The organism is Pseudomonas sp. B3G-3, assembly GCF_028640915.1.
GTDB lineage: Bacteria > Pseudomonadota > Gammaproteobacteria > Pseudomonadales > Pseudomonadaceae > Aquipseudomonas > Aquipseudomonas chlororaphis_I.
In genome coordinates this window covers 222,212-272,750 of the sequence record NZ_JAQZAB010000118.1, presented here as the reverse complement: position 1 = coordinate 272,750, position 50,539 = coordinate 222,212, and the positions used below count along the sequence as shown (strand labels likewise).

Genomic DNA, 50,539 nt, shown 5'->3' with positions numbered 1-50,539 from the left:
CGACGTCGACAGCGCCGCAACCTTCATTGCCCAAACCGACACCGCTGGCAACTACGGCAAATTCTCCATCGACACCGGCGGTGCCTGGACCTACGTCGCCGACTCCGCGCACAACGAGTTCGCCGCCGGCACCACCTACACCGACACCTTCGCTGTGAGCAGTGCCGACGGCACCCTCACCTCGGTTACCGTGCATATCGCCGGCAGCAATGACTTGCCGACCATCACCTCCAACGGTGGTGGTACGACGGCTTCGATCAACCTGGAGGAGAACACTGCAGCGGTCACGACCGTGGCGGCAACCGATGCCGATCTGCCGGCACAGATATTGAGCTACAGCATCGTCGGCGGAGCGGATGCCGCGAAGTTCTCAATCGTTACCAGCACAGGTGCATTGAGCTTTATCTCTGCCCCCAACTTTGAAGCACCGACCGATTCGGGAACGAACAATGTCTATGACGTGATTGTGCGGGCGTCGGACGGCACGCTGTTTGACGACCAGACGATCGTGGTAACCGTGACGGGCGTCAACGACAACAGCCCGGTGATCACCTCCAACGGCGGGGGGGCGACGGCTTCGGTCAACGTGGCGGAGAACACTACGGCAGTCACGACGGTGGTGGCGAGCGATGCCGATCTACCCGCGCAGACGCTGAGCTACTCGATCCTGAATACGGCCGGCACGGACTTCAGCAAATTCTCGATCAGTTCGAGCGGAGTGCTGACCTTCAATTCGGCCCCCGATTACGAAAATGCCCAGGATATCGGGGGTACCGATGGCGACAATGCCTACGTTGTGGACGTCCAGGTGGCCGACGGCAATGGCGGAACCGACACGCAGACCCTTACGGTAAACGTGCAGAACGTTGTCGAGACGCCAGTCGATAGCGTACCGCCAACGGTGACAGTGACGGGAACGGCCTTGGGCAGCTCGATCGGCTCTACGTCGACGGTCACATTCCAGTTCAGTGAGGCAGTGAGCGGTTTCAGCCTTTCGGATGTCTCGGTGACTAAGACGAGCGGAGCGCCCCGCGGAACCTTCAGCAACTTTACCCAGGTCGATGGCGATACCTACACCGCGACGCTGACCAGAACGCTGGGCGGTAGCGTGAAAGTCGACGTTGCCGCGAACAGCTACACCGACCTGGCGGGTAATGCTGGGGCTGCCGGGAGCAGTGCAAACCTTCCGGCAGGCGTTGCCGGCGAGCCCATCAACCTGGCCCTCGACATTCCACCGGCCGAGATTGACGGCCCCGTAACGGTGGCCATCAGCGGCGTTCCTTCGGGGTGGGTGTTCAATGCAGGAACCGACAATGGCGACGGCACCTGGACCGTGCAGACCAACGATCCCGGTGCCTTGACCGTGACAACCCCAAGCGACTTCGCGGGTGCGTTGGTGCTTGAGGTCAACCTGTACTGGAGCAACAGTGACGGCAGCAGCGCAAGCGCCTACGTGTTCAACAACGTCGAAGTCTATGCCCCGGGCTCGCCGATCTTCGCCTTGTCCGCTGACGATAACCTGAGCGGCTCGTCCGGTGCCGACACGTTCGTCTTCGCCCAGCCGATCGGCAACAACCAGATCTACAACTTCGACGTCGCGGCGGACAAGATCGACTTGATCGGCTTCACAAGCGCCACCGCCTTCGCTGACTTGAGCATCAGCAACGACGCAAACGGCAATGCCCTGGTCAGCATCGGCTCCGGCCAGACGGTCACCCTCAAAGGCGTCGATGCGGCGGACCTGGGCGAAGCGAACTTCCGGTTCGATACGGACCCACTCACCCACAACAGCGGTACCCTCACCATTGCCGACGGCGCGATCATGCCGTTCGGTGGCGGCCTCCATAACAGCGGCACCATCGAACTCGGCTCCGCCGGCAACGAGACCAGCCTGGAAATTCTGTTCCGTGGCGCGACCTTGACCGGTGGCGGCCAGGTACTGCTATCCGACAACGCGCAAAATGTGATTTTCGGCGGCAGCGCCGACACCGTGCTGACCAATGTCGACAACCGCATTTCCGGCGCCGGCCAGTTGGGTGCCGGGCAAATGATACTGGCCAATGCGGGGCTGATCCTGGCCAGCGGCATGAACAGCCTGGTGCTCGACACCGGCACCCACACCATCAGCAACAGCGGTGTACTGGAGTCCACCGGCACAGGCGGCATGACAGTGGCCAGCGCGGTCGAAAACACCGGCCATCTGTGGGCCAACGGTGGCGACCTGCGCCTGCTGGCCGACGTGACCGGCAATGGCAACGCGACCATCGACGGCGACGCCAGCCTGACCTTCGCCGGTGCCGCACACACCTCCGTCGCCTTTCACGGCGCAGGTGCCGGCTCGCTGGTGATCGCCCAGGCTGAAGCGGCGGGCTCGCTGGTCGGCATCCTCGGCCTCGAGAGCGATGACTTGCTGACGTTCGGCGATCTCGCTTTCGGTGCCAATACCCAGCTCAGCTACACCGCCAACGCCTCTGGCGCCGGCGGCCTGCTGACGGTGGACGACGGCGCACATCGAGCCGAGGTGAACCTGCTGGGACACTACTCGGCGGAAGACTTCCAGGTCACCGATGGCGGCGAAGCCGGCACCCAGGTCAGTTACCACGGCCAATCCAGCGGCACACTGGTGGGCAGCATGCTCGCGGACACGCTCAGCGGCAGCGACGGCAACGACATCATCGTGGGTCGTGGCGGCGAGGACAGCCTCAGCGGCGGCGCGGGAGCCGACATGTTCGCCTACCTCAACGCGAATGAAGGCGGCGACCATATCCTCGACTACAACTTCGCCGAAGGTGACACCCTCGACCTCTCCACGCTGCTCAACGCCAACTTCGTCAGCGGCACCAGCCAGGTGGCCGACTTTGTCCAACTGGCGCAGTCCGGCAGCGACATCACGGTGCAGGTGGATCCCGATGGCGCCAATAATGGCAAGCACTTCGTCGATGTCGCGGTGCTCGACCACATTGGCACACCCAATCCCGATCTGGTGCGCACCTGGTTCGGAGAGGCCGACCAGACGCTGACCGCGTGATGCATTGGGCTGGAGCTGACTGGGAGGGTAAGTGTTCTCGATGTGGATCGAGCGCCCCCTCGAAATCCCAATAGGGGAACAAGCGGGGGAATAAAAAACAGCCAGAAACGACGAAGCCCCTGAAAACTTTAACGTTTTCAGGGGCTTCGGCTACTTCAATAATGGCGGAGAGATAGGGATTCGAACCCTAGGTACCCGCGAAGGTACAACGGATTTCGAATCCGTCCCATTCGGCCACTCTGGCATCTCTCCAACGGCGCGCATCATAACAGCACCTTTGCCCGAAGCGAAGCCCCTCGGGCAAATTTTTTCCGTGCTATCAGTCGGTTGCGTCGATTACAGCGGTACGCCCAGACGGTTTGCGACTTCTTCGTAGGCTTCGATCACATCACCGAGGCCCTGACGGAAGCGGTCCTTGTCCATCTTCTTGCGGGTTTCCTTGTCCCACAGGCGGCAGCCATCCGGGCTGAATTCGTCGCCCAGGACGATCTGGCCGTGGAATACGCCGAACTCCAGCTTGAAGTCCACCAGCAGCAGGCCAGCGTCGTCGAACAGCTTGCTCAGGACTTCGTTGACCTTGAGCGACAGTTCTTTCATGCGCGCCAGTTGCTCGGCGGTGCCCCAGCCGAACGCCACGACGTGGGATTCGTTGATGAACGGGTCGCCCTTGGCGTCGTCCTTCAGGAACAGTTCGAAGGTGTAAGGGTTGAGTTTCAGGCCCTCTTCCACACCCAGGCGCTTGACCAGGCTGCCGGCGGCGTAGTTACGCACGACGCACTCGACCGGGATCATGTCCAGCTTCTTCACCAGGCACTCGTTGTCGCCCAGCAGTTTGTCGAATTGGGTCGGCACGCCGGCCTCTTCGAGCTTCTGCATGATGAAGGCGTTGAACTTGTTGTTCACCATGCCTTTGCGATCGAGCTGCTCGATACGCTTGCCGTCGAACGCCGAGGTGTCGTTGCGAAACAGCAGGACCAGGCGGTCGGCGTCGTCGGTCTTGTAAACCGATTTGGCTTTGCCACGGTAGAGTTCTTCACGTTTTTCCATGATGGGCTCCGCTTGCTAAGTAGGTGGGCTAGGCGATGTGGCGCCAGTCGAGCCCTGAATCTTGATCGGCCAGTTGCAGCCAGTCCGGGTCGCACCCGAGGGTGTCGACAAAACATTGCCGGGCCAGCTGCGGCAGGTTGTTCTTGCTGCTGAGGTGGGCCAGTACCAGATGCTGCAGGTCCTGCCAGCCCAACTCGGCCACCAGGCTTGCGGCCTGATGGTTGTTCAAATGTCCCATTTCCCCACCGACCCGCTGCTTGAGGAAATACGGGTAGTAACCTCGGGCCAGCATGTCGCGGCAGTGATTGGCCTCGATCATCAAGGCATCCAGCCCGCGATAGCGGTCGATCACCGTGTCGCAGTAGGAACCCAGGTCGGTCAGCAGGCCGAAACGCCGCTGGCCGTCACTGAACACGTACTGCACAGGTTCCAGCGCATCGTGGGCGACGCGGGTCACGTCGATGCTCAAGGCACCGACCTGAAGCGTCTCGCCCCCGGCGAGAAAACCCGCGGCGTCCACCGGCTTGCGCATCCCGCGCAACGTGCCGCGACTGAGGTAGACCGGTAAATTGTAGCGCCGAGACAGCAAACCCACGCCATGCACGTGGTCGGCATGTTCGTGGGTTACCAGAATCGCGCTCAGCTGCGCGGGGGCTACCCCCAAGCGCAACAGGCGCCGCTCGGTTTCGCGCAAGGAGAAACTACAATCCACCAGGACGTAGGTGTCGTCACTGGCTATCAGCGTGCCATTCCCTTGACTACCACTGCCGAGAACGGCGAAACGCATCGGATCAGCCCAGGTTGTCCTGAATCACAGTCAACACTTTGCGCGCCACTTCAGGCGGGGCAACGGTGTTGATGTCTTTCTCGACGGTGACCTGGACGTTGTCGCCCACCTTGCTCAGGCGAACCTGATAACGCTCGGCGCGGGCTTCGATTTCTTCCTTGGCCGGTGCGCTGCCGAACAACTTGCCGAAGAAGCCCGGCTCGTCGTTTTTCTTCTCGGCTTTTTCCGCCAGGTTGATGTAGTACAGGCCCAGGCTGCGGTTGATGTCTTCAACGCGCCACTCACCCTGTTCCAGGGCGCGGCCGACGCTCGACCAGGCGCGGTCGAGGTCTTCGCCGAGGTTGAGCACCACGTTGCCGCTGCCGTCCTCGGTGAGGCTGACACGGCTTGGGGTATCGAAATCACGCGCAGCCAGCAGGGAGACCGAACCGCCCTTCTCGGCACTGCGGCTCATGCTGGCAAGCATTTCGTCGACCAGCGCGGCATCCAGGCTGGTGTTGACCGAACGGTTGGTGAAATCGACGTTGGAGGTACTGCCGACAGGACGCTCGGCGCTGACCACGTAGACTTCACTGGTATTGCGCTGCACGCCGGGTTCGATACGCACCCGCACGCGGGTTTCGTTATCGGCCGAACCTACGCTGCCCAGGCGCTTGGCCATGGATGCGGAGAGCTCGTCGGAACGCTGCCAGGCGGTGCTGAACTCGCCGGTTTGCGGGCGTTGGTCGTCGATACGGAAACCGTTGTCCTGGAAGAACTGCATGGCCACCGGCCAGACTTCGGCCGGGGCGTGCTGGGCCATGACCCAACGTGCATCGCCGCTCTTCTGCAGGGTGTAGTCGCTGGCATCGGCCACCGAGCCCAGCGGCTGCGGACGCGGCACGATGTATTCGCCCTTGACGGTGTCGTCGGCCACGTTGCGCGGAATCGGCAACAGCGGATCAAGGCGTTTGGAGGTGCTGACATCCGACGGCAGTTGCATCGGTGCGGTCTGTTGCGCTTGCAGGTAATCGCTGCCGCGGTCACGGAAGTAGCCTTCCGGCCCCCAGATCCAACCGCAGCCACTGGTGCTGGAGATAATCAAGGCAAGTGCGGAAAGTCCGGCCAATCGCTTCATGCGTAGTACTTCCTCAATTAAACCAATACGCCGGACTGGCGCATGGCCTGCCGCAGCGGTTCGTGACAGGCAGCACTGAGCCAGGTGAGCGGCAGACGGATACCGTTCGCCATCAAGCCCATCTCGCACAGGGCCCATTTCACGGGAATAGGGTTGGATTCGATAAACAGCGTCTTGTTGAGCGGCATCAGCTTCTCGTGGATCGCCCGGGCGGTGGCGGCATCGCCACGCATCGCCGCGGCGCACATCTCGCTCATGGCTTTTGGCGCCACGTTGGCGGTCACCGAAATATTGCCCTTGCCGCCCAGCAGGATCAGTTCGACGGCGGTTGCGTCGTCGCCGGAATACACCAGGAAGTCGCTGCTCACGCCGGCCAGGATGTCCTTGGCGCGCTGCAGGTCGCCGGTGGCTTCCTTGATGCCGATGATGTTCGGCACGGTCGACAGGCGGATCACGGTCTCGGCCTTCATGTCGCAAGCGGTGCGACCCGGCACGTTATAGAGGATCTGCGGGATATCGACGGCTTCGGCGATGGCACGGAAATGCTGATACAGGCCTTCTTGCGTCGGCTTGTTGTAATAAGGGGTCACCAGCAGGCACGCGTCGGCACCGGCGATCTTCGCGTTGGTGGTCAGTTCGATCGCTTCGCGCGTCGAGTTCGCGCCGGTACCGGCGATCACCGGGATGCGCCCTGCAACCTGAGCGACCACGCGACGAATCACTTCGATGTGTTCGTTCACATCGAGGGTAGCCGACTCACCTGTAGTGCCGACCGCCACAATGGCGTTGGTGCCCTCTTGCAGGTGGAAGTCCACCAGTTTGCTCAGGCTGTCCCAGTCGAGACGACCCTGTGCATCCATGGGTGTGACCAGTGCCACCATACTGCCCGCAATCATGCAACCGCTCCTGCCGGAAAAAGAGAGCGGTAATGGTACTGGCGCCAAGATGCTTGCACAAGCGAAGTACCGCGCTGCGAGCATTCCCCTGAGCGATGTATTTCGCTACCCTTCAGACTTTGATCGGTACTGCTAAGCTCGTACGCCGGGTTCCAGCCTCCCTTTTCGGCATCCGAAGCCCCAATCCCGCGTTGCCGCCCTTCGCTCTCGCCTTTATGGAGTTCGTTGCAACCGGGCGGTTCAGGGCTTCTGAAACCGCATCCGGACGTTTACCCAGTACTCGAGCCTGTAAAAGTATCGACCGCTCATCGCTTTAGGAATGCTGCATGTCCACCCCCACAGTCCGCGAACAATTCCTTGTCATCAGTGCCCTCGGCGCCAACCCCATGGAGCTGACCAACGTCCTGTGCCGCGCCAGCCATGAAAACCGCTGTGCCGTGGTGACCTCCCGCCTGACCCGCCACGGCGAGTGCAGCGCGCTGGTCCTGGAGGTTTCCGGCAGCTGGGATGCCCTGGCGCGCCTGGAGGCCGGCCTGCCGTCGCTGGCGAAGAAATACGCCTTCACCGTCAACGTGGTACGCAGCGCGGCCCTGGAAAACCGCCCGCAGGCCCTGCCTTATGTGGCTTACGTCAGCGCCGCCTACCGCCCGGACATCGTCAACGAACTGTGCCAGTTCTTCATCGACCACCATGTCGAGCTGGAAAACCTGACCTGCGACACCTATCAGGCCCCGCAGACCGGCGGCACCATGCTCAACGCCACCTTTACCGTGACCTTGCCGGCCGGCACCCAGATCAGCTGGCTGCGCGATCAGTTCCTGGACTTCGCCGACGCCATGAATCTCGATGCGTTGATCGAACCCTGGCGCCCACAGAACCCAATGTAAGGAAGCCCCAATGGCCGTTGCCATCGACCAACCTGTTGCCAACTTCGAAGCCCCGGCCACCAGCGGTCAGACCGTCAGCCTCGCCGCGCTCAAGGGCAAGCAGGTGGTGATCTACTTCTACCCCAAGGACAGCACCCCGGGCTGCACCACCGAAGGCCAGGGCTTTCGCGATCAATACGCCGCGTTCAAGGCCGCCAACACCGAGGTGTTCGGCGTATCCCGCGATGGCCTGAAGTCCCATGAGAACTTCAAGTGCAAGCAGGAATTCCCCTTCGAGCTGATCAGCGACAAGGACGAAGCCGTCTGCCAGCTGTTCGACGTGATCAAGCTGAAGAAGCTCTACGGCAAGGAATACATGGGCGTCGATCGCAGCACCTTCCTGATCGACAAGGATGGCGTGCTGCGCCAGGAATGGCGTGGCGTGAAAGTGCCAGGCCACGTGGATGCGGTACTGGCTGCCGCGCAGGCGCTGAATAAGGCCTGAGCGGGGTAAACGACTAAAAAAGGGGGCGGCTGAATCAGCCGCCCCCTTTTCATTTCCAGGACAGAGCCGTTCTAGAGCAAGGGCGCCACGACCGGCTCCTTGCGCGGCCAGGCATCCAGTACCGCCTTGAACAGAGTGGCCAGGGGAATCGCGAAAAATACGCCCCAGAAGCCCCACAACCCGCCAAACAGCAGCACCGCACAGATGATCGCCACTGGATGCAGGTTCACTGCCTCGGAGAACAGCAGCGGCACCAGCACGTTGCCGTCCAGGGTCTGAATGATCCCGTAGACCGCCATCAGATAGATGAACTGGTCGCTCCAGCCCCACTGGAACAAGGCGATCAGCGCTACCGGCACGGTCACCACCACCGCCCCGACGTAGGGCACCACTACCGAAATCCCCACCAGCAATGCCAGCAGGGCCGCGTAGTTCAGCCCCAAGGCCACGAAGGCGATGTAGGTCACTCCACCACAAATGACGATCTCGATCACCTTGCCACGAATGTAATTGGCGATCTGCCGGTTCATCTCCTGGGCCACCCGGGTGATCAGCGCCCGCTCGCGCGGCAGGTAACCGCGCACCCACTGGCTGATCATCGCCCGGTCCTTGAGGAAGAAAAACACCAGGATCGGCACCAGCACCAGATAGATCATGATGTTGACCAGCAGTGGCAGGCTGGACAGCGAGAAGGTCAGCGCCCACTGGCCGAACTTGCCGATCTCGCCACGCGCCACCTCGATCGCCTGCAACACCTGTTCGTCGGACACCAGGTGTGGGTAACGCTCCGGCAACAGCAGAAGCAGCGATTGCCACTTGGCGAGCATTCCCGGCAGCTCGTTGAACAAAGTGATCAACTGATGCCACAGCAGCGGCACGACGACCACGATGAACACCAGCAGCAGCCCCATGAACAAGGCAAACACCAGGCCCACCGCCGCCCCGCCAGGCAAACGCCAGCGCTCCAGCGTGAGCACCAGCCCCTGCATCAGGTAGGCCAGCACCATTCCCGCCAACACTGGCGCGAGCATGCCGCCCAAGGTCAGCACGGCGGTGAAGGCCAGGAACAACAGAACGGCCAGCACCACAGCCTCTTCGTCGGAGAAGTAGCGCTGAATCCAGTCGCGTAACACTTTGAACATCAATGATCCTTAGACAGAGGCGCGATGATTTCCGGGGCGGTTCAGGCCTTCTTCAGCCAGTAACGATAGACCCCGGCTTCGTCTTCCTCGCGCAGCAGGGTATGACCGGCCAAACGGGCAAAGGTGCGAAAGTCGCGCTGGGAACCGGCATCCGTGGCGATCACCTTGAGCACCGCGCCGCTGGCCAGGCGATTGAGTTCCATCTTGGCCTTGAGCAGCGGCAGCGGGCAGTTCAGGCCGCTGGCATCGAGCTCGGCGTCGTGGGCTACAGCATCAGTCATTGCGTCACTCCGGGAGGGTCGTCGAGGTGCCTAGAATATCTGGTCCAAGGCCTGGTGTCCGGCTACAGTAGACTCTTTGTCGACTAAGGCTTTGTGCATGACTTTTTTGCGCCCTACCCTGCTGACGCTCGCTTGCCTGCTCGCCTCACCAGGCTTCGCCGACGACCTGCCGTCACTCGGTGATGCCAGTTCTGCCATTGTCTCGCCCCAACAGGAACACCAACTGGGCCGCGCCTGGCTGGCGTTGCTGCGCAGCCAGGTTTCGCAACTCAACGACCCGCAACTCAAGGATTACGTCGAAACCAGCGTCTACAAGCTGGTCGAGACCAGCCAAGTCAACGACCGGCGTCTCGAGTTCATCCTGATCAACAGCCCGCAGCTCAACGCCTTTGCCGCTCCCGGCGGGATTGTCGGGGTCAACGGCGGGCTGTTCCTCAATGCCCAGACCGAAGGCGAATACGCCTCGGTGCTGGCTCACGAATTGGCGCACTTGTCGCAACGCCACTTCGCCCGTGGCGTCGAGGCCTCGCAACGCATGCAGGTGCCGATGATGGCCGCCCTGCTGGCCGGTATCGTGATCGCCGCGGCGGGTGGTGGCGACGCCGGGATCGCCGCCATTGCCGGCACCCAGGCCGCGGCCATCCAGGAACAACGGCGCTTCTCTCGGCAAAACGAGCAGGAAGCCGACCGTATCGGCATCCTCAACCTGGAAAAGGCCGGTTATGACCCGCGCTCCATGCCGACCATGTTCGAGCGCCTGATGCGTCAGTACCGCTTCGACGCCAAGCCGCCGGAGTTCCTGCTGACTCACCCGGTCACCGAATCGCGGATCGCCGACACCCGCAACCGTGCCGAACAGGCCAAGGCTGGCGGCAAGGAAGACAGCCTGCGCTACCAGCTGATCCGCGCACGCGTGCAACTGATCTACGAAGAGTCTCCCGGCATGGGCGCCAAGCGTTTCCGTGCCCAGCTCGACGAAAACCCGAAAAACGACATCGCCCGCTACGGACTCGCCATCGCCCAGATCAAGGGCAGCCAGTTCAACGATGCCCGGGAAAACCTCAAGCAACTGCTGGCCAAGCAGCCTAACGACATCACTTACAACCTGGCCCAGATTGATCTGGATACCGCCACCAGCCGTTTTTCCGACGCTCAGGCCCGGGTGGATAAAATGCTTGCGCAGTACCCGGGCAACTATCCACTGAACCAGGTCAGGGTCGATCTGCTGCTCAAGCAGAATCGCCCGGCGGACGCCGAAAAGGCTCTGGAAAGCCTGCTCAAGACCCGCTCCGATGATCCGGACGTCTGGTACTCGGTGGCGGAAACCCGTGGCCTGTCCGGCAACATCATCGGCCTGCATCAGGCGCGGGCCGAATACTTTGCCCTGGTCGGCGACTATCGCCAGGCGATCCAGCAGCTGGATTTCGCCAAACGCCGCGCCGGCAGCAACTTTCCCCTGTCTTCGCGGATCGACGCACGTCAGCGTGAGTTGATGGACCAGGAGCAGATGGTCAAGGACATGATGCGCTGAGCCCGACCGGCGCCCACAAAAAAGCCCGCCTCTTCCGAGGCGGGCTTTTTATTGCGCGATCAACCCGCTAAGCGGATTACTCGGCCAGCTTGAAGGTAATGAAGCTGGCGCGCCCCTGACGCAGAACCCGCATCGAGACCGAACGGTTCTTTGGCAGCGCCTGGGCGATTTCGGTGAAGTTCTTGGTTGAAGTGATCGCCTGATTGTTCAGGTGAGTGATCACATCACCCGGCTGCAGGCCGATCAGCGCGGCTGGGCCATCCTGGACTTCCTTGATCACCACACCACCCTTGAGGTCGAAGGCTTTCTTCTGCTCATCGGTCAACTCGACCACCGCAACGCCCAGACGGTTGCTGCTGCGCTCGGCACCGGACTTGCTGATGACATCCAGGGTCTTGTCTTCGTCCGGAATCGCACCAACGGTCAATTCGACGTTCTTGCGCTTGCCGTCACGAATCACTTCAAGGTTGGCTTTCGCGCCTGCCTTGAGGGCACCGACCAGATGCGGCAGGTCCGCCGACATGATGATCGGTTGACCGTTCATGCTCAGGATCACATCGCCCACCTGCAGGCCGCCCTTCGCTGCCGGACCGTCGTCCTGGATCTGTGCCACCAGCGCACCGGCCGGTTTCTCCAGGCCGAAGGATTCCGCCAGGTCCTTGTTCACTTCCTGGATGACCACGCCCAGCCAGCCGCGGCTGACTTTGCCACCGGCTTTCAGCTGGTTGGAAACATCCATGGCGACATCGATCGGGATAGCGAAGGACACACCCATGAAGCCACCGGAACGGGTGTAGATCTGCGAGTTGATACCCACGACTTCACCGGCCAGGTTGAACAGCGGACCACCGGAGTTACCCGGGTTGATCGGCACGTCGGTCTGGATGAACGGCACGTAGTTTTCGTTCGGCAGGCTACGACCGATGGCACTAACGATGCCCTGGGTCACGGTGTGGTCGAAACCAAATGGCGAACCAATGGCCACCACCCACTGGCCGGCCTTCAGGTCCTGGGATTTGCCCAGTTTCAGCACTGGCAGGTCCTTGCCATCGATCTTCAGCAATGCCACGTCGGAACGTGGATCGGTACCGATCAGCTTGGCTTTGAGTTCGCTGCGGTCAGCCAGGCGGACAAGGATTTCATCCGCGTCGGCGATCACATGGTTGTTGGTCAGGATGTAACCGTCCGACGAAATGATGAAGCCAGAACCCAGGGACTGGGCTTCACGCTGGCGATCGCCCCGTGGCGAACGCGGCTGCGGCGGCATGCCACGCTCGAAAAACTCGCGCAGCATCGGCGGCAAGCCTTCGAGGTCTGGCATCTGGGCGGAAACCTTGCGGTCCGGGAGCTTCTGCGTGGTACTGATGTTGACCACTGCAGGCGATGCCTGCTCGACCAGTTGTGTGAAGTCAGGCAAGTCCGCCGCCTGCGCGGTAACGGCCTGACCGAGCACCAGCACAGTAGCGAAAATGGAGAGATAGGATTTCAAACGTGGTATCGACATACGGCTCCCATTACAACGAGCGTGGTTAAGCGATAGGGACAAGAAATACCAGGCGACTCGCGCAGTACTTTTGTCCCGGAAACGACAAACAAGGCCAGAACCTAGTGGCTCTGACCTATAAGAAAAAACAGGGGGTTTTGCAAATGAAAATGTTCACCGAACATTTAGATATCTCGATTGCAGAGCTGGCATTGCAGACCTCTTACACAACCAACATTAACGCTCGATGAACACCTGGGCTGTACTCACTGCGCCTTGGGCGCAGCGGCGTCGGTACGCATCGACAAGGCGATCCGTTCGGCGGTGCCGATAGGGATCTCGCCCACCACCGTTACCATCATTTCGCCTTCAGGCGTGGTCAGGCGCCGGGATACCGCCACGGTTGGGCCCAGTTGAGTGCGAGTGTCGGTCACCGTCGCACCGTTGAGCGGCTCGAGGAACACCGAGAAGCGGGCCAGGCCATCGTCATACATCAAGCTGTTGACCATGGCCTTGGTGTCGGGATCCTTGCGCGCACTGCTGCTGGTCAACTCGAAGCCTGGCGGTAACCAGTCGGAATGCCAGACCTGCGCAGCCTTCACCGCGGAAGCCTTGTCGCTGTCCAGGGCCACAGCCTTGCATTCGGCGCTGGCCTGCAACTCGCTGTCCTTCGGCACATCAGCCGTATCCAGGCGAGTGAACTGGAAGCGCTCGAGCAACTGCCCCTTATCGTTCAATAGCAACGATTTCAGCGGCAGGCCCGTCTCGCGGTCCAGATGCAATTCAAAACCATAACGGTGCTGGTCCCGTGGGGTCAGGGAAACAATGACCGCCGCACGCCCAGCCACACGCGACTTGCCGATGACGGCAAGGTCGTACCAATTCTTGAGCTTTTCTGGATCGAGTGAGTGGGCCGAAGCGTTGGGAGCATCCCCCAGTCCAGCCACCAGCGTACCGCTGACACATTGGGTACGCCCATCAACACGCACAACCTCTTGAGCGGAACCGTCGAGCTGAATCAACCGCTCGCGGACCTGGCCATCCTGGACGCGATGCCAGATGTTATGGGTAGAAAAACTACCGTTACGCTCGTAGACGAAAGTACCCTGGAAGCTTTGCTGCTGTTCGGCTTGCCCAAGACGTTTCAACCAATCCTGAGCTTCGTCGGCGTGGGCTGGAACGATGAACCAGCCACTGAGCAGAAGCGAGAGTAGAGGGATGGCGCGCATGATCCTCCTTAACGGTTTTCCAGGCTCGCCGCACGAGCATAAGGCAGAGCGCTTTCAGTGCCCTTCAGTGCAGCTTGTTGAGCATGCTGACGCAAGTAGCTTGGCAGACGCTGATCGTGCCAGCCTGGCTGACCTTGCAATACGCCGTTGGCCATAGGGCCAGTGGCTTCCGAACTCTCATTGTAGCCGGCCAATACAGCTGGGCCTTTTACTTGAGGAGCGGCCAGGGTTGGCTGGTTCGATTGCTGTGCCAGTTCGACACCAGCGATCTCGTCCTGGTTGTACAGGCGAACACCCGCCAGCACGGCAACGGTCACCGACGCAGCAACAGCCAGGCGACCCAGGCTGCGCCATGGACCACGAGTGGCCTTGGCCGGTACGGCTTCGTCAGCCAGCGCAGCAGAAACGGCCGCGGCGATGTCCAGACGCGGAAGCAGCAATTCCTTGTGCATGGCCGCCCGGGCGATCTGGTAACGAGCCCAGGTCTCACGGGTTTCCACTTCGTCGACGGCATTCAATACCCGACGCAATTCCAGTTCGTCCGCTTCGTTATCCATCACCGCGGACAGCGATTCCTGCAGGGCTTCACGACTCATGGCGGTTCCTCTCTTGGCTGTCGCCGCTGTCTCAGGTTTCCTGCAACAACGGCTGCAGGGCTTTATCGATGGCCTCCCGAGCGCGGAAAATCCGGGAGCGCACGGTACCCACCGGACATTGCATGACGCTGGCAATGTCCTCGTAACTCAGACCATCGAATTCACGTAAAGTTAAAGCCGTACGCAAATCTTCTGGCAGTTGCTGAATGGTTCGATGGACGGTGCCTTCGATCTCATCCCGCAGCAATGCGCGCTCTGGAGATTCGAGATCCTTGAGGCCATGATCGCCATCGTAGAACTCCGCATCCTCGGAACTGACATCGCTATCCGGCGGCCGGCGGCCGCGTGAAACCAGATAGTTTTTCGCCGTGTTGATGGCGATACGATACAGCCACGTATAAAACGCACTGTCACCGCGGAAATTACCAAGCGCACGGTAAGCCTTGATAAAGGCTTCTTGTGCAACATCCTGGGCTTCATGGGTGTCGTGCACGAAACGCACGATCAACCCGAGAATTTTGTGCTGGTATTTCAGCACTAGCAGATCGAAAGCTCGCTTGTCGCCGCGCTGAACGCGCTCGACCAGCTGCTGATCCTCTTCCTGGGTTAGCATGAACACTCCTCGATAAGCTCGGAGGAAGCTTGCATAACTAAACGATCAGGCTTGCAAACATAGACTCGGGCTTTTCGCAAAAGTTCTCCCCCTCCAAGCAAGTTTCCTGCGGGCTCTGATTTGGCACGCACGAAAAACGCAGCGCGGGCAAGGCCGGCTGCGCGAATAATCCTGTCGTCGAATTGAGTTGCATGACCACAACACAAGTCCTGCATAAAACCGACGCTGTCCCTTCTATCAGGCAACCTTCTATTGAGTTTGGGGCCGTGTCAAAAGTTCCCAATCTTTATAGCCGTGCAGGGCGAACATTGTGTAACCATGAAGAGAAAAAGGTTGCTACATCTTCGATACAGTCGCCAGTTTCCCGATTTGACGGAAAAATCTAACCGCCCGCCACTGCCTCGCAACACCGCCTTTTCCCGCGCCCATAATTTCATAATGCCACGAAGGCACCGCTATTGTGCCGATCCCCCCCTCTATATACTAGTGGGCTGCATGGCTGCTTTGACTCGCCGATCCAGGCGTCTTGCGCCAACCCCGACCCGGGTCGCTTTTGAGCGGAATCTTCCAATGAGCCAACAGTTTCAACACGATGTTCTGGTGATAGGCAGCGGCGCTGCCGGTTTGAGCCTTGCGCTGACCTTGCCCGGTCATCTGCGCATCGCCGTATTGAGCAAAGGCGATCTCGCCAATGGCTCGACCTATTGGGCTCAGGGTGGCGTCGCGGCAGTGCTGGACGACACCGATACCGTCGAATCCCACGTCGACGACACCCTCAATGCCGGTGGCGGCCTGTGCCACGAAGACGCGGTGCGGTTTACCGTCGAGCATAGCCGCGAGGCCATTCAATGGCTGATCGATCAGGGCGTGCCCTTCACCCGTGACGAACAATCGGGCAATGAAGACGGCGGTTTCGAATTCCACCTGACCCGCGAAGGCGGCCACAGCCATCGCCGCATCATCCATGCCGCCGACGCCACCGGCGCGGCCATCTTCACGACATTGCTGGACCAGGCCCGGCAACGCCCGAATATCGAGTTGCTGGAACAGCGGGTCGCCGTCGATCTGATTACCGAAAAACGCCTGGGGCTGGAAGGCGATCGCTGCCTCGGCGCCTATGTACTCAACCGCGCCACCGGCGAAGTCGACACCTACGGTGCGCGTTTTGTCATCCTCGCTTCCGGCGGTGCCGCCAAGGTCTACCTCTATACCAGCAACCCCGATGGCGCCTGTGGCGATGGCATCGCCATGGCCTGGCGTTCGGGCTGCCGGGTGGCCAACCTGGAGTTCAACCAGTTCCACCCGACCTGCCTCTACCATCCGCTGGCCAAGAGTTTCCTGATCACCGAGGCCCTGCGCGGCGAGGGCGCACTCCTGAAGCTGCCCAACGGTGAACGCTTCATGCCGCGTTTCGACCCGCGTGCCGAACTGGCGCCGCGGGATATCGTCGCCCGGGCCATCGACCATGAAATGAAGCGCCTGGGTATCGACTGCGTGTACCTGGACATCAGCCACAAGCCGGAAGCCTTCATCAAAAGCCACTTCCCGACCGTGTACGAACGCTGCCTGGAATTCTCCATCGACATCACCAAGCAGCCGATCCCGGTGGTACCGGCCGCGCACTACACCTGCGGCGGGGTGATGGTCGACCAGCAGGGCCGCACCGACGTTCCGGGCCTGTATGCCATTGGCGAAACCAGCTTCACCGGCCTGCACGGCGCCAACCGCATGGCCAGCAACTCGCTGCTGGAATGCTTCGTCTATGCCCGTTCCGCGGCCGCCGACATTCTCGAGCAACTGCCACAGATCGCCATTCCGATCGCCCTGCCCGCCTGGGACGCCAGCCAGGTCACCGATTCCGACGAAGACGTGATCATTGCGCACAACTGGGACGAACTACGGCGATTCATGTGGGACTATGTCGGTATCGTGCGCACCAACAAGCGCCTGCAACGGGCTCAGCACCGGGTGCGCCTGCTGCTGGACGAAATCGATGAGTTCTACAGCAACTACAAGGTCAGTCGCGACCTGATCGAGCTGCGCAACCTGGCCCAGGTCGCCGAGCTGATGATTCGTTCAGCCATGGAGCGCAAGGAAAGCCGGGGCCTGCATTACACCCTCGACTACCCGAACCTGCTGCCCCAGGCACTGGACACTATTCTGGTGCCGCCCACCTACGGCGACTGAACTTGAGCCGCACGCGCAGGCGCCGATGCACATCGGCCGCCTGCGCATCCCGCGGCACACAGACCGACCTCACCCAGCGCTCGCCCGGCAAGCGAAAACGCAACACCACCAGCAACGGCAGCGCCAGGCTGTCAGGCCGCAGTTGCACCGGCCGCCAGCCCTGCCCCGCGCACCACAACTGCCAGCCATCGGCATCGCGACGCAGACCGCTGAAAGCCGAGGGATGACTCAGCAGAATCCGCCGCGGCAACGTCCAGACTGCGTGGCCCAGGCACAGCAGAGCCCCGAACAGACCGGCCCAAAGCGGAATATCGAGCATCAGCAAGGCGCCCAGCGCAAACAGCTGGGCCAGGAGATAGGCCGCCAGCAATTGCCTGGAAGGCTGCCAGCGGCATTCGAAGGTGTTACTTGGGTTGGACACGATCCAGGATCATGCGGACCATGCGTTGCAGCTCGGGATCTTCGGATTCGGAGCGTTCCATGAACCAGCCGAACATGTCCTGATCTTCGCATTCGAGCAGCCTGACGTAGCAGGCACGGTCAACATCGTTCAGATGCGGATAGACTTCTTTCACGAATGGCACCAGCAACACGTCCAGTTCCAGCATGCCGCGGCGGCTGTGCCAGTAGAGGCGGTTCAGTTCAACATCTTCGACCATGGAGCGCTCCTCAAATAGAGCGCAAGTATACAGTCCGACGGACGCCAGAACAGTCGGCTTTGGTCGATCGCCACCCATCCTTTGTGAACTACCCATTTCAAGGGCACCACCTTATGATGTTCGCCAGACTTTTTACCCTGCGATGACCCATGGCTGATTCCGCTTTTTTCTGCTCCCTGTCCCACGAGGGCGTTCTCGCCGTCCGCGGCCCCGATGCCAGCAAGTTCCTTCAGGGCCAGCTGACCTGCAATCTCAATTACCTCAGCGATAGCCAATCCAGCCTGGGCGCCCGTTGCACCCAGAAAGGCCGCATGCAATCGAGCTTTCGCATCCTGCTCGAAGGCGATGGCTGCCTGCTGGCCATGGCCACCGAGTTGCTGGAGCCGCAACTGGCGGACCTGAAAAAATACGCGGTGTTTTCCAAGGCCAAGCTCAGCGATGAAAGCGCCCTGTGGGCGCGCTTCGGCCTGGGCAACGCCGATGCGCTGCTGGCCGGTCTCGGACTGCAGCTGCCGGCGGAAGACGGCGCGGTCGCCCGCAGCGACGGCCTGATCGCCATTCGTGTCTCAGCGGACCGGGCCGAGCTCTGGGCCCCGGCAGATAAAGCTGAAGGCCTGCGCGAACAGCTGGCCGCGCAACTGCCCGAAGGCGATCTCAACCAATGGTTGCTGGGCCAGATCCGCGCCGGTATCGGCCAGGTCATGCCGGCCACCCGCGAGCTGTTCATCCCGCAAATGCTCAACCTGCAGGCCATCGGCGGCGTCAGTTTCAAGAAAGGCTGCTACACCGGCCAGGAAATCGTCGCGCGCATGCAGTACCTGGGCAAACTCAAGCGCCGCCTCTACCGCCTGGCCCTGAACGTCGAAGAGTTGCCGGAACCCGGTACCCCGCTGTTCTCCCCGACCCACGGCAGCTCCATCGGCGAAGTGGTGATCGCCGCGCGCGCCGAACAAAACATTGAACTCCTGGCCGTACTGCAAGCCGAAGCAGCAGAGGATGGCAATCTCCATCTCGGCGCGCTCGAAGGTCCCGGGCTGCAGTTGCTGGACCTGCCTTACCAGCTGGATCGCGATCGAGAAATCCAGCGCTGATCGCCGCAACTTCCTGCAATACCCCTAGAGAACAGAAATGAGTGAGCTGGCGGAAAAGGTCCAACAGGATTTGGTTGAGGCCATCGATAACGATGACCTGGTTCTGCCAACGTTACCGGAAGTGGCCCTGCAGATTCGCCGGGCCGCTGAAGATCCGGAAATCAGCGTCAGTACCCTGAGCAAAGTGATTGGCCGTGATACGGCGCTGTCGGCGCGCCTGATCAAAGTGGTCAACAGCCCCCTGCTGCGCGCCACCCAGGAAGTCACCGACCTGCACACCGCGATTACCCGGCTGGGGGTCAATTACAGCAGCAACCTGGCCATCGGCCTGGTCATGGAGCAGATTTTCCATGCCCGCTCGGAGGTGATCGCACAGAAAATGCACGACGTCTGGCGCAAAAGCCTGGAAGTGGCCGGCGTCAGCTATGCCCTGTGCCGCAGCCATACCCAGTTGAAACCCGACCAGGCCGCCCTTGGCGGACTGGTGCATCAGATCGGCGTGCTGCCGATCCTGACCTATGCGGAAGATCATTATGAGCTGCTGTCCGACCCGGTCAGCCTCAACCACGTGATCGAACGCATCCACCCGTTACTGGGCGACAAGTTGCTACAGGTCTGGGAGTTTCCGGAACAGCTGGCCAAATTGCCGGGGCAGTACCTGGACTTCAAGCGTCAGTCCACACGTGTGGATTACGTCGACCTGGTGCAGGTCGCCAGCCTGTATTGCCACAAGGACACCAACCACCCGCTGGCGAAGATCGATCTCCTCAGCGTACCGGCCTTCAAAAAGCTCGGAATCGACCCCGAGAACAAGGTGATGTGCAGCGACCTGGCCGAGTCGCAGTCAATGTTCTACTGAACCTGTACCGCTAGCCGCTAGCCCGCGTTAAAACTTACCCGCACCTTCAGCCCCGCCTGCGCGCCATCGTGCAGGCTGATCTGCGCCAGATGGGCGCGACAGATTTCGCCGACGATCGCCAGGCCCAGGCCGGAACCGGCGACATGGGGGTTGCGCCGGTAGAAACGCTCGAATACCCGGTCGCGGTCTTCCAGCGGAATCCCCGGGCCGTCGTCCTCCACCTCCAGCACCGCCGGTGCACTGACCCGCAGGATCACGTTTCCGCCCGGCCTGGTGTGGGCCAGGGCATTGTCCACCAGGTTGCTCAGCAGCTCGTTCAAGAGGGTCGGCTCGCCGCGTAGCCAGACCGGCTCGTCGGCTTCCAGGGCCAGGGCGATCCCCCGGGCGTGGGCCAAGGGCGCCATGGCCATGCCCAGTTCGCGGGCCAGCTGGCTGAGATCGAGCAATTGCGCGCCGCCCTCGGCAATCGCCCGGGCACCGTTTTCGATCCGCGCCAGGGACAGCAACTGATTGGCCAGGTGAGTCAGGCGATCGGTGCCCTGGGCGGCGCTTTCCAGGGTGCTGCGCCAAGTCTCGGGTTCCGACGCCCGCAGCCCCAGTTCCAGGCGTGCCTTGAGTGCCGCCAACGGGGTGCGCAATTCGTGTGCGGCATCGGCGATGAACTGCGCCTGGCGCTCGAACTGCCCACGCAGCCGCTCGGTGAAGTGATTCAGCGCCCGCACCAGTGGCCACAGCTCGCGCTGCACCTCGACCAGCGGCAAGGGGCGCAAATCATCGGGCTGGCGCTCTTCCACCGCGCTGCGCAAACGCTCCAGCGGACGCAACGCGGCGCTGACCGCGAACCACACCAGCAGCAAGGCCCCCATGGCCAGCATGCCCAGGCGCAACAGGGTATCGGCCATCAGGCTGCGCGCCATGCGGACCCGCGCCTCGTCGGTCTCCGCCACGCGAATCTCCGCCATGCCGTTCATGTTCGGCTCGCTGACCGCCTTGAGCAGGCTCACCACCCGGACGTTCTGCCCTTGATAGGTGGCATCGTAGAACCGCGCCAGCGCCGGGTAATCGTCGGTGCGCGGCGTGCCCGGCGGCGGACCGGGCAGGTTTTCGTAACCGGAAATCAGTTTTTGGTGGATGTCGTTGACCTGGTAATAGATCCGCCCGGCGCTGTCGTAGGCGAAGGTATCGAGGGCGACATAGGGCACATTGGCGCTCAGGCCGCCGTCGCGCTGGGACAGGCCGGCGGCGATGGTGCGGGCCGAGGCCAGCAGGGTCCGATCGTAGGCGGTGTCCGCCGCCTCGCGGCCGTTCCAGTAGGCACTCAGGCCGCTGGCCAGCATCAATACCACCAGCAGCAGCGCCAGGTTCCACAGCAGGCGCCAGCGCAGGCTGCTGGGCCTATGCATCGCGGCTTTCCAGCAGGTAGCCGAGGCCACGGAAGGTGACGATGGCCACCGGCTGGCCGTCGAGTTTCTTGCGCAAGCGATGGACATAGATTTCGATGGCATCCGGGCTGGCCTCTTCATCCAGGCCGAAGACCTGGGAAGCCAGTTGCTCCTTGCTCATGACCCGCCCCGGCCGGGCGATCAGCGCCTCGAGCACCGCCTGCTCGCGAGAGGTCAACGTCAGCAGTTCTTCACCGAGGGTAAAACGCCGGGTATCGAGGTCGTAGGCCAGCACTCCGCAGCGCTGCACCCGCTCGCCGCCGAGCACGCTGCGCCGCAGCAGGGCCTTGACCCGCGCTTCCAGCTCGGTCAGCTCGAAGGGCTTGGCCAGGTAGTCGTCCGCCCCCAGGTTGAGGCCGTGGACCCGGTCCTTCACATCGCTGCGCGCGGTCAGCATCAGCACCGGCAGGTTCTTGCCCCGCGCTCGCAGGCGCGCCAGCACTTCGAAACCATCCAGGCGCGGCAGGCCCACATCGAGGATCGCCATGGCGTAATCCTCGCTACCCAGGGCCAGGTCCGCGGCGACCCCATCGTGCAGCACATCCACGGTCAAGCCCGTGCTCTTGAGCGCCTGGGCGACACTTTCAGCCAGCTGCAGGTGGTCTTCGACGAGAAGCACGCGCATGGATTTCCTACCTCGTTCAGGGGATCGACGGCACTTTTTATTGCCGCGGAGTTTACAGCCGGGACCGCTGCTGTGAAGCCCGAAAACCGTGAAAGTCTGCTGAAAGGTTAGCGAAAGGTTGGCCCTTTAGAGTCCTGTCACGGATTGTTTCGACTTCCGTGGCTACCCCCCGGTGGCCTCCCGAAAAACGCCTCGAAGCGTTTTCGCCAATAAGAACAATAACGGAGTACAACACGATGCTGTCCATGCAGCCTCAGGCCTGCCAGCCTGTTCGTTTTTCCCGTCTCAGCCACACCGCCCTCGCCAGCGCCGCCGCCCTTGCCGGTTTCTCACCGATCAGCCAAGCCGCCTTCTTCGAAGACAGCAGCGCCACCCTCGAAACCCGCAACATGTACTTCAACCGCGATTTCCGCAGCGGCACCAGTGCCCAGCAATCCAAGCGCGACGAATGGGCCCAGGGCTTCATGCTCAACCTGCAATCGGGCTACACCGACGGCACCGTGGGCTTCGGCGTCGATGCGCTGGGCATGCTCGGCATCAAGCTCGACTCCAGCCCCGACCGCACCGGCACCGGCCTGCTGCCGACCCACGACGACGGGCGCGCCGCCGACGAGTACTCCAAGGTCGGCCTGACCGGCAAAGTGAAGATCTCCGCCACCGAACTGAAGATCGGCAGCCTGATCCCAGAACTGCCGACCATCAAGCCCAACGACGGACGCATCCTGCCGCAGACCTTCGAGGGCGGCCTGCTGACCTCCAGGGAAATCAAGAACCTGACCTTCACCGGCGGGCGCCTGGAGAAAGCCAAGGACCGCGACAGCACCGACTTCGAGGACATCGCCCTCAACAACAAGAACAGCCGCTTCGCCGGCACCGTCGCCGGCAAGCACTTCGACTTCGGCGGCCTGGACTACAAGTTCACCGACAAGATCACCGGCAGCTACCACTTCGCCCAGCTCGCCGAGGTCTACAACCAGCACTTCTTCGGCCTCCTCGCCTCGCAGCCAATGGGCCCGGGCACCTTCGCCACGGACCTGCGCTTCGCCGTCAGTGACGACCAGGGCCAGGCCCGCGGCGGCAAGATCGACAACAAGTCCCTCAACGGTTTGGTGAGCTATGCCCTGAACGGGCATAAACTCAGCGCCGGCTACCAGCACATGTCCGGCGACAGCGCCTTCCCCTACCTCGACGGGGCCGACCCGTACCTGGTCAACTTCGTGCAGATCAACGACTTCGCCGGCGCCGAAGAACGCTCCTGGCAAGCCCGCTACGACTACGACTTCGGCAAGCTCGGCATCCCCGGCCTGACCTTCATGACCCGCTACCTGAGCGGTGACAACATCGCCCTGAAAAACGGCGACACCGGCAAGGAATGGGAACGCAACACCGAGATCAAGTACGTGGTGCAAAGCGGCACCTTCAAGGACGTCGCTGTGCGCCTGCGCAACGCCACCTACCGTTCCAACTATTCGGCCCGCGATGCGGATGAAGTGCGCCTGCTGGTGAGCTACAGCCTGGCGCTCTGGTAATCGACCGACCTTCGGCAAGTGCTGACACCTGCCGAAGCCCCTGGCATGCAATACACAACAACAACTCCTGTGGAGACAAGCATGAACCCATCACTGCGTAAATTGGCCCTCGCCACCGGCTGTATGCTGTTCGCCGGTCAACTGCTCGCCGCCAGTGGCGAACCCAAGCGCCCGGAATGCATCGCCCCGGCCTCCCCCGGCGGCGGTTTCGACCTGACCTGCAAACTGGCGCAGAGCGCGCTGGTCAACGAAAAGCTGCTGACCAAACCAATGCGCGTGACCTACATGCCCGGCGGTGTCGGCGCGGTGGCCTACAACGCGGTGGTGGCCCAGCGTCCGGCCGACGCCGGCACACTGGTGGCCTGGTCCAGCGGTTCGCTGCTGAACCTGGCCCAGGGCAAGTTCGGCCGCTTCGATGAAAGCGCAGTGCGCTGGCTGGCCGCGGTCGGCACCAGCTATGGCGCCATCGCCGTGAAGAGCGACTCGCCGTACAAGACCCTCGACGACCTGGTCAAGGCCCTGAAGAAAGACCCAAGCTCGGTGGTGATCGGCTCCGGCGGTACCGTCGGCAGCCAGGACTGGATGCAGACCGCGCTGATCGCCAAGGCCGCCGGGATCAACCCGCGCGACCTGCGCTACGTGGCCCTGGAAGGCGGCGGCGAAATCGCCACCGCGCTGCTGGGCGGGCACATCCAGGTCGGCAGTACCGACATCTCCGACTCCATGCCGCACATCCAGAGCGGTGACATGCGCCTGCTCGCGGTGTTCTCCGACAAGCGCCTGGACGAGCCGGAAATGAAAGACATCCCGACCGCCAAGGAGCAAGGCTACGACATCGTCTGGCCAGTGGTGCGCGGCTTCTACCTCGGGCCAAAGGTCAGCGACGAAGACTACGCCTGGTGGAAAGACGCCTTCGACAAGCTGCTGGCTTCCGAAGAGTTCGCCAAGCTGCGCGACCAGCGCGAACTCTTCCCGTTCGCCATGACCGGGCCGGAACTGGACGCCTACGTGAAGAAACAGGTGGCCGACTACAAGACCCTGGCCAAAGAGTTCGGCCTGATCCAGTGATCGCCCCTGTCTAGCGGTCCTGCCCCTTTCGCGGGGGCAGGGCCCAGGAGTTTCCCATGCTCTTACAACGCATTTTCGCCTCGCTGCTGCTCCTGGTCTGCCTGGGCCTGGCACTGATGGCCTGGCCTTACCAGGCCGCTTTTTCCTACGAACCGGTCGGCCCGCGCGCCTTTCCCCTGCTGATGCTCGGGCTGATGGGCCTGGCGCTGCTGTACATGGTGTTTCGCCCGGCGCCGATCAAGCACAGCGAAGACGAACCGCCGCTGGACCGTGAAACCCTGACCAAGATCAGCATCTGCGTGGTCCTGCTGCTGATCTTCGCCGGTCTGTTCGAACCCCTGGGTTTCATTCTCAGCAGCATCCTGATCGGCATTCCGATGGCGCGCCTGTACGGCGGCCGCTGGGTGCCCAGCGCCGTGGTCACCACGCTGATGGCCATCGGTCTGTACGTACTCTTCGACCGGGTGATGGACGTGCCACTGCCCCTGGGCCTGCTCGACGTTCTGGAGAACTGATATGGATACGCTTGGCTATTTGGGCCAGGGTTTCGGCGTTGCGCTGAGCCCCTACAACCTGGTCACCGCCCTGACCGGCACCCTGATCGGCACCGTGGTCGGCCTGCTCCCGGGCCTGGGCCCGATCAACGGCGTGGCGCTGCTGATCCCGATCGCCTTCGCCCTCGGCCTGCCACCGGAGTCGGCGCTGATCCTGCTGGCGGCGGTGTACCTGGGTTGCGAATACGGCGGCCGGATCAGTTCGATCCTGCTGAACATCCCGGGCGAAGCCTCCACCGTGATGACCACCCTCGACGGCTACCCGATGGCGCGCCAGGGCCTGGCCGGGGTGGCCTTGTCGCTGTCGGCCTGGAGCTCGTTCATCGGCGCCTTCATCGCCACCTGCGGCATGGTGATGTTCGCCCCGCTGCTGGCGAAATGGGCAATCGCCTTCGGCCCGGCGGAGTACTTCGTGCTGATGGTGTTCGCCATTGTCTGCCTCGGCGGCATGGCGGGTGACCGACCGATCAAGACCTTTATCGCGGCGCTGATCGGGCTGTTCCTGTCGTCGGTCGGCATCGACGCCAACAGCGGCGTGTACCGCTTCACCGGCGACAACATCCACCTCACCGACGGCATCCAGTTCGTGGTGCTGGTACTGGGCCTGTTCTCCATCAGCGAGATCCTGTTGCTGCTGGAAAAAACCCATCGCGGCCAGGAAGCGGTGAAAGCCACCGGGCGTATGATGTTCAACTTCAAGGAAGCGGCGTCGGTGTTCGTGGTGAACATCCGTTGCGGCCTGCTGGGCTTCATCATGGGCGTCTTGCCGGGTGCCGGCGCGACCCTGGCCAGCGCCGTGGCCTACATGACCGAAAAACGCATCGCCGGCGCCAGCGGCAAGTTCGGCCAGGGCGACAAGCGCGGCCTGGCGGCTCCGGAAACCGCGATCGGCGCCTCGGCCTGCGGCGCCCTGGTGCCGATGCTGACCCTCGGCGTCCCGGGCTCGGGCACCACCGCGGTGATGATCGGCGCCCTGTCGCTGTACAACATCACCCCGGGCCCGCTGCTGTTCCAGCAGCAACCGGACATCGTCTGGGGCCTGATCGCCTCGCTGTTCATCGCCAACATCATGCTGGTGATCCTCAACATCCCGATGATCCGCGTCTTCACCCGCATCCTCGCCGTGCCGAACTGGGCCCTGGTGCCGGTGATCGCAATCATCACCGGGATCGGCGTCTACGCGGTGCACGCCACCACCTTCGACCTGTTCCTGATGGTCGGCATCGGCATCTTCGGCTACATCCTGCGCAAGCTGGATTTCCCGCTGTCGCCAGTGTTGCTGGGCTTTATCCTCGGCGGGCTGATGGAACAGAACCTGCGTCGCGCGCTGTCGATCTCCAACGGCGCGATGGAAATCCTCTGGTCCAGCCCGATCACCGTCGGCGTCTGGGTGCTGACCGTGATCATGCTGCTGATGCCGATGATCCGCATCTGGCGCAAGCGCTCGGCCCTGCAACGCGCCGTGGCCGATGTCTGAGGTCAGCTTCAAACAGTGGTGGGGTACGCCCCTGGTCGGTCTGGTCGGCGGTTACCTCGCCAGCCAGATCGGCTGGCCGCTGCCGTGGATGGTCGGCTCGTTGCTGGCGATCATCCTGGTGCGCTGCCTGACGCCCTGGCAACTGGGGGAAATCCCCGGCGGCCGCAAATGCGGGCAATGGGTGGTAGGGATCGGCATCGGCCTGCACTTCACCCCGGTGGTGATGGAGCAGGTCATGAGCCATTTCGGCCTGATCTTCTTCGGTGCCCTGGTCACCAGCCTGTCCAGCGTGGTCGGGGTCTGGCTGCTGCGGCGCACCGGTGAGGACCGGGCCACCGCGTTCTTCTCCAGCATGCCGGGCGGCTCCGGCGAGATGGTCAACCTCGGCGCGCGCAACGGCGCGGTGCTCAGCCGTGTGGCGGCCGGGCAGAGCCTGCGGGTGCTGGTGGTGGTCTTGTGTGTACCGGCGGCCTTCAAGTACCTGTTGGGTGAAGGCGTGCCCCAATTGCATCCGGCCAGCGTCGATTGGCGCTGGCTGGCGGTATTGTTTCCGGCGGGCGCCCTGCTCGCCTGGCTCTGGCAGCGTCTGCGCCAGCCCAACCCCTGGCTGTTCGGGCCGCTGCTGGTCAGCGCCGCGGTCAGTATCGGCTGGGACCTGCACATCGGCCTGCCGGACGGCGGCAGCCAGATCGGCCAGTGGCTGATCGGCAGCGGCCTGGGCTGTCACTTCAATCGCCAGTTCTTCCGCCGCGCGCCCTCGTTCATGGGCCGCACCCTGGTCGGCACCGCGCTGACCATGCTGATCGCCAGCCTCGCGGCCGTGGCCCTGAGCGCCCTGACTCATCTGGATTTGCGTTCGCTGACATTGGGCATGATGCCCGGCGGTATCGCGGAAATGAGCCTGACGGCCGAGACCCTGCAACTGTCGGTGCCGCTGGTGACGGCGATGCAGGTGATGCGCTTGCTGTTCGTACTGTTTCTGGCCGAGCCGCTGTTCCGGCATTGGGACAAGAAACCGGACTGAAGCCGGTCCCCCGTAGCCGCTGCCGCAGGCTGCGATCGACCCCGAAAGGGGCGCAATATACAGAATCGCCGAGGTCCTTCGGACCTATCGCAGCCTGCGGCAGCGGCTACAGGGTTTGGCGTTGTTTCTGTAGGAGCGGGGCTTACCCGCGATGACGGCCTTCAACCCTCCATCAAACCGGCGGCAAGCGCCATTCGATCGGCGTCTCGCCATTCTGCTCGAGGTATTTGTTGGTCCGGCTGAAATGCCCGCAACCGATAAAGCCGCGGTACGCCGACAGGGGCGACGGGTGTACCGAGGTCAGCACCAGATGCTTGGTGGCATCGATCAGCTTCTGCTTGCTCTGGGCATGGGAACCCCACAGCAGGAACACCAGGTGGGGCTGGTGCTGGCTCACCACTTCGATGATCCGGTCGGTGAAATGCTGCCAGCCCCTGCCCGCGTGGGAAGCGGCGTTGGCCCGCTGTACGGTCATGGTGGTGTTGAGCATCAGCACACCCTGGTCGGCCCAGCTCTGCAGGTAGCCGTGGTTGGGCATGTCGATGTTCAGGTCGCGCTTGAGCTCTTTATAGATGTTCACCAGGGACGGCGGCGCCGGTACGCCGGGCTGTACCGAGAAGCACAGGCCGTGGGCCTGGCCCGGGCCGTGATAAGGGTCCTGGCCGAGGATCACCACCTTGACCTTGTCCAGCGGCGTGGAATTCAGCGCGTTGAAGATCAACGGGCCCGGCGGATAGATCTCCTTGCCGGCGGCATGTTCCTGACGCAGGAACTCGCGCAACTCCGCCATGTAAGGCTGGTCGAATTCGGCACGCAGCGCCTGCTTCCAGCTGGGTTCGAGTTTGATACGGTCGTCATCGGTCATGGTTGCACCCGGTAAAATCAATGGGCGCACCCTAGGAAAGCCCACCACGCTTGTCAATTGATCTGACGCAGAACCGCCACTTTCGCCTATAGCGATCATACTGAACGCTCAAATTCCCGATCGAGGTCACGATGAATCTGCACTTCGAAGAACTCACCGGCACCGATGGCGCACGCATCGCAATTGCCAGCCTGGATGCCGAACAATCCCTCAACGCCTTGTCCCTGCCGATGATCCATCTGTTGAGCGACCGCCTGGAAGCCTGGGCCAAGGACCCGCAGGTGGTCTGTGTGCTGTTGCGCGGCAACGGCGCCAAGGCCTTTTGCGCCGGCGGCGAAGTGCGCAGCCTGGTCCAGGCCTGCCTGGCCCACCCCGGCGAAGTACCGCCGCTGGCCGGGCAGTTCTTCGCCGCGGAATACCGCCTCGACTACCGCCTGCACACCTACCCGAAACCGCTGATCTGCTGGGGCCACGGCTATGTGCTCGGTGGCGGCCTGGGCCTGCTGCAAGGCGCCAGCATTCGTATCGTCACACCGAGCAGCCGCCTGGCGATGCCGGAAATCAGCATCGGCCTGTACCCGGATGTCGGCGCCAGCTGGTTCCTCTCGCGCCTGCCGGGCAAGCTCGGGCTGTTCCTCGGCCTGACCGGCGCGCATATGAACGGTCGCGACGCCATCGACCTGGGCCTGGCCGACCGCTTCCTGCGGGACGACCAGCAGGAAGCGTTGATCGACGGGCTGCTGCAACTCAACTGGCAGGAGCAGACGCCGATGCAGCTCAACAGCCTGCTCAAGGCCCTGCAACAGGAAGCCATGGCGCAGATGCCCGCGGCCCAGTGGCTGCCACGGCGCCAGCAGATCGACGAGTGGCTGGACGTCAGCGACGTACGCTGTGCCTGGCGCGCCATCAGCCAGTTGCACAATCACTCGGATGCCCTGCTCGCGCGGGCGGCGAAAACCCTCGGCGAGGGCTGCCCGCTGACCGCCTGCCTGGTCTGGGAACAGATCCAGCGGGCCCGGCACCTGTCCCTGGCCCAGGTGTTCCAGATGGAATACACCCTGAGCCTGAACTGCTGCCGGCATCCTGAATTCAGCGAAGGGGTGCGGGCGCGCTTGATCGACAAGGACCACAAGCCCCGCTGGCACTGGCCGGACATCAACAGCGTTCCCGCCGCCGTGGTGCAGGCGCATTTCCACAAGGCCTGGGAAGGCCGTCACCCCTTGGCGGATCTGTCGGACTTCTAAAAAAGCCCGCCATGAAAAAAGCGGCGCACCAGGCGCCGCTTGTTCGTTGTGGGCAGATCAGCGGTTGTGATGACGGTCACGACGGTGATCGTCGCGGCCGCGATCGCTCCAGTCTCGACCGCCACGCCGGCCGTCATGGTCGCGGCGGCCGTCATGACGCCGATAGTCGTTGTTCCAGCCCTGGCGGTGGCCATCCCAGCCACGGTTCGGGTAGGCGCGATAAACCGCCCGCGGAGCCGATTGGTAATACCGCGGCTGGTAGTACCGGGGCGCTGGCTGATAGTAGCGAGGCGCAGGTTGGTAATAACGCGGCGCGTAATAGCCGCGGCCGGAAGAATAATAGGAGCCGCCGTAGTAGACCGGCGCCGGCGTCGTATAGACCTCAGAGCGGTAGTAAGTGGAACCTCCGTCGTAGTCGTAATAGGGAACGCAGGCAGAAAGAGCCAAACCCAGGAACGCAGTGAGAAGAATTCGACGATACATGGCGGCCTCCTGGACCGCTGATGGGCCATGCCAGCGACGCTGGCCGGCGGCAGCCAAGGATGTTCTGGCTGACGGAATATCTGACCGCGAAAACCGGGTCTGGTGCGATTTTGGTTACACCTTGATACAAGTCGCCAGGCGAGGATTTTGGATCCGAGAAGGCCCGGTTTTCGCTGGCTGCGGGCCATTGCTGGCGAGCTATCAAATCACGCCGCTACTCGTCGACGCAGCCACTAGAATGCTTGCATCGGGTCACTGCCAGGGAATCGCCCATGCCGCTTAGTTCCCCGCTGTATTCGCAGCGCTGGTTGATCATCACGCTCATCGTGCTGCTGGGTGGCGGTTTTATGGCCACGTCCTTGCTCAGCTATTACGCCTCGCGAACCTCGATCCGCGACAACATCGTCAACACCGAGCTGCCGCTGACTTCCGACACCGTGTATTCGGAGATCCAGAAAGACCTGGTACGACCGATCCTGATTTCTTCGATGATGTCCCGCGATACCTTCATGCGCGACTGGGTGATGGGTGGCGAACGCGATCCCGAGCAGATGACCCGCTACCTCAACGAAGTCATGACCCACTACGGCACCTACACCGCGTTCTTCGTCTCCAACAGCACCCTGACCTACTACCACGCCAAGGGCGTGCTGAAAAAAATCGCCCCTGATACCCCTCCCGACGCCTGGTATTTCCGCGTCCGCGACATCGCCACCCCGTATGAAATCAACGTCGATCCGGACCAGGCCAACCAGAACAACCTGACGTTTTTCATCAACTACAAGGTCTACGACTACCAGGACAATTTCATCGGCGTCGCCGGTGTCGGCCTCAAGGTGGATACGGTGGTCAAGCTGATCGACCGCTACCAGCAGCGTTATCAGCGCAGTGTGTATTTCGTCGATACCCAGGGCCGGATCGTCCTCACCGGGGCCGAAGGCGGTCCGCAGGGCGCGCGGGCCGGCCAATCGCTGTCCGAACTGGAAAACCTGCGCGACCTGCAGGCCAGGCTGCCCAAGCCCCACAGCGGCAGCTACGAGTACAGCGCCCCAGACCAGCGGCACTTCCTCAATGTGCGTTTCATTCCCGAGCTGAATTGGTACCTGTTCGTCGACAAGCACGAGGGCAGCGCCCTGGGCGATATCCGCCGCTCGCTGTACCTCAACCTGCTGATCTGCCTGGTCATCACCCTGATCGTGCTGGCCCTGCTCAACGGCGTGGTCAGGCGCTTCCAGCGCAAGATCGAAACCCAGGCCACCCTCGACAGCCTCACCGGCCTGCACAACCGCCGCGGCTTCGACCTGCTGGCCGCCCAGGCCATGCTCGAAGCCCAGCGCGAGCCCAAGCCGCTGACCGCCCTGCTGCTGGATCTGGATCACTTCAAACGCCTCAACGACACCTACGGCCACCTCGCCGGCGACCAGGTGCTGAGCGGCTTCGCCCGGCACCTGGAAAGCTGCCTGCGCAAATCCGATATCGTTTGCCGTTGGGGCGGCGAAGAGTTCATCGTGCTGCTCAAGGACACCGACAGCGCCACGGCGCTGAAGATTGCCGAGAAAATCCGCCTGCTGATCGAGCAACAGCGCTACGCCTATGAGGGCAAGAACATGCAGCTGACCGTCAGTATCGGCGTGACCACGCTGCAGGCGGACGATACCCTGCACAGCCTGCTGTCGCGCGCCGACCATGCGATGTACCGTGCCAAGCAGACTGGCCGTAACCGAACCTGCGTGGAAATGCCTCACTCCCGTTATGAATGAACCGACCCTGAACAGCCCCAGCCTCTGCCCGGCCTGCGGCGCCCGCAACGACTGCAGCCTGGCCGACCCGCGTACCGCCGACCAGGCCTGCTGGTGCTACAGCGTGAGCATCGATCCGGCGGTGCTCCAGGCGCTGCCGCCGGAGCTGCGCGATCGTGCCTGCCTGTGTCCGCGCTGCGCCCGGGTCGAGGCGCAACTGCAAGCGGCCGCCAGGCCGATCCCGTAAGATGCGCAGCCCTTTGCCAGCCTGCCGATAGCCATGCGCGTTGACCGCTTCCTCAGTAACCTGCCCCGCTTCAATCGTCAGCAGGTGCGCCTGTTGCTGGTGGCAAAGCGCATCCGCATCGACGGCCAGGTGGTCAGCGATCCCCACGCCGAGGTGCGCGAATTCAGCCGGGTCGAGCTCGACGACGAAGTGCTGCAGGCCGGCAAGCCGCCGCGCTATTTCATGCTGCACAAACCCATGGGCTGCGTCAGCGCCACCCGCGATCCCGAACACCGCACCGTGCTCGACCTGCTGGACGAACCGGACAAACACGAGCTGCACATCGCCGGGCGCCTGGACTACAACACCACCGGTTTATTGATCCTCACCAACGACGGCAACTGGTCGCGACGCCTGACCCAGCCGCAGACCAAACTGCCGAAGCGCTATTACGTCGAGACCGAACAGGACATAGGCCCGGAGTACGCCGAGACCTTCGCCCGGGGCCTGTACTTCGCCTTCGAGGACCTCACCACCCTGCCCGCCGAGCTGCAGATCCTGGGCCCCCGGTGCGCGCGGCTGAGCATCGTCGAAGGCCGCTACCACCAGGTCAAACGCATGTTCGGCCATTTCGACAACAAGGTCTTGCGCCTGCACCGCGAACGCATGGGACCGCTGGCCCTCGACGAAAACCTGGCGCCCGGCGAGTACCGGCCGCTGACCGATGAAGAAATCCGCCTGATCTGAGCACCTACAATTTCTGTAGCCGCTGTAAGCCATCGACGATGCGATGACCATTCAGCCGAAAGTTGTCGAACAATTTACCAACGGCACTTGCGAGACGGCGTTCTCCCTGCTTGAATCAGTCCGTCGGCCGAAATGTGACCGATGAGTCACGAACATACTTCTAAGAAATCCTTTGCCGTCCGAGCCGCCTGTGCTCATTCCTGTTGTCCGGCAAATTGCCCGCCTATAACAACACCCGTCGACCATCTGTTGCGGATCGACATGGGCTCAAAAATTCCAGGCGTATGCCTACCTGTCACAAATCTCGTGCACCCTCGGTTGCGCGCATACCCGCTTGCCAGGAGTCTTATGACATGAGGCCAGAAATCGCTGTGCTGGATATACAAGGTCAGTATCGGGTTTACACGGAGTTCTATCGCGCAGATGCCGCAGAAAAGACCATCATTCTGGTCAACGGCTCAATGGCCACCACTGCGTCTTTTGCGCAGACCGTGAAGAACCTGCATCCGCAGTTCAACGTTGTGCTCTACGACCAGCCCTACGCCGGTCGTTCGAAAGCCCACAACAGACACGAGAAAATGCTCACCAAGGAAGTCGAAGGACAGATCCTGCTGGAACTGATCGACCACTTCGCCGCCGAGCATGTGATGTCGTTTTCCTGGGGTGGCGCGCCGACGCTGCTCGCCCTGGCACAGCGCCCGCGACGCATCGAAAAGGCGGTGATCAGCTCGTTCTCGCCAGTGATCAACGAGCCGATGCGCGACTACCTCGAACGCGGTGTCGATTACCTCGGCAGCCTGGACCGCGACCGGGTCGGGCACCTGGTCAACGAGACCATCGGCAAGCACCTGCCGTCGCTGTTCAAGCGCTTCAACTATCGCCACGTCAGCACCCTGGCCGAGCATGAATACGGGCAGATGCACTTCCACATCAGCCATGTCCTCAACAGCGACCGCCAGTGCTACCTGAAAGCGGCGAAGAACATCGACGTACCGGTGCTGTTCATGAACGGCGAATGGGACGAATACACCGCCGCCAATGATGCCCGGCTGTTCGGCAACCATGTCCGGCACTCGACGTTCAGCACCATCCAGGCCGCCGGGCACTTCCTCGACATGGAACACAAGGCCGCCTGCCGGGACAGCCGCAACGCGCTGATGGGGTTTCTCAAACCGACCCAGCACACCAGTCGCCCGCGTTATCACTACCTGCAGGACCACCATGCCCTGGCTATCTGAAGTGGCGTCATCGCGAGCAACTCGTCCCCTGCCGCAGGAGCGAGCTTGCTCGCGATAGACCGCAAGACGGTCTTCGCCCCGTCACCGCGATGACGGCGTAGAAGCGTGCCCGTGCACGTCTCCCGCCGCCTCGCAGACACAGGCCCGGCAAAGAAAAACTTCAAATCCGCGCGCACTTCTGGTACAAAGTCAGCCGCTCCGAGCGGGTGTCGTATAATGGCATTACTCCAGCTTCCCAAGCTGATAACGAGGGTTCGATTCCCTTCACCCGCTCCACTATTTTCAAGGCCTCCAGCGGTATCGAGGTAGCGTCAAGCGAGGCTGGTGACAGTTTCGGTGACAGTTACCCAGAATTCGTGTGTCACGCTTCTGGCCAGCCCCGCCCTACACTTCTCCCCGTTTTATGTTGACCCATGGGAAAAAGGTAATTTGGGTAATTGGATTTTATCAATCCCCCAGAAGCCTTTGAAATCAATGGGTTATTCAATATTCTTAAAGGTAATAATAGGGTAATTTTTTAGTAATTAGATTACCTTTTGATATGGTTAGATCCTGACCCTAACAAACCCTTTAAAATCAGCAGCTTACAAAAAAATTACCTTTTCAATTACCCTAAATTACCTTCTCTGGTAATTGCTCAAAGCCAAGCAGTACAAGGGCTTCAGCCCCTGCCCCGTTACTCATTACCGAAATTACCTTTTCGCCATGCCCTTCCCGAAGATGGCATCCGTCGAGCTATGCTGCATTCATTTTTAGGGGGAAGTAATGAGTACAGAAGACGATCCTTCCATCACGAACGAAAAGCTGGTCGCGGTCCTCAGCAATGCTGTGGCTTACGTTGCAAATGAGGTGGTTGTTCTGGGTCAGTATGAAAGAATCCAGCAAGGACGATTCACGCAGCTATGGCCTGCGGGTGATGACAGTGGGCACTTTGAAAAGCGCATTAATCGCGTCGTAGAGCATTTGGGCGGCCCCCCTGAGCTGTATCTAATACGAACAGGCGAAAGTCCACCCCCTGCTGATGACTACCCGGGGAGCTCGATGCGTGAGGTGTTCGATGTATTCCAGCGCGCACGCAAATCAGTAATACGCGCTCATTTGTTCATGACCGGGTCAACAATGCTGGTCGAGCAACCGGATTTACTGCAAATGCCCGAACATCCGGGCACCGAAGAATTGTTTCAAAAACATGCGCAATCAGCTTTCTGGGAACACGCAGAAGCCGCGTACATTCGCCTCTTTTCGTTTTGGGATCGAATAGGGCAAGTCCTAGATTTCACCTTCTTCAACATACGAAAATTCGACCACAACGGCTTTCATGCTGTCATGGATCGCATCCATGCGAATGTGAGACCGATGAACGATCACCTATGCAATAGCGGCAGTTGGAAGCGCCTGCGCGCGTTCCAGACGTCTAACAAAGACGAAGGTCTTCAGTTTCTTCTTCAGCGACGTAACCTTCTTGTGCATAGCCTCCACCTACATCCGCATAAGGCCGATGACGATGAAATGTTCAAGTCTCAGTTCAATCACCTGGATGAAGCCCATCGCAAAAAACTGCAGCCACGAGAGCCAGCAGCTGAAGCCGCACTTTTAGTTGGTCAGCTCAATAAAGCGTCGACGCTGTTCGATGACGTCCTGGTATTGATTGAATTTTCCCCGTCTCGAAAGTCCAATCGTTGGTGAGCTACTGAAAAACAACAGTATCCCGGAGACGCCTGCCAGCTAAGGGTTGCAGGCGTTTTAACCATCCCAACACCCGGACCATAAAACATCAGAAGTGAGAGCAGTTCGAAATCATAAAAGGCGCCAAAACCTACGTTTTAAAAGTTTTCACCCAATGAACCCGGGCACTCCAGCGCTACCCCTTCCGTGAACGCGCCCTGCATCGCTGTGCAACTGCGCTGCATTTCCTCTCAAAACTTTGCACTCAATGAAATTGGCGATCGCCTGCAGAGCCCCACGGCCCGCCTGGGCTGCAGGTTCGTTTGCACTACATCGGAATTTGCACAAAAAAAGGACGCAAAGCCCGTCGGCGGGAGGGGGATAAGTGTTTTTTCAACAGGTTTTTTTCTCTGCGCTCAGATTTTCCCTGGGCGGCGGCTGCTTCTCCTGGTGCGCAGTTCATCGGGCAGCCGTAGGCACCCTATCGCGCATCTATATACTGGTTGCACGTACAGTGCATTTATCAATAAGGCCCGGTGATGAACTACCCGAGCGTCGAACCAACCCCAAGTAGGACTAGGGCAATTGCCTCGTGGCTGGAGCTACTGCAGGACTCTGTCGCGCTGCTCGATCAGCCTGGCGCGCATCACAAGGAGTTGGTGAGACGGGCCCACGCGTTGCACCAGGCGCGAGTGATCGATGGCCACGACCTGGGCGACCTTCTGGAACAAGCGGACGGTGCGCTGGCCTATGCCATAGAGGCAATGCTTGATCGGCCTGACAGCGAGTAGGGAGTCCTTTCTATGCATATGCTAGTGACCCCTATGCGCGTTAGAGGCAAGGCCCTGACACCCAAGGAGAGGCGCCGCTATCGACCGATAAAAGGCAACGTCCTGGTGAGCTCAGAAAGCGACACGCCAATGGGGCGTGCGGCCAATGTCGCCCGTGTGGCAGGAGTGATGCCTCTCGATATAGAACAGCTTCCGCGACTACTGGATGCCACCCTTGCCGGCATGGTGCCGACAGGCTTTGTATTGAGCGGGATCGAATACATAGACGGTTGCGCCTATGCACAGTCGTGGTGGTGCCGACTGGAATAGTCGTTCGCTGTTGGAATTCAATCGTAACAAGTTCAGTACATTACCCATGCCATCGCTTTGACATAATTGCCGCCACAGGCGCGGCTCAACCCCGCGCCTTCATCATTTGTGTGGGAGTGGGTTGGTGTCAGAAAGGATTGAGGGCTTGTGCGGGAAAATCATGTTCGACGTGGATGCTGTCTACTGCATTTCGTTGAAAGAGCGATCAGATCGGCGCGAGCTGTTCCGGGACTCGGTACAAAGCCTTATCCGAAACCCGGTGGTGTTCCATGTCGTGGAACGGAACGCAGACCCTGTCCGAGGCTGCTATGAGTCGCACCAGGACCTGGCACGGATTGCCCTTGAGCGCGGGCTTGACCGGGTGTTGATCTTTGAAGACGACGTTGCACCGTATGAGCTGAAAGCGCCCCCCATCCGCTGGATCAATAAGTTCATCCGTACTCGGCAATTTGAAGCGCTGCACCTGGGGTACAGCATGGGCAGGACCTGGCTAACCTGGTTCCCCTTTATTGCCCGGGGCCGCGTCGTTGCGCTGCACGCTTATATCCTGTCTCGTGAGGGTTGTCAGATCCTGGCGAACATCCCGTACAACGGCACGCCTGTTGACGTGATTTTCAAGAGGCGGATTAAGCAGCACTGCGCCTTTCCGATGCTGTTCCGCCAGCAGCCGGCAACCCTGGCCGGTAGCGACATCGAGGCCGAAGTGAAAAACGAGGATGAATGGTGGCAGCGCAATTGGGACAAGCACCGGGCTTCACCGGTAAAGAATTTCTGGCGAACTATGTTCAGGCTCAATTTCTGAGGGAGGAAATTGAGCAGGGGCCAAATGGCCCCTGCGAATACAGCGTTAGATTTGATGTAGTATCTTGAACAATCGAATCGACAAATAAATTGCCTCGAATAAGCGGATCATTTCTTCGGGGAAAAACTTGTTGATCAATTTTTTCACAATTAAAGTCCTCGAAAACGGAATGGAAAAGCGTCGTAATTTTTGCGTTCCAAAAACCCCGCTTAAACGAAGCAAATTAAAAGACTAAAAACACAAGAGCTTCTAATCAATCAACTTGGCGATGAATTTAGTGGCTGTTTTACTGCGCACTAAATTTTGCACGGTTGACGGCCTCGCCGCTTAGCCATACCCTTTGAGGTTCTGACGTTCAAAGAGAAACAAAGCGTAGAGCGGTACGCGCAATTTATCATCAGGTTTTCCGAAACGGAACCTCCTGAAGATGTCCGCCAGAAGCCTGCCCCGTGCAGGCTTCGCCGTTTTTGTAGATCCGATAGCCTTCCTCGCAACATCCCGCTCCCGGTCGACTCAGTGTTTACGCGGGCTGCACCAAGACCTTAACCAATAATGTGGGTTAGTTCTGAATAGCTGTAGTTCCGTTTAATGGGACAGTTCTTGCTTAGTATTTCCGACGGACGGCATTTGGCTATCTTTTGATAGCAAGTAGTAACAAGTAGTAGCAAGTAGTAGCTTGTGGAAGTTGGCAAAAGCTTGCAGTTGAGAACCTCTTGGTCCGCACTCTACAAATGAAGCACTGTAATGTTCTCTTTATAGAGTGACTGCTTTCAACTTCGCCAAGAGTGCCGATGTTTGGACAGCTTTGGCTGTGAATGCCGATGCATCACTGGGTGCAGGTGTTGGACCGGGCAAATGCGTGTGCGCAGCCATTTGTGTGTTCATCTGCTCCACCAGATCGATTAAGTCGCACAGCACCTGCAGCACGTTAACCCCTTCTGACCCTATCCAGGTTCTTGGCGCCTGCAGGTGCTGGCTGACGGCCGCCACACTGCTGCGCAGCCCCTGGATTCTCTCTTGCATGTCACCGCCGACGGTGGCGTTATGTTTCTGCCCCACCACCAGATTCAGGTCGCGGCCGGTGGCCTGGTGCAAGTCATCCACGGCCGCCAGGCTTGCGGACCCGCCTGAAAGCAGCTTGAGCGCGCCCAGGGCCTCGATCTTCTTTACGCCGCCCACTGACTCGGTCGAATGGTCGTCGATCGTCTGGGTGTGGCTCTGGAACTGTTCCCGGTTCTCCAGGGCCTCTACCTCGCGCTCGATCGCCTTGTCCTGGATCTTGCCATCGGTCTGGCGTAACCAGTTGCCATCGGCATCGACGCGCTGCTGGCAGGCCTCGCTGTGCTGCCAGACCTGATCACCTTTCGGAACCTGGGGCATGCTCAGGCCGTGCGGCAAGATCGATTGGATGTAGGGCTTGTTCGGCAAGCCGTAGGCGAAGCACACCACCACCCGCGTGTTTTCCTCCGGAAAGGCGTAGATGCCCATTTCCTCGCCGCCGGTGGGCAGCGGCAACGGAACGCCGGACAGAATCGGTATCGCTGGATCTGGTTCGTCGTCCGGGCCCAGGACTTCAATGTCCACGGCATAGCGCGGCCGGAAGTCGTCGCAGATCCCGGCGGCCGCCGGCGCATCGGCCACGGCGATAACCCGGGCGAAGCGCGGCAGGTGATAACCGCCAGTGAGTTCGGGAAATTGCCGCTCTACGCTGCGGCGGATTGCGTCTTCCATCGTATAGCCATCTGGTCATTGGCAAGCGCCATGCTGGTGACGCGCTCGCCGTTGTTGATCGTTGCACCAGGACGCAGCCCAGGAAGGGCTGCAATCATCGCGCTCTGGTTGCCCTGGTAGCCGTCAAACAGCTCCGTAGGGATCTGCAGCGGCGCCCGGGCGCCGAAAAAGCTGTCGGCCCAACTGCCCACGAACACTTCGCCATTTCCCTGTTGCTGCCAGGTGAAGTCGGGAATCCCGAACACCCGGGCCAGGCTGTCCATCGCCTGATAACCGGCGGCCAGGTTGTAGAAGTACGGCGCCTTGATGCTGCTGTACGGTCGATCGGGAACGCGAAAGCGCAGGCCGGTCTGCTCGCTGACCTCGGCCAGCACGGCGCGCAGGTCAACGTGACGCAGGTTCAGCGGCAGTGGGTTGGCCAGCACGGCGGCCAGCTCCCTGCAGAACAACACCTGCTCCACCGCGTTGGCAGCGGTGCAGCGTTCGACGTAGCCGATGAAATGCCGCTGTAGCGTGCGTTCGTTGTAGCCAATATCGAGCGTCACCAGGCCTTTGAGCGGCACTGCGGATTGCACGATGAAGTTGGCCCGGCCGGGGCTGGTGGCGTCCAGTCGGACGTCCTCCTTGACCAGGACGATCGGCGCGCCATTGATGGCCAGTACCTTGTGCAGCTTCACTTCTGCTCACTCCCGCCCAGCCACTTGTCCACACGGCCCAGCACCTTTTCAAACCCACTCAGTGCCTGGTTGTCGCTCGTTTCGTCCTTCCCATCACCGCTACCGCCAACGGTGCTACCCGGGCCGCCTTGGGCGTTGACCTTATTGCTGGCACGCCGGCCTTCGACCTTCTCCGGGTTCGACTCGCGTTCGCTCAGTGTGAATTGCACCAGCCAGGCTTTCAGGGTGTCCGCCTCGCGGGCGCTGACGCCCTCGGAAAACTCCACCTGTCGCACGCCGAAGGCCTCGGCCGTGTCGTTGACGATCCGGTACAGGTGCAGTTGGCCACCGCCGGCCGTGGCTTCGGCCAGGCGCATCAGGTCGGTCAATTGCACCCTGTCCACAAAGGGGATCATCAGCGAGACGGCCAGGGTCTTAGGCTTGAAGCCCTTGTGGGCCTTGTCGGTGTTGCTGGTCTGGCCTGACATGTCGCCGCTTTCAATGCGTAGGTTCGCGGTGACCTTGAGGTTCTTCCCCTGGACTTTTTGCCCGTCGAGCAGCAGCGTCATAGGCCCACCAACTCCTGTACGAAACTCAAGCCTTCCTTGGTGCCGACCAGCAGCAGGCCCGCGCATTGCACCCATTCATGGCCCGGGGCGTCACCGGCCAGCAGTTGGCGGCGCAACTCGCTGGTGTTGCCCGGGCCGATCAAGCGCGCCCGCATACTGGCATCAGGGGTTCCCCCGGCCAGCAAGGCTTTCAGGTCGGCCAGCTGCTGATCGCGGCCCTGCTGCTGGGTGCTCTTGCGTGCAGCCAGCGCGGCCAGGTCGCCGAGCGGCGAGCTGTCGGCGGTGTAGCCCTCCAGCACGGCCAACTGGCCCGCCATGGATTGCTTGGCGGCCTTGATTACCGTGCAGCGTTCCAGCGGCAACGCCTGCCAGCGCGGCAGCGGCCCGGCGACGGGGATCTCCCACTTGTCGCTCTCCAGCTTCACCAGGTGCTGGGCCCGGCGCTCGGTTCGCACCAGGTCAGGCAGCGGCAGCAAGGTGTTGAACCGCGACAAGCTGCTGGCCAACTGCTCCAGGCGCGTGCCCAGGAACAGGATCGACAGCGCATATTGTTCCCCGGCCGGGCGCCCGGTATCGCTGAAGTCCTCCAACTTTTTGGCCAGGTGTTCCAGGACGTTCGGCGCTGACAGGAAACGCTGGTAGCCCGTGCCGTGACCAATGCCGCTCTGAAACGGCGTCACCACCAGGCACGCCGGCACCTGGCCCAGCTGTTCGGCCAGCGCTGCTCGACCTGCAGCGATCGCGCCCTTGGCCGCGTCACCGACGGGCCCTGGGCTGGTGCTGGCCAAGCCTTCCAGGCCGGCCAGGCGCTGGGTCGTGCTGACCAGCTCGCCGCCGGCCAGATCCTTGGCCGCTGTCAGGCCGCCCATCCATTGTGTGGCCTGCTCTGGCCAGCGCATGGTTACCGACGCCCAGGTCATACCGATGGCGCCCAGGTGATGGCCTGCATGGTCTTGAGGTCTTTTCTCTCCAGGGCCGCGGCCAACGCCTGCTTGAGCGCTTCGGCATGCTGCAAGGCAGCCTGGCGGAACCTGGCCAGGTCCTGGCCAACCTCCTGCAGCTGTGCGGCGGTATGCAGGCGAAAGGTTTTCACCTGGTGCTCGTCGTAGCACGGATATTCCGTATCGATCTGCGCCAGGATCAGCCCCGTCAGGTTCAATTGGTCCTCCAGTTCGCTGGCATAGCGGAACGACCAACCCAGCGCATCGGAGGAAAAACCGCCCTGAATGTAGCTGCTGCAGTCGGCCCCGATCGCCGCCAGCTTCTCCTGGTACAACGCCGAGAGAATGGCCGCTTCGTCATCCACCCACTTTCCGCCCTTCCAGATTTGGTTCGGGCCCGGCTGTTTCAGGGTGTAGCCGCTGGGCATCGGCCGCATACCGTCCAGTATTAGGGGCTCGCCGGTAGTGATGCTGTAAACCGTCGCGTTCTCGAAGTAGTCGAGCAACTGCCATTTTTTGCCGGTCCAGTGCGCAACTTTGTGTTCCGGAGTCTCCGGTGGGGGGACGGTTACACACCCGCCCGGAATGAGAAGTTCCCCAGGCTCAAGCGGGTTCGGATCGGCTTCAACGGGGCCAACGTAGAGGCCGCGGGGGTCGGTCTGGTAGACAGTTTTCGTCAACATGGCAGGCCTCAATACTTGATGCAGAAAAGAAGGGAGAGGTTTTTCGGCCGAGTTTCGTTACCACCTGTAGCGTTCACGGTGATGGCGTGGGTGTGGTTACCGCCCCCGCCGATGCCTACGTTGTGGCCGTGGGCCCCAGCAGCGCCTATGCCAACGTTGTGGGCGTGAGCTCCCGCCCAATCGGTCGGGGCGGTGGTGCCGTTCTGTAGGTTTGCTGTGGTGAAGTTGGGGCTGCCACCACCCACGTTATTATTTTGCGCTCGCGGGGCGGTGTGCTGGTGGTTGCCCTGTGTATCGGTCCAGGCGGGGTGGCTGTGCTCACCTTGCGCGTCTGTCCACGCGCCGTGCACGTGGTCGCCGACTGCTGCGGCTGCAGCGGTGTGGGCGTGGGCATGGATCATCATGTCCTGGAACACACCGAATGGACGGCCGGGGTCCATTCCGCGCCCGTCGTCCCAGCCCCGTGGAAACAGCCCTCGCATATCGGGCAGGTTGAAAGTCGTGGAGCCGTCGCCGGCGCCATAATGCGTCCCCAAATACGAAAAGAGCCGCGCATAGGTTGTGCGGGAAACGGCTGCGCCGTTGCACTTCAACCACCCTGTGGGCGCCCAGACCGTGGAGAACGCGGCCACCATCCCTGTCAGCGCGTCGGCGGCCTGCTGCTGCACTTTGTTCAGGGCGGCGGTGGTGGCCAGGATCTCGCTGCTGTTTGTCGTTGGGTCGTCGCTCTTGGCGTTGGGCAGGTTGCCCAGCCCCACGTCGCCTTTTGTGGTGCCGCGTGCGCGTAGTTTTGCGTAGTCCCCGTCCCGGGCTGCGAAATACTCAATCAAAGGGCCTGTAATTGGCTGGACTGTGCGAGGTGCTACGTTGCGCAGATCCTCGATCAGCTCAGGGCTGTTGATACGAGCGACTGCAACGCAATAGTGTTGTGTGCCGGCGCTATCGACGTAGTCGGCCTTTTCCAGTCCATACACCACCTGAAAGGTGGCTACTTTGTCATTGAGTTGTCGCTCCAGGGCTACGTCCAGCCAGACCACTGCCGGCAACGTCGGCGGGGTGATTGGTAGTGCGTTGGCGGGCTCCAGGCGGATACCTTCGATATATGCGCGGCCAGGACTGAAGGAGTACACCCCGTCCACTTTCTGCAGCTGCAGCGCGTTACCGAAAAAGCAGGCTCTACCAAACACGTCCCGGTTGCTATGGCGCTCGCGCTCATCGATGCCGGCCAGGCGCACAGTAAAATCATGCTGCCAAGTGGCGGCGTCGATCGTGACGTTGGTCAGTTCCTGGGCGCCGTCGAACTTGACCAGAAAGTTACGGGTCACGTTGTTGCCGATCTGCAGCGGCGGGATGTTCTTGCGCTTCTGCTGCAGCGGCACGGTAGACACCGCGAACAGCACGCCGTCTTCGTCCTCGAGGCCGACCCAGTTGAAATCCCAATCGCCGATATCCGACCCCAGTTGCGCGCTGTACACCACCTGGTTGGGGTTCACGTAGCCGGCGTTTTTCGCGGGAATGCTGTAGACGTGGACGATCTGCGCCGCCGGCGGCTTGCCGGCCGCGCGATCGATCGGCGCGACAGGATCCAGCCCGGGCACGTTGGCAAAAATGAACCTGCTGATGATCAGCGGCTTTTTTTGGCCCTGTTTCAGGGCAATCTGGCTTTCGCCGGCGAGGGTGATATTTGCGCTCACAGTGCGCTCCTACAGGCTGGCGACCAGCGTTTGCTGGTCGTCGTTGAAGTCAATCAGGGCCATTTGCAGGCCTACGGGGGTGATGGTCACGAAGTCATAGCGGCGGCACGTCCGGCCGTATTGCTGGATCAGTACGCGCAACAGCTCGGGGTTGAGCGACAGCTGTGTATTGCTGAACTTGAGCAACACCACGTCCCAATCCCGGTCGGGCTGGCGCTCCTCGATCTCGACGTAGCCCACGCCCAGGCGCTCGAAAATGCGTTTCATGCCGGCGGTGCTGCCAGCGTCCACCGAGTTGACGAAGGCGTATTTCACACGCAGCCGGAACAAGGCCTCGGGCTCGCCGTTGAAGCGCGTTACGTCCCGCTGCCAGGCCCACAGCTCCAGGATGGCCATGTGGCAGGTGTCGGGGTCGATCTGCGAATACGGCCAGCGCAGCCAGCCGGTGACGGTTTCCCACCAGGACTGTGCGGCAGCGGTCAGTTTCGACAGCTCGGTGCCAGCGAGCCAGAACGGCAATTTCAGCTTTATCACTTCATCATCACCGTCAGATTTTCAAGACGGGGGATCGACAGGCCGCTGACAATGTCGTCCATGGGCGAGAACTTCACCGCCTCGATGCCGGCGAACTGCTGGTGCAGTTCCTCGGTCAGGCGGCTGGTACTGAACCGCGATTGCGGATAGGTCAGCGTCGGCTGGTAGTCCCGGGGCGTGCTTTCGCGGAACGCGGCACGCACGAACAGTTCGATCTCATGCTGGAGGTCGGCGACCTGGGCCGGTGTCTGGTTGGCGAACGGCCAGACGGTCACCAGGATATTGACTAGGGTTTCAGGCATGACCAAGGCCAGCAGATCGTCGCCGTGGCCATGGTTGCCCTGGTCGCGGATATGGGCGTTGATCTGTTCCAGGTAACTGTCCGCCGGCACGCCGGCATCGAACAGCACATAGGCATTTGCGCTGCCTGGGCCGCGGGGCGCGTTGTGCTCGAAGTACACGCCATCCGGCCGCACGCCAGGGAATTCCGAGATCATGGCGCGATATACCGCGTCGGTGTGCCACTGATTCACCGCCGAGAACTGGTTGCGAACGCGCAGGCGTAGCTGCTCGTTCGGCTCCGGATCTGCTCCAGGGGACTCCAGCCATCCGTCCTGATTCACCACCTGGACAATGCCCGGTACGGGCACCGGCAGGATGGCGTAATAACCCGGTGCCAGGTTGAAACCGCTGCCGGCCTCGATCGCCTCTACCGGGACTGCCAGCTGCAGCTGGCCCTGTTGGAACGTCGCCGGCGCCGTGGTGACCAGTTGGTAAACGTTGCCGTTGATCGTGGCCGACTGCACCACAGTGCCCTTTTCCAGCTCCAGGACACCGTCCGGCGTGGCCCGGGTAAACAACAGTTTGCCCAAGGCTTTGGTGGCGCCCTTGCGCTCGACGTTGACCGCCCAGGCCAACATGTCCAGCCACTTGTCCACCGCCGTTTTCACAAAGAAGTTCGGCAGCACGGTCAGGCATAGAAAATCCAGCAGCCACAGCACCGGCTTGGTCACCAGCGCGGTCATCACCCGCCAGAATGGCGAGTAGCTACTGGTGTTGGCGACCTTGGCGCCCTGGGCCTCAACCTCCTTTTCCCACGAAGCTTTTAACCCGGCCTCGGTGGTCGGAATGCCGGCGTCAGCGATCACCTTTTTAAAATCAACCTCGCTCACAGACTTACCTCAATTGAGCCGAATTTCAGGGTTTTGGCGGTAACCAGATACTTGCCTGGCTCCTGTTGCGTGATGCGCGCCGTACCTGGCACCAGGCGTTCGTCGTCCTCCACCAGCAGCTCCAGCTGCTGGATGCAGTCGCGTTGCCGCAGGCGGTCGCGCTCGGCCACGAGGGTGACCAACAGCCCGCTGTCGCGGATCATGTGCGCAATGTCCTGGGCGATGCAGGCGCGGTCCTCGATCGGCCGCGGCTGATGCGATGGGTCCAGCGCCAGGTCGTTGTCGACAATCAACAGATCCACGTACTCGCTCATCCGCCCACCGCCATGGCGACCATGTTTTCCATTTCCAGCGGGGTCATGGCCTTGCCGGTGTGAATGTTCACGTTCTCCACATGCGTGCCCTTGTTCTGGCTGTTGGTGTTGTTCTGAATGCGAGTCAACAGGCCACCAGGCGGCACCGCTGACGGGCGCGTCGGGGAAAGGCTAGGGATGGCCGCGTTGATGGTCTGCTGGGCCTTCTGCGCGGCGTTGGCGGTGTCGGCGGCGCTGGTCGCGGCATCGATGCCGGGCACCTCCGGCATGGCGCCCAGACGCGCCTCGATGTTCACGCCGGGAATGCTGTTGATCATCTCGATCAGGCCATTGATGGCCTTGGTGAAGACGCCGACGATGCTGTCCCAGGCGGCCTTGGCCATGCCGGACCAGCCGCCCATCGAGGCGAACCAGTCCGACAGGACCTGGAACTGGTCACTGACCCACTGGAACGCCGTGCTGTTGACCAGCGCGGTGGTCCATTCGTCCCAATAGACGACTGCCGCAATCACGGCCGCGACCAGGGCGGCGATGGCGATCACGATCCACACTACCGGGTTGGCCAGCAATGCCGCATTGACCAGCCAGATAGCGCCCTGCCACAGCAACATCGCGCCGCGAATGAGGGCCAGGCCGGCGCTCAGCGTATAGATCACAGTGACGTAGGCCAGGATCGCCAGCTTCTGCAGGACGAACACAGCGACGGTGCGCAGGCTGAGCAACTGGACGACTTTCCAGATGGTCAGCATTCCTAACCAGGTCATCTTCGCGATACCCACGGTCAGCGTAAGCAGCGACATGGCGCCAATGATCGTCATGATGGCCAGCGCGGTGATGCCGATCACGCGGGTGATGTTGGGGAACAGCTGCGACCAGCGCACCAGGGTTTTGCCTATGTCCACCATCTTGTTCATGAACGGCGACAGCACCGGGATCAGTACCTGACCAAACACCGTGCGCATGACCTCGACCAGGGACGCCCATTGCTGCCACGGGTCGACCATGGCCCGGGCCATCTGCTCGGCGTTCTCCAGGCCGCGCACCTTGCCCAGCTGCTCGATGCCGTTGCGCAGCCGGTCGGTGTCCTTGGCCAGCGCGCCGATCACCTGGGCACCTTCGCCGCCGAAGGCCTCCAGCAGCTTGGTCCCGGCCGAGGCGCTGGTTAGGTCGCCGAACTTGCCCTGCAGCTTGTCCAGGATCGTCATCATCGGCAGGAGCTTTCCCTGCTGATCGGTGAACTTCATGCCCAGCTTTTCCGAGGCTGCGCCGATGTTCTCGAAAAACGCCTTGTAGCGGCCGCCGGCGTCGCCGCCTTCCATGGTGCTGCTCAGGGTGCCAATCACCGCCATCTGCTCGGCCAGGTCCACGCCTGCAGTCGTAGCGATCGCCCCGGCCTCCTTGAAGGCGTCTTTCATTGCGGCGCCACTGGTGCGGAACAGCTGGACCGCCAACGCGGTCTGGCCGCCCAACCGCTCGACCCATGCGCCTTTCCCCATGGCATCGGCCTGTTGCTTCTGCAGGTTGTAGAGCGTGCCGACGTATTCGCCCATGGTTTCGCCGTCGGTCTTGGTGGCCTTGGCCAGCAGGTTGCTGGTGTTGGTGAAGATGGCCAGCTGGTTGCCGGCCAGCCCCTTGATAGCGCCTTCGATCAGATACGCAGAGGCCACAAACTCCTGGGCGTTCTCGCCGTAGTTCACCGCAAACTCTAGCGACTTGCTGTTGAGCGCGGTCAGCGCGTCCTCGGCCACGCCCAGCGATCGGACGTCGCCCAGGGCGCGATTGACCTCCAGCCCCGGCCCCATGGATTGCTGAATCCCGACCACGGCCGCCGTCAGACCGCCCAGGCCAAAGCCCATGGTCTTAATGTGCTTTTCGCTCTGCTCGGCCAGGTCGGAAAAGCCCATTTTCACCTTCGCCAGAGGCGCGGTGACCTTGTCGGTCAGGCTCAGGATGAAAGCCAGGCTGGCGCTACGGTCTGCCAATGTCGTTACCCGTTCAGCGCAAGGGCGATGCCGTTAGCCACGGCAAACTCCATGCGTCTCCAGTATTCGTCCTCCAGCCATCGGGCCGTGCCCATCGCTTCAAGCGTGGGCTCGGCACCAGGTAGCCAGCGGTTCGTCAGGGCCATCAGCTGGCCCAGGCCGTTTTCGGTCAGGCGCTCGGCGTGTTCGAGCGCTTTTTTACGATCACCTCAACGCTTGGTGCGTATTCCTCCAGCAGCGCACCGGCCAGTTGCATGACCATCACCGGGTTGCCCAGCAGCGGTTTCAGGGTGGCGCGCTGTTCCTGCGCAACAGTGGTCATCAGCAGGTTGTTGCCCGGGGCGACCTTGTTGGTCTGGGTCAGCGCGTTGAAATACTTGGTCACGTCCGCCGGGGTCAGGGTGAAGGTGAATTCTTGTTCGCCGACTTCCAGGGTGATTTCGGTGCGTTCGGTCATGGGGTGTTGCTCCTATTGAGTGGAATGAAAGGTGTGAATCAGCGCCTGCAGACACGGCGGACGTGGTCCTGCAGACCCAGGATCATTTGCCGGCTGAGGGCGAGTTGATCGCGGAGGGTGAAATAATCCGATCGAGCGTCTGCAGCGAGTTCGGCGGGTCTTGCATCAGCCAGGCCGCCGGCTCCGGGTGCAGCGGCGGTTCGGGGTGAGCAGGTGGCTTTGACGAGCAGCCGCTCATTGCCAGTGTCAACAGCACGCTGCTGCAGCAGGTTTTGATTGCGTTCATGCGTCAGTTCCTGGGTTCGTTGGCGGTCGATATCGTCACGGGCGGCCAGGCGCTCGGCGCTGATACGTGCCGCCTCGCGCAGGCCGTCCCGTTCGTATTGCGCCTGGTCGCGCTCACGCTGGGCGTCGTTGCGCTCACGTCGGGCCTCGTCGACCTGGCCGGTCAACACGTCGAAGGCGACCTTTAACAGCAGGCCGGCCACCAATGCGAACCGCGCCAGGCGCCACGGTGAAAAGGTCATTTCAGGCACAGCTCCATTTCGGCCAGCCGGCGGTTGTGCAGGCCTTGAACAAAACGCTTGCGGCCCTGGGCGTCGGTGATGAAGGCCCATACCGGCGTTTTCCCATCTGGCGCCCAGGCCAAGGCCTTACAGCCCTCGACGATGCGGCCGGCGTTGATCAGGGCCACCGCTCGGCTTGCGCAGGTGCGTGGCGCGCCATTGTTGTGTCCGTGGCTGGTCAGCGCGTCGAAGGTGTTCTGGCTCACCTTCGGGTTGGTGATGCAGTCAGCGAGCTGCAGCTGAGTTTTGCGAATCACCAGTTGCTCCACCTCGGCGCACCGGGCGTCTGACCAGTAGTCGCCGATCACGACGGGATCGGGGCTGGTGTACCTGGTGATGCCCTTGCACACCGTCGGCAGGCCCCGGGCCAGTTTGTCGGCGTAGACGATGTTCTGGCCGTGGCCTTCCCAGGTGCCCAGGAACACCACCAGCGGCGCGCTGGCCAGCGCAAGGGCACCGGCGGCAATCCTGCCGCGCAGGCTCATGGAAACCACACTCGCAGCAGCGCCGGGACGATCATCTGCAGCGCGGCGCCGGCCAGGGTCAGGATGGTCAGCAAACGGCCAACTTTCGAGCCGATCACGTTGACCGCCACGGTTAACGCCTGCTGCCCCTTGTTCAGCTCGGCGAGCTGACCAGCCATGTGTTCGAACTGCTGTTCCAGCTTGGTAACACGGGTCGGCACCGTTTCATGACGGTCCTCGATCTCGCTCAGCCGGTGCTCGAACACGGCCATTTTCTGCTCCAGGTGCCCCAGGCGCGCAGGATCTGCGCCGAACGCAGGTGGAAGCGGTGGCGATGCAGGTGCTTGCGATGGCAAGACGCCTCTGTTCATCGGCGAATACCTTTCTCGAAAGTGGTCTGGCAGGGCACGCACCGGGTCATTCCGCCCAGGGCGCGGCGCGCTGGGGGGATCTCGCGGCCGCAGTCCTCGCAGTGGGTCAGACTGGGGCCCGTCGAGCGCGCCCGGGCGAGCTGGGCGGCGATCGCCTGGTCACGCTGGCGTTGCTCCAGGGCCTGGGCGCGGTCGAACGGGCAGACCATCAGCGCAGCCCCTCGATCTCGGCCGCGGCGAGGTACGGAACGCCGTTGATATGGATAAAGTCCGGACTGGTGACGTCAAACGGCACCTTGTGTTTGCTCTTCTCGCCGCCCTTCGGATCGATCGACAGCAGGCTGGACACCTTCACCTTGCAGCCGAAGGCCTCCACGCGCAGCTCCTCGTCCTCGCCGGCCTTGGCGAAAAACACCGCGTCAAAGGGTTTCAGCTCGCGGAAGCTGCCCGCCGAGCGCGCCGCGTCGATCAGCACATTAAAGTTGGTGGTATCCAGCTCCAGTTCGCCGGACGCTGCCACGTCCCCGTCAACGTAGCCATCGGGCACGCCCCGGGTTTGGGCCACTGCCGAGTTATCGGTGATGTCCAGGGTGCAGTTCTCGACGTGCAGCGAGAGGTCGCCCAGGCTCACGTCAAAGTTTTTGCCGCCAATCTTTGCCA

Annotated in this window: 54 protein-coding genes and 2 tRNA genes (1 of these 56 only partly in view); 22 read left to right on the top strand and 34 right to left on the bottom strand. The window is 61.6% G+C overall.

All coding sequences use genetic code 11. The features are described from left to right. Positions 1 to 3,028, top strand: a 3,028-nt coding sequence (locus PVZ80_RS23780; protein ID WP_273864653.1) for an Ig-like domain-containing protein, incomplete at its 5' end; no start/stop codon positions are given. Positions 3,029 to 3,190: 162 nt separating this feature from the next. On the opposite strand, the gene PVZ80_RS23775 is transcribed toward PVZ80_RS23780, so the two are convergent. The 5 genes from PVZ80_RS23775 to dapA form a co-directional block, all read right to left on the bottom strand. Continuing rightward, a tRNA-Ser gene (locus tag PVZ80_RS23775) sits at positions 3,191 to 3,280 on the bottom strand. Positions 3,281 to 3,364: 84 nt separating this feature from the next. Beyond that, entirely contained in the window at positions 3,365 to 4,075 is a 711-nt protein-coding gene (gene purC, locus PVZ80_RS23770; RefSeq protein WP_007930242.1) for a phosphoribosylaminoimidazolesuccinocarboxamide synthase, read from the bottom strand. A gap of 28 nt (positions 4,076 to 4,103) precedes the next feature. Next, positions 4,104 to 4,862 carry an MBL fold metallo-hydrolase gene (locus tag PVZ80_RS23765; RefSeq protein ID WP_273864652.1) on the bottom strand — a complete coding sequence of 253 codons (759 nt, stop codon included), beginning with the start codon at positions 4,860 to 4,862 and terminating at the stop codon, positions 4,104 to 4,106. Positions 4,863 to 4,866: 4 nt separating this feature from the next. Then, positions 4,867 to 5,979 carry an outer membrane protein assembly factor BamC gene (gene bamC / locus PVZ80_RS23760; protein ID WP_038630838.1) on the bottom strand — a complete coding sequence of 371 codons (1,113 nt, stop codon included), beginning with the start codon at positions 5,977 to 5,979 and terminating at the stop codon, positions 4,867 to 4,869. A 17-nt stretch (positions 5,980 to 5,996) separates the two neighbouring features. Next, positions 5,997 to 6,875, bottom strand: a complete 879-nt coding sequence (dapA, locus tag PVZ80_RS23755) for a 4-hydroxy-tetrahydrodipicolinate synthase (protein WP_009047491.1) — start codon at positions 6,873 to 6,875, stop codon at positions 5,997 to 5,999. Positions 6,876 to 7,201: 326 nt separating this feature from the next. On the opposite strand from dapA, the gene PVZ80_RS23750 reads away from it, so the two are divergent. Next, the gene (locus PVZ80_RS23750; RefSeq protein WP_007930238.1) at positions 7,202 to 7,762 is read left to right on the top strand and encodes a glycine cleavage system protein R; all 561 of its coding nucleotides are present in this window, start codon (positions 7,202 to 7,204) and stop codon (positions 7,760 to 7,762) included. A gap of 10 nt (positions 7,763 to 7,772) precedes the next feature. Then, on the top strand, positions 7,773 to 8,246 hold the full coding sequence (locus tag PVZ80_RS23745) for a peroxiredoxin (RefSeq protein ID WP_038630836.1): 474 nt from the start codon (positions 7,773 to 7,775) through the stop codon (positions 8,244 to 8,246). 71 nt (positions 8,247 to 8,317) lie between these two features. Here the strand turns inward: PVZ80_RS23745 and PVZ80_RS23740 are convergent, their stop codons facing one another. Both PVZ80_RS23740 and PVZ80_RS23735 read right to left on the bottom strand, forming a co-directional pair. Beyond that, on the bottom strand, positions 8,318 to 9,388 hold the full coding sequence (locus tag PVZ80_RS23740; protein ID WP_007930236.1) for an AI-2E family transporter: 1,071 nt from the start codon (positions 9,386 to 9,388) through the stop codon (positions 8,318 to 8,320). Positions 9,389 to 9,429: 41 nt separating this feature from the next. Further along, on the bottom strand, positions 9,430 to 9,669 hold the full coding sequence (locus PVZ80_RS23735; RefSeq protein ID WP_007930235.1) for a sulfurtransferase TusA family protein: 240 nt from the start codon (positions 9,667 to 9,669) through the stop codon (positions 9,430 to 9,432). Positions 9,670 to 9,766: 97 nt separating this feature from the next. Here PVZ80_RS23735 and PVZ80_RS23730 point away from each other — a divergent pair, with 97 nt between their 5' ends. After that, on the top strand, positions 9,767 to 11,200 hold the full coding sequence (locus tag PVZ80_RS23730) for a M48 family metalloprotease (RefSeq protein WP_007930234.1): 1,434 nt from the start codon (positions 9,767 to 9,769) through the stop codon (positions 11,198 to 11,200). Positions 11,201 to 11,276: 76 nt separating this feature from the next. On the opposite strand, the gene PVZ80_RS23725 is transcribed toward PVZ80_RS23730, so the two are convergent. From PVZ80_RS23725 to rpoE, 4 genes are all read right to left on the bottom strand, one after another. Continuing rightward, entirely contained in the window at positions 11,277 to 12,704 is a 1,428-nt protein-coding gene (locus PVZ80_RS23725; protein WP_009047488.1) for a DegQ family serine endoprotease, read from the bottom strand. A 245-nt stretch (positions 12,705 to 12,949) separates the two neighbouring features. Then, positions 12,950 to 13,912 (bottom strand): MucB/RseB C-terminal domain-containing protein, encoded by a 963-nt coding sequence (locus tag PVZ80_RS23720; RefSeq protein ID WP_053268421.1) that lies wholly within the window; start codon positions 13,910 to 13,912, stop codon positions 12,950 to 12,952. A gap of 8 nt (positions 13,913 to 13,920) precedes the next feature. Further along, positions 13,921 to 14,508 (bottom strand): sigma-E factor negative regulatory protein, encoded by a 588-nt coding sequence (locus PVZ80_RS23715; RefSeq protein WP_009042586.1) that lies wholly within the window; start codon positions 14,506 to 14,508, stop codon positions 13,921 to 13,923. Positions 14,509 to 14,539: 31 nt separating this feature from the next. After that, complete coding sequence (rpoE, locus tag PVZ80_RS23710; RefSeq protein ID WP_007930230.1) at positions 14,540 to 15,121, bottom strand: RNA polymerase sigma factor RpoE; 582 nt, start codon at positions 15,119 to 15,121, stop codon at positions 14,540 to 14,542. A 570-nt stretch (positions 15,122 to 15,691) separates the two neighbouring features. Here rpoE and nadB point away from each other — a divergent pair. After that, entirely contained in the window at positions 15,692 to 17,308 is a 1,617-nt protein-coding gene (nadB, locus tag PVZ80_RS23705; protein WP_110176181.1) for an L-aspartate oxidase, read from the top strand. On the opposite strand, the gene PVZ80_RS23700 is transcribed toward nadB, so the two are convergent. Together PVZ80_RS23700 and PVZ80_RS23695 are read right to left on the bottom strand one after the other, a co-directional pair. Next, complete coding sequence (locus PVZ80_RS23700; RefSeq protein WP_009047485.1) at positions 17,277 to 17,729, bottom strand: protein YgfX; 453 nt, start codon at positions 17,727 to 17,729, stop codon at positions 17,277 to 17,279. The two genes, nadB and PVZ80_RS23700, sit on opposite strands and share 32 nt — an antisense overlap. Continuing rightward, positions 17,713 to 17,967 (bottom strand): FAD assembly factor SdhE, encoded by a 255-nt coding sequence (locus PVZ80_RS23695; RefSeq protein WP_007930227.1) that lies wholly within the window; start codon positions 17,965 to 17,967, stop codon positions 17,713 to 17,715. The genes PVZ80_RS23700 and PVZ80_RS23695 overlap by 17 nt, the downstream gene beginning before the upstream one ends. Before the next feature lie 149 nt (positions 17,968 to 18,116). Here PVZ80_RS23695 and ygfZ point away from each other — a divergent pair, with 149 nt between their 5' ends. Both ygfZ and PVZ80_RS23685 read left to right on the top strand, forming a co-directional pair. Then, the gene (gene ygfZ / locus PVZ80_RS23690; protein ID WP_101281944.1) at positions 18,117 to 19,058 is read left to right on the top strand and encodes a CAF17-like 4Fe-4S cluster assembly/insertion protein YgfZ; all 942 of its coding nucleotides are present in this window, start codon (positions 18,117 to 18,119) and stop codon (positions 19,056 to 19,058) included. Positions 19,059 to 19,095: 37 nt separating this feature from the next. Next, the gene (locus PVZ80_RS23685) at positions 19,096 to 19,917 is read left to right on the top strand and encodes an HDOD domain-containing protein (RefSeq protein WP_103331529.1); all 822 of its coding nucleotides are present in this window, start codon (positions 19,096 to 19,098) and stop codon (positions 19,915 to 19,917) included. 17 nt (positions 19,918 to 19,934) lie between these two features. Here PVZ80_RS23685 and PVZ80_RS23680 read toward each other — a convergent pair whose 3' ends face one another. After that, positions 19,935 to 21,320, bottom strand: a complete 1,386-nt coding sequence (locus PVZ80_RS23680; RefSeq protein WP_009047482.1) for a sensor histidine kinase — start codon at positions 21,318 to 21,320, stop codon at positions 19,935 to 19,937. Beyond that, positions 21,313 to 21,984 carry a response regulator gene (locus PVZ80_RS23675; RefSeq protein WP_009042580.1) on the bottom strand — a complete coding sequence of 224 codons (672 nt, stop codon included), beginning with the start codon at positions 21,982 to 21,984 and terminating at the stop codon, positions 21,313 to 21,315. The genes PVZ80_RS23680 and PVZ80_RS23675 overlap by 8 nt, the downstream gene beginning before the upstream one ends. A gap of 236 nt (positions 21,985 to 22,220) precedes the next feature. Here PVZ80_RS23675 and PVZ80_RS23670 point away from each other — a divergent pair, with 236 nt between their 5' ends. The 5 genes from PVZ80_RS23670 (at position 22,221) to PVZ80_RS23650 (ending at position 27,636) form a co-directional block, all read left to right on the top strand. Next, positions 22,221 to 23,513 carry an OprD family porin gene (locus tag PVZ80_RS23670; RefSeq protein WP_009042579.1) on the top strand — a complete coding sequence of 431 codons (1,293 nt, stop codon included), beginning with the start codon at positions 22,221 to 22,223 and terminating at the stop codon, positions 23,511 to 23,513. 81 nt (positions 23,514 to 23,594) lie between these two features. Further along, positions 23,595 to 24,581, top strand: coding sequence for a Bug family tripartite tricarboxylate transporter substrate binding protein (locus tag PVZ80_RS23665; protein ID WP_101281941.1), 987 nt, complete (start codon positions 23,595 to 23,597; stop codon positions 24,579 to 24,581). Between the two features lie 56 nt (positions 24,582 to 24,637). Next, complete coding sequence (locus tag PVZ80_RS23660) at positions 24,638 to 25,096, top strand: tripartite tricarboxylate transporter TctB family protein (RefSeq protein ID WP_106696711.1); 459 nt, start codon at positions 24,638 to 24,640, stop codon at positions 25,094 to 25,096. Between the two features lies 1 nt (position 25,097). After that, positions 25,098 to 26,612 carry a tripartite tricarboxylate transporter permease gene (locus PVZ80_RS23655; protein ID WP_007930213.1) on the top strand — a complete coding sequence of 505 codons (1,515 nt, stop codon included), beginning with the start codon at positions 25,098 to 25,100 and terminating at the stop codon, positions 26,610 to 26,612. Further along, positions 26,605 to 27,636 carry an AbrB family transcriptional regulator gene (locus PVZ80_RS23650; protein WP_009047479.1) on the top strand — a complete coding sequence of 344 codons (1,032 nt, stop codon included), beginning with the start codon at positions 26,605 to 26,607 and terminating at the stop codon, positions 27,634 to 27,636. The genes PVZ80_RS23655 and PVZ80_RS23650 overlap by 8 nt, the downstream gene beginning before the upstream one ends. 172 nt (positions 27,637 to 27,808) lie before the next feature. On the opposite strand, the gene ung is transcribed toward PVZ80_RS23650, so the two are convergent. After that, entirely contained in the window at positions 27,809 to 28,501 is a 693-nt protein-coding gene (gene ung, locus PVZ80_RS23645; RefSeq protein WP_009047478.1) for a uracil-DNA glycosylase, read from the bottom strand. Positions 28,502 to 28,632: 131 nt separating this feature from the next. On the opposite strand from ung, the gene PVZ80_RS23640 reads away from it, so the two are divergent. Further along, positions 28,633 to 29,745, top strand: a complete 1,113-nt coding sequence (locus PVZ80_RS23640; protein WP_038630829.1) for an enoyl-CoA hydratase/isomerase family protein — start codon at positions 28,633 to 28,635, stop codon at positions 29,743 to 29,745. Between the two features lie 57 nt (positions 29,746 to 29,802). Here PVZ80_RS23640 and PVZ80_RS23635 read toward each other — a convergent pair whose 3' ends face one another. Next, positions 29,803 to 30,228, bottom strand: coding sequence for a hypothetical protein (locus PVZ80_RS23635; protein ID WP_081001216.1), 426 nt, complete (start codon positions 30,226 to 30,228; stop codon positions 29,803 to 29,805). Positions 30,229 to 30,500: 272 nt separating this feature from the next. On the opposite strand from PVZ80_RS23635, the gene PVZ80_RS23630 reads away from it, so the two are divergent. The 9 genes from PVZ80_RS23630 to PVZ80_RS23590 all read left to right on the top strand — a co-directional run bounded on the left by PVZ80_RS23630 (position 30,501) and on the right by PVZ80_RS23590 (position 37,745). Beyond that, positions 30,501 to 31,988 carry a sensor domain-containing diguanylate cyclase gene (locus PVZ80_RS23630; protein ID WP_273864651.1) on the top strand — a complete coding sequence of 496 codons (1,488 nt, stop codon included), beginning with the start codon at positions 30,501 to 30,503 and terminating at the stop codon, positions 31,986 to 31,988. 7 nt (positions 31,989 to 31,995) lie between these two features. Further along, positions 31,996 to 32,214 carry a cysteine-rich CWC family protein gene (locus PVZ80_RS23625; protein ID WP_029526103.1) on the top strand — a complete coding sequence of 73 codons (219 nt, stop codon included), beginning with the start codon at positions 31,996 to 31,998 and terminating at the stop codon, positions 32,212 to 32,214. A gap of 33 nt (positions 32,215 to 32,247) precedes the next feature. Continuing rightward, entirely contained in the window at positions 32,248 to 32,940 is a 693-nt protein-coding gene (locus PVZ80_RS23620; RefSeq protein ID WP_009047473.1) for a pseudouridine synthase, read from the top strand. 353 nt (positions 32,941 to 33,293) lie between these two features. Further along, a complete protein-coding gene (locus PVZ80_RS23615) occupies positions 33,294 to 34,178 on the top strand; it encodes an alpha/beta fold hydrolase (protein WP_009047472.1) in 885 nt (294 codons plus the stop codon). A 202-nt stretch (positions 34,179 to 34,380) separates the two neighbouring features. After that, positions 34,381 to 34,454, top strand: a tRNA-Gly gene (locus tag PVZ80_RS23610). A gap of 489 nt (positions 34,455 to 34,943) precedes the next feature. Further along, positions 34,944 to 35,864 carry a hypothetical protein gene (locus PVZ80_RS23605; RefSeq protein ID WP_273864650.1) on the top strand — a complete coding sequence of 307 codons (921 nt, stop codon included), beginning with the start codon at positions 34,944 to 34,946 and terminating at the stop codon, positions 35,862 to 35,864. Positions 35,865 to 36,382: 518 nt separating this feature from the next. Continuing rightward, positions 36,383 to 36,634 carry a hypothetical protein gene (locus PVZ80_RS23600; RefSeq protein ID WP_273864649.1) on the top strand — a complete coding sequence of 84 codons (252 nt, stop codon included), beginning with the start codon at positions 36,383 to 36,385 and terminating at the stop codon, positions 36,632 to 36,634. A 12-nt stretch (positions 36,635 to 36,646) separates the two neighbouring features. After that, entirely contained in the window at positions 36,647 to 36,943 is a 297-nt protein-coding gene (locus tag PVZ80_RS23595; protein WP_273864648.1) for a hypothetical protein, read from the top strand. A 160-nt stretch (positions 36,944 to 37,103) separates the two neighbouring features. Further along, the gene (locus PVZ80_RS23590) at positions 37,104 to 37,745 is read left to right on the top strand and encodes a hypothetical protein (RefSeq protein ID WP_273864647.1); all 642 of its coding nucleotides are present in this window, start codon (positions 37,104 to 37,106) and stop codon (positions 37,743 to 37,745) included. Positions 37,746 to 38,498: 753 nt separating this feature from the next. On the opposite strand, the gene PVZ80_RS23585 is transcribed toward PVZ80_RS23590, so the two are convergent. The 17 genes in view from PVZ80_RS23585 to PVZ80_RS23505 are tightly spaced (at most 38 nt apart) and all read right to left on the bottom strand, a layout consistent with a single transcriptional unit that may run on beyond the window. Then, positions 38,499 to 39,476, bottom strand: coding sequence for a hypothetical protein (locus tag PVZ80_RS23585; protein ID WP_273864646.1), 978 nt, complete (start codon positions 39,474 to 39,476; stop codon positions 38,499 to 38,501). Beyond that, positions 39,449 to 40,153, bottom strand: coding sequence for a hypothetical protein (locus PVZ80_RS23580; protein ID WP_273864645.1), 705 nt, complete (start codon positions 40,151 to 40,153; stop codon positions 39,449 to 39,451). The genes PVZ80_RS23585 and PVZ80_RS23580 overlap by 28 nt, the downstream gene beginning before the upstream one ends. After that, positions 40,150 to 40,701, bottom strand: coding sequence for a baseplate complex protein (locus PVZ80_RS23575; RefSeq protein ID WP_273864644.1), 552 nt, complete (start codon positions 40,699 to 40,701; stop codon positions 40,150 to 40,152). The genes PVZ80_RS23580 and PVZ80_RS23575 overlap by 4 nt, the downstream gene beginning before the upstream one ends. After that, the gene (locus PVZ80_RS23570) at positions 40,698 to 41,621 is read right to left on the bottom strand and encodes a hypothetical protein (protein ID WP_273864643.1); all 924 of its coding nucleotides are present in this window, start codon (positions 41,619 to 41,621) and stop codon (positions 40,698 to 40,700) included. Before PVZ80_RS23570 ends, PVZ80_RS23575 begins: the two co-directional genes overlap by 4 nt. Then, positions 41,618 to 42,325, bottom strand: a complete 708-nt coding sequence (locus tag PVZ80_RS23565) for a DUF4376 domain-containing protein (RefSeq protein ID WP_273864642.1) — start codon at positions 42,323 to 42,325, stop codon at positions 41,618 to 41,620. Before PVZ80_RS23565 ends, PVZ80_RS23570 begins: the two co-directional genes overlap by 4 nt. An 8-nt stretch (positions 42,326 to 42,333) precedes the next feature. Further along, on the bottom strand, positions 42,334 to 44,019 hold the full coding sequence (locus PVZ80_RS23560; protein ID WP_273864641.1) for a phage tail-collar fiber domain-containing protein: 1,686 nt from the start codon (positions 44,017 to 44,019) through the stop codon (positions 42,334 to 42,336). A gap of 9 nt (positions 44,020 to 44,028) precedes the next feature. Next, positions 44,029 to 44,553 carry a phage tail protein gene (locus PVZ80_RS23555; protein ID WP_273864640.1) on the bottom strand — a complete coding sequence of 175 codons (525 nt, stop codon included), beginning with the start codon at positions 44,551 to 44,553 and terminating at the stop codon, positions 44,029 to 44,031. Further along, entirely contained in the window at positions 44,550 to 45,725 is a 1,176-nt protein-coding gene (locus PVZ80_RS23550) for a baseplate J/gp47 family protein (protein ID WP_273864639.1), read from the bottom strand. The genes PVZ80_RS23555 and PVZ80_RS23550 overlap by 4 nt, the downstream gene beginning before the upstream one ends. Then, positions 45,722 to 46,039 carry a DUF2590 family protein gene (locus PVZ80_RS23545; protein ID WP_273864638.1) on the bottom strand — a complete coding sequence of 106 codons (318 nt, stop codon included), beginning with the start codon at positions 46,037 to 46,039 and terminating at the stop codon, positions 45,722 to 45,724. Before PVZ80_RS23545 ends, PVZ80_RS23550 begins: the two co-directional genes overlap by 4 nt. After that, on the bottom strand, positions 46,036 to 48,021 hold the full coding sequence (locus PVZ80_RS23540; protein WP_273864637.1) for a phage tail tape measure protein: 1,986 nt from the start codon (positions 48,019 to 48,021) through the stop codon (positions 46,036 to 46,038). The genes PVZ80_RS23545 and PVZ80_RS23540 overlap by 4 nt, the downstream gene beginning before the upstream one ends. Positions 48,022 to 48,026: 5 nt before the next feature. Beyond that, positions 48,027 to 48,167, bottom strand: a complete 141-nt coding sequence (locus PVZ80_RS23535; RefSeq protein ID WP_273864636.1) for a DUF6890 family protein — start codon at positions 48,165 to 48,167, stop codon at positions 48,027 to 48,029. Between the two features lie 23 nt (positions 48,168 to 48,190). After that, the gene (locus PVZ80_RS23530) at positions 48,191 to 48,478 is read right to left on the bottom strand and encodes a putative phage tail assembly chaperone (RefSeq protein ID WP_273864635.1); all 288 of its coding nucleotides are present in this window, start codon (positions 48,476 to 48,478) and stop codon (positions 48,191 to 48,193) included. A 38-nt stretch (positions 48,479 to 48,516) separates the two neighbouring features. Continuing rightward, on the bottom strand, positions 48,517 to 49,005 hold the full coding sequence (locus PVZ80_RS23525) for a lysis system i-spanin subunit Rz (RefSeq protein ID WP_273864634.1): 489 nt from the start codon (positions 49,003 to 49,005) through the stop codon (positions 48,517 to 48,519). Next, positions 49,002 to 49,529 (bottom strand): lysozyme, encoded by a 528-nt coding sequence (locus PVZ80_RS23520; protein WP_273864633.1) that lies wholly within the window; start codon positions 49,527 to 49,529, stop codon positions 49,002 to 49,004. The genes PVZ80_RS23525 and PVZ80_RS23520 overlap by 4 nt, the downstream gene beginning before the upstream one ends. Further along, positions 49,526 to 49,879, bottom strand: a complete 354-nt coding sequence (locus PVZ80_RS23515; protein WP_273864632.1) for a hypothetical protein — start codon at positions 49,877 to 49,879, stop codon at positions 49,526 to 49,528. The genes PVZ80_RS23520 and PVZ80_RS23515 overlap by 4 nt, the downstream gene beginning before the upstream one ends. Beyond that, positions 49,876 to 50,088, bottom strand: a complete 213-nt coding sequence (locus PVZ80_RS23510) for a TraR/DksA family transcriptional regulator (protein WP_273864631.1) — start codon at positions 50,086 to 50,088, stop codon at positions 49,876 to 49,878. The genes PVZ80_RS23515 and PVZ80_RS23510 overlap by 4 nt, the downstream gene beginning before the upstream one ends. Then, on the bottom strand, positions 50,088 to 50,539 hold the 3' portion of the coding sequence (locus tag PVZ80_RS23505) for a phage protein (protein WP_273864630.1). It continues 1 nt past the right edge of the window; only the last 452 of its 453 coding nucleotides appear in the window; only part of the start codon is in view: it crosses the right edge, with 2 bases visible at positions 50,538 to 50,539; its stop codon occupies positions 50,088 to 50,090. The genes PVZ80_RS23510 and PVZ80_RS23505 overlap by 1 nt, the downstream gene beginning before the upstream one ends.

Coding starts and splice junctions, on each gene's coding strand:
- PVZ80_RS23695 (WP_007930227.1), bottom strand. CDS start 17,967: ATGGTCGAAGATGTTGAACTGAACCGCCTCTACTGGCACAGCCGCCGC.
- PVZ80_RS23680 (WP_009047482.1), bottom strand. CDS start 21,320: ATGCATAGGCCCAGCAGCCTGCGCTGGCGCCTGCTGTGGAACCTGGCG.
- PVZ80_RS23675 (WP_009042580.1), bottom strand. CDS start 21,984: ATGCGCGTGCTTCTCGTCGAAGACCACCTGCAGCTGGCTGAAAGTGTC.
- PVZ80_RS23570 (WP_273864643.1), bottom strand. CDS start 41,621: ATGACCTGGGCGTCGGTAACCATGCGCTGGCCAGAGCAGGCCACACAA.
- PVZ80_RS23525 (WP_273864634.1), bottom strand. CDS start 49,005: ATGACCTTTTCACCGTGGCGCCTGGCGCGGTTCGCATTGGTGGCCGGC.
- PVZ80_RS23590 (WP_273864647.1), top strand. CDS start 37,104: ATGTTCGACGTGGATGCTGTCTACTGCATTTCGTTGAAAGAGCGATCA.
- purC (WP_007930242.1), bottom strand. CDS start 4,075: ATGGAAAAACGTGAAGAACTCTACCGTGGCAAAGCCAAATCGGTTTAC.
- PVZ80_RS23715 (WP_009042586.1), bottom strand. CDS start 14,508: ATGAGTCGTGAAGCCCTGCAGGAATCGCTGTCCGCGGTGATGGATAAC.
- PVZ80_RS23545 (WP_273864638.1), bottom strand. CDS start 46,039: ATGAGCGAGTACGTGGATCTGTTGATTGTCGACAACGACCTGGCGCTG.
- PVZ80_RS23730 (WP_007930234.1), top strand. CDS start 9,767: ATGACTTTTTTGCGCCCTACCCTGCTGACGCTCGCTTGCCTGCTCGCC.
- PVZ80_RS23650 (WP_009047479.1), top strand. CDS start 26,605: ATGTCTGAGGTCAGCTTCAAACAGTGGTGGGGTACGCCCCTGGTCGGT.
- PVZ80_RS23615 (WP_009047472.1), top strand. CDS start 33,294: ATGAGGCCAGAAATCGCTGTGCTGGATATACAAGGTCAGTATCGGGTT.
- PVZ80_RS23565 (WP_273864642.1), bottom strand. CDS start 42,325: ATGTTGACGAAAACTGTCTACCAGACCGACCCCCGCGGCCTCTACGTT.
- ung (WP_009047478.1), bottom strand. CDS start 28,501: ATGACCGATGACGACCGTATCAAACTCGAACCCAGCTGGAAGCAGGCG.
- PVZ80_RS23685 (WP_103331529.1), top strand. CDS start 19,096: ATGAGTGAGCTGGCGGAAAAGGTCCAACAGGATTTGGTTGAGGCCATC.
- PVZ80_RS23630 (WP_273864651.1), top strand. CDS start 30,501: ATGCCGCTTAGTTCCCCGCTGTATTCGCAGCGCTGGTTGATCATCACG.
- PVZ80_RS23635 (WP_081001216.1), bottom strand. CDS start 30,228: ATGTATCGTCGAATTCTTCTCACTGCGTTCCTGGGTTTGGCTCTTTCT.
- PVZ80_RS23520 (WP_273864633.1), bottom strand. CDS start 49,529: ATGAGCCTGCGCGGCAGGATTGCCGCCGGTGCCCTTGCGCTGGCCAGC.
- PVZ80_RS23640 (WP_038630829.1), top strand. CDS start 28,633: ATGAATCTGCACTTCGAAGAACTCACCGGCACCGATGGCGCACGCATC.
- PVZ80_RS23620 (WP_009047473.1), top strand. CDS start 32,248: ATGCGCGTTGACCGCTTCCTCAGTAACCTGCCCCGCTTCAATCGTCAG.
- PVZ80_RS23535 (WP_273864636.1), bottom strand. CDS start 48,167: ATGGCCCTGACGAACCGCTGGCTACCTGGTGCCGAGCCCACGCTTGAA.
- PVZ80_RS23605 (WP_273864650.1), top strand. CDS start 34,944: ATGAGTACAGAAGACGATCCTTCCATCACGAACGAAAAGCTGGTCGCG.
- PVZ80_RS23740 (WP_007930236.1), bottom strand. CDS start 9,388: ATGTTCAAAGTGTTACGCGACTGGATTCAGCGCTACTTCTCCGACGAA.
- PVZ80_RS23725 (WP_009047488.1), bottom strand. CDS start 12,704: ATGTCGATACCACGTTTGAAATCCTATCTCTCCATTTTCGCTACTGTG.
- rpoE (WP_007930230.1), bottom strand. CDS start 15,121: ATGCTAACCCAGGAAGAGGATCAGCAGCTGGTCGAGCGCGTTCAGCGC.
- PVZ80_RS23530 (WP_273864635.1), bottom strand. CDS start 48,478: ATGACCGAACGCACCGAAATCACCCTGGAAGTCGGCGAACAAGAATTC.
- PVZ80_RS23510 (WP_273864631.1), bottom strand. CDS start 50,088: ATGGTCTGCCCGTTCGACCGCGCCCAGGCCCTGGAGCAACGCCAGCGT.
- PVZ80_RS23595 (WP_273864648.1), top strand. CDS start 36,647: ATGCATATGCTAGTGACCCCTATGCGCGTTAGAGGCAAGGCCCTGACA.
- PVZ80_RS23765 (WP_273864652.1), bottom strand. CDS start 4,862: ATGCGTTTCGCCGTTCTCGGCAGTGGTAGTCAAGGGAATGGCACGCTG.
- PVZ80_RS23655 (WP_007930213.1), top strand. CDS start 25,098: ATGGATACGCTTGGCTATTTGGGCCAGGGTTTCGGCGTTGCGCTGAGC.
- bamC (WP_038630838.1), bottom strand. CDS start 5,979: ATGAAGCGATTGGCCGGACTTTCCGCACTTGCCTTGATTATCTCCAGC.
- nadB (WP_110176181.1), top strand. CDS start 15,692: ATGAGCCAACAGTTTCAACACGATGTTCTGGTGATAGGCAGCGGCGCT.
- PVZ80_RS23585 (WP_273864646.1), bottom strand. CDS start 39,476: ATGGAAGACGCAATCCGCCGCAGCGTAGAGCGGCAATTTCCCGAACTC.
- PVZ80_RS23515 (WP_273864632.1), bottom strand. CDS start 49,879: ATGAACAGAGGCGTCTTGCCATCGCAAGCACCTGCATCGCCACCGCTT.
- PVZ80_RS23660 (WP_106696711.1), top strand. CDS start 24,638: ATGCTCTTACAACGCATTTTCGCCTCGCTGCTGCTCCTGGTCTGCCTG.
- PVZ80_RS23720 (WP_053268421.1), bottom strand. CDS start 13,912: ATGCGCGCCATCCCTCTACTCTCGCTTCTGCTCAGTGGCTGGTTCATC.
- PVZ80_RS23665 (WP_101281941.1), top strand. CDS start 23,595: ATGAACCCATCACTGCGTAAATTGGCCCTCGCCACCGGCTGTATGCTG.
- PVZ80_RS23575 (WP_273864644.1), bottom strand. CDS start 40,701: ATGACGCTGCTGCTCGACGGGCAAAAAGTCCAGGGGAAGAACCTCAAG.
- dapA (WP_009047491.1), bottom strand. CDS start 6,875: ATGATTGCGGGCAGTATGGTGGCACTGGTCACACCCATGGATGCACAG.
- PVZ80_RS23670 (WP_009042579.1), top strand. CDS start 22,221: ATGCTGTCCATGCAGCCTCAGGCCTGCCAGCCTGTTCGTTTTTCCCGT.
- ygfZ (WP_101281944.1), top strand. CDS start 18,117: ATGGCTGATTCCGCTTTTTTCTGCTCCCTGTCCCACGAGGGCGTTCTC.
- PVZ80_RS23735 (WP_007930235.1), bottom strand. CDS start 9,669: ATGACTGATGCTGTAGCCCACGACGCCGAGCTCGATGCCAGCGGCCTG.
- PVZ80_RS23745 (WP_038630836.1), top strand. CDS start 7,773: ATGGCCGTTGCCATCGACCAACCTGTTGCCAACTTCGAAGCCCCGGCC.
- PVZ80_RS23600 (WP_273864649.1), top strand. CDS start 36,383: ATGAACTACCCGAGCGTCGAACCAACCCCAAGTAGGACTAGGGCAATT.
- PVZ80_RS23750 (WP_007930238.1), top strand. CDS start 7,202: ATGTCCACCCCCACAGTCCGCGAACAATTCCTTGTCATCAGTGCCCTC.